This is a genomic window from Kurthia sibirica (assembly GCF_003143975.1).
GTDB lineage: Bacteria > Bacillota > Bacilli > Bacillales_A > Planococcaceae > Kurthia > Kurthia sibirica.
Genome location: NZ_QFVR01000020.1, coordinates 1 through 57671, shown reverse-complemented (window position 1 = coordinate 57671; position 57671 = coordinate 1). Strand labels below are relative to the sequence as shown.

General features: G+C 34.7%; 48 protein-coding genes and 2 riboswitches. Of the genes, 37 read left to right on the top strand and 11 right to left on the bottom strand.

The features are described from left to right. The first annotated feature begins 11 nt into the window (after positions 1-11). From DEX24_RS13175 to DEX24_RS13120, 12 genes are all read left to right on the top strand, one after another. Positions 12-1529, top strand: a complete 1518-nt coding sequence (locus tag DEX24_RS13175; protein ID WP_109306880.1) for an MDR family MFS transporter — start codon at positions 12-14, stop codon at positions 1527-1529. 156 nt (positions 1530-1685) lie between these two features. Continuing rightward, positions 1686-2714: an LCP family protein gene (locus DEX24_RS13170; protein WP_109306879.1), complete on the top strand. Its 1029-nt coding sequence runs from the start codon at positions 1686-1688 to the stop codon at positions 2712-2714. An 802-nt stretch (positions 2715-3516) separates the two neighbouring features. Then, on the top strand, positions 3517-4161 hold the full coding sequence (locus DEX24_RS13165; RefSeq protein ID WP_109306878.1) for a sugar transferase: 645 nt from the start codon (positions 3517-3519) through the stop codon (positions 4159-4161). Between the two features lies 1 nt (position 4162). After that, positions 4163-5380 (top strand): hypothetical protein, encoded by a 1218-nt coding sequence (locus tag DEX24_RS13160; RefSeq protein ID WP_109306877.1) that lies wholly within the window; start codon positions 4163-4165, stop codon positions 5378-5380. Between the two features lie 14 nt (positions 5381-5394). Further along, positions 5395-6690 (top strand): oligosaccharide flippase family protein, encoded by a 1296-nt coding sequence (locus DEX24_RS13155; RefSeq protein WP_109306876.1) that lies wholly within the window; start codon positions 5395-5397, stop codon positions 6688-6690. Next, on the top strand, positions 6668-7822 hold the full coding sequence (locus DEX24_RS13150) for an O-antigen ligase family protein (protein WP_109306875.1): 1155 nt from the start codon (positions 6668-6670) through the stop codon (positions 7820-7822). The genes DEX24_RS13155 and DEX24_RS13150 overlap by 23 nt, the downstream gene beginning before the upstream one ends. After that, on the top strand, positions 7819-8937 hold the full coding sequence (locus DEX24_RS13145; RefSeq protein ID WP_109306874.1) for a glycosyltransferase family 4 protein: 1119 nt from the start codon (positions 7819-7821) through the stop codon (positions 8935-8937). Before DEX24_RS13150 ends, DEX24_RS13145 begins: the two co-directional genes overlap by 4 nt. Then, positions 8924-10567: a GNAT family N-acetyltransferase gene (locus tag DEX24_RS13140; protein ID WP_170112948.1), complete on the top strand. Its 1644-nt coding sequence runs from the start codon at positions 8924-8926 to the stop codon at positions 10565-10567. The genes DEX24_RS13145 and DEX24_RS13140 overlap by 14 nt, the downstream gene beginning before the upstream one ends. A 1-nt stretch (position 10568) precedes the next feature. Then, positions 10569-11534 (top strand): polysaccharide deacetylase family protein, encoded by a 966-nt coding sequence (locus DEX24_RS13135; RefSeq protein WP_170112947.1) that lies wholly within the window; start codon positions 10569-10571, stop codon positions 11532-11534. A 14-nt stretch (positions 11535-11548) separates the two neighbouring features. Then, complete coding sequence (galE, locus tag DEX24_RS13130; RefSeq protein WP_109306871.1) at positions 11549-12583, top strand: UDP-glucose 4-epimerase GalE; 1035 nt, start codon at positions 11549-11551, stop codon at positions 12581-12583. Positions 12584-12596: 13 nt separating this feature from the next. After that, positions 12597-13181 carry a hypothetical protein gene (locus DEX24_RS13125; RefSeq protein WP_109306870.1) on the top strand — a complete coding sequence of 195 codons (585 nt, stop codon included), beginning with the start codon at positions 12597-12599 and terminating at the stop codon, positions 13179-13181. Positions 13182-13239: 58 nt separating this feature from the next. Then, positions 13240-13920, top strand: a complete 681-nt coding sequence (locus DEX24_RS13120; protein ID WP_109306869.1) for a response regulator transcription factor — start codon at positions 13240-13242, stop codon at positions 13918-13920. A 101-nt stretch (positions 13921-14021) separates the two neighbouring features. Here DEX24_RS13120 and DEX24_RS13115 read toward each other — a convergent pair whose 3' ends face one another. The 7 genes from DEX24_RS13115 to msrA form a co-directional block, all read right to left on the bottom strand. Beyond that, positions 14022-19142: a sensor histidine kinase gene (locus DEX24_RS13115; RefSeq protein WP_109306868.1), complete on the bottom strand. Its 5121-nt coding sequence runs from the start codon at positions 19140-19142 to the stop codon at positions 14022-14024. Between the two features lie 65 nt (positions 19143-19207). Then, positions 19208-20812: an ABC-F family ATP-binding cassette domain-containing protein gene (locus tag DEX24_RS13110; RefSeq protein ID WP_109306867.1), complete on the bottom strand. Its 1605-nt coding sequence runs from the start codon at positions 20810-20812 to the stop codon at positions 19208-19210. Between the two features lie 460 nt (positions 20813-21272). Next, positions 21273-22778: a succinyl-CoA:acetate CoA-transferase ScpC gene (scpC, locus tag DEX24_RS13105; RefSeq protein ID WP_109306866.1), complete on the bottom strand. Its 1506-nt coding sequence runs from the start codon at positions 22776-22778 to the stop codon at positions 21273-21275. A gap of 464 nt (positions 22779-23242) precedes the next feature. Further along, complete coding sequence (locus DEX24_RS13100; RefSeq protein ID WP_109306865.1) at positions 23243-24307, bottom strand: DHH family phosphoesterase; 1065 nt, start codon at positions 24305-24307, stop codon at positions 23243-23245. A 479-nt stretch (positions 24308-24786) separates the two neighbouring features. Beyond that, entirely contained in the window at positions 24787-25593 is an 807-nt protein-coding gene (locus tag DEX24_RS13095) for an SH3 domain-containing protein (RefSeq protein WP_109306864.1), read from the bottom strand. A 283-nt stretch (positions 25594-25876) separates the two neighbouring features. Beyond that, positions 25877-26782 (bottom strand): AEC family transporter, encoded by a 906-nt coding sequence (locus DEX24_RS13090; RefSeq protein WP_109306863.1) that lies wholly within the window; start codon positions 26780-26782, stop codon positions 25877-25879. 126 nt (positions 26783-26908) lie between these two features. Further along, on the bottom strand, positions 26909-27439 hold the full coding sequence (msrA, locus tag DEX24_RS13085) for a peptide-methionine (S)-S-oxide reductase MsrA (RefSeq protein ID WP_109306862.1): 531 nt from the start codon (positions 27437-27439) through the stop codon (positions 26909-26911). A gap of 120 nt (positions 27440-27559) precedes the next feature. Here msrA and DEX24_RS13080 point away from each other — a divergent pair, with 120 nt between their 5' ends. The 9 genes from DEX24_RS13080 (at position 27560) to DEX24_RS13040 (ending at position 37789) form a co-directional block, all read left to right on the top strand. Next, a complete protein-coding gene (locus DEX24_RS13080) occupies positions 27560-28498 on the top strand; it encodes an LCP family protein (RefSeq protein ID WP_109306861.1) in 939 nt (312 codons plus the stop codon). Positions 28499-28556: 58 nt separating this feature from the next. Then, a complete protein-coding gene (locus DEX24_RS13075; protein WP_109306860.1) occupies positions 28557-29789 on the top strand; it encodes an AI-2E family transporter in 1233 nt (410 codons plus the stop codon). 206 nt (positions 29790-29995) lie between these two features. After that, positions 29996-31030: an N-acetyl-gamma-glutamyl-phosphate reductase gene (gene argC, locus DEX24_RS13070; protein ID WP_109306859.1), complete on the top strand. Its 1035-nt coding sequence runs from the start codon at positions 29996-29998 to the stop codon at positions 31028-31030. A gap of 18 nt (positions 31031-31048) precedes the next feature. Further along, positions 31049-32275 (top strand): bifunctional ornithine acetyltransferase/N-acetylglutamate synthase, encoded by a 1227-nt coding sequence (gene argJ / locus DEX24_RS13065; protein WP_109306858.1) that lies wholly within the window; start codon positions 31049-31051, stop codon positions 32273-32275. Continuing rightward, entirely contained in the window at positions 32238-33020 is a 783-nt protein-coding gene (gene argB / locus DEX24_RS13060) for an acetylglutamate kinase (protein ID WP_109306857.1), read from the top strand. The genes argJ and argB overlap by 38 nt, the downstream gene beginning before the upstream one ends. After that, positions 33017-34141, top strand: a complete 1125-nt coding sequence (gene argD / locus DEX24_RS13055) for an acetylornithine transaminase (RefSeq protein ID WP_109306856.1) — start codon at positions 33017-33019, stop codon at positions 34139-34141. The genes argB and argD overlap by 4 nt, the downstream gene beginning before the upstream one ends. Positions 34142-34361: 220 nt before the next feature. Beyond that, a complete protein-coding gene (locus tag DEX24_RS13050) occupies positions 34362-34793 on the top strand; it encodes a hypothetical protein (RefSeq protein ID WP_109306855.1) in 432 nt (143 codons plus the stop codon). Positions 34794-35234: 441 nt separating this feature from the next. Then, complete coding sequence (locus DEX24_RS13045) at positions 35235-36209, top strand: DUF3658 domain-containing protein (protein WP_170112946.1); 975 nt, start codon at positions 35235-35237, stop codon at positions 36207-36209. After that, positions 36209-37789, top strand: coding sequence for an amidohydrolase (locus tag DEX24_RS13040; RefSeq protein WP_109306853.1), 1581 nt, complete (start codon positions 36209-36211; stop codon positions 37787-37789). The genes DEX24_RS13045 and DEX24_RS13040 overlap by 1 nt, the downstream gene beginning before the upstream one ends. A 486-nt stretch (positions 37790-38275) precedes the next feature. Here the strand turns inward: DEX24_RS13040 and DEX24_RS13035 are convergent, their stop codons facing one another. Continuing rightward, positions 38276-38818: a phosphoribosyltransferase family protein gene (locus DEX24_RS13035; protein ID WP_109306889.1), complete on the bottom strand. Its 543-nt coding sequence runs from the start codon at positions 38816-38818 to the stop codon at positions 38276-38278. Between the two features lie 85 nt (positions 38819-38903). Continuing rightward, a riboswitch (ZMP/ZTP riboswitch) is annotated at positions 38904-38983 on the bottom strand. A 387-nt stretch (positions 38984-39370) separates the two neighbouring features. Between DEX24_RS13035 and DEX24_RS17700 the strand changes: the two genes are divergently transcribed. Further along, on the top strand, positions 39371-39505 hold the full coding sequence (locus tag DEX24_RS17700) for a hypothetical protein (protein ID WP_281288168.1): 135 nt from the start codon (positions 39371-39373) through the stop codon (positions 39503-39505). A gap of 139 nt (positions 39506-39644) precedes the next feature. On the opposite strand, the gene DEX24_RS13030 is transcribed toward DEX24_RS17700, so the two are convergent. Further along, on the bottom strand, positions 39645-40805 hold the full coding sequence (locus tag DEX24_RS13030) for an aminotransferase class I/II-fold pyridoxal phosphate-dependent enzyme (RefSeq protein WP_109306852.1): 1161 nt from the start codon (positions 40803-40805) through the stop codon (positions 39645-39647). A gap of 356 nt (positions 40806-41161) precedes the next feature. Further along, positions 41162-41272, top strand: a riboswitch (SAM riboswitch). Between the two features lie 72 nt (positions 41273-41344). Here DEX24_RS13030 and metA point away from each other — a divergent pair. The 5 genes from metA (at position 41345) to DEX24_RS13010 (ending at position 47580) form a co-directional block, all read left to right on the top strand. After that, a complete protein-coding gene (metA, locus tag DEX24_RS13025) occupies positions 41345-42253 on the top strand; it encodes a homoserine O-acetyltransferase MetA (RefSeq protein WP_109306851.1) in 909 nt (302 codons plus the stop codon). A gap of 497 nt (positions 42254-42750) precedes the next feature. Beyond that, positions 42751-42921 carry a hypothetical protein gene (locus tag DEX24_RS17250; RefSeq protein WP_170112945.1) on the top strand — a complete coding sequence of 57 codons (171 nt, stop codon included), beginning with the start codon at positions 42751-42753 and terminating at the stop codon, positions 42919-42921. Positions 42922-43077: 156 nt separating this feature from the next. Further along, a complete protein-coding gene (locus tag DEX24_RS13020) occupies positions 43078-45009 on the top strand; it encodes an elongation factor G (protein ID WP_109306850.1) in 1932 nt (643 codons plus the stop codon). A gap of 88 nt (positions 45010-45097) precedes the next feature. Next, the gene (locus DEX24_RS13015) at positions 45098-46609 is read left to right on the top strand and encodes an NAD(P)H-hydrate dehydratase (protein ID WP_109306849.1); all 1512 of its coding nucleotides are present in this window, start codon (positions 45098-45100) and stop codon (positions 46607-46609) included. A gap of 59 nt (positions 46610-46668) precedes the next feature. Further along, a complete protein-coding gene (locus tag DEX24_RS13010; RefSeq protein ID WP_109306848.1) occupies positions 46669-47580 on the top strand; it encodes an alpha/beta hydrolase fold domain-containing protein in 912 nt (303 codons plus the stop codon). A gap of 139 nt (positions 47581-47719) precedes the next feature. Here DEX24_RS13010 and DEX24_RS13005 read toward each other — a convergent pair whose 3' ends face one another. Beyond that, the gene (locus DEX24_RS13005) at positions 47720-48265 is read right to left on the bottom strand and encodes a TetR family transcriptional regulator (RefSeq protein WP_109306847.1); all 546 of its coding nucleotides are present in this window, start codon (positions 48263-48265) and stop codon (positions 47720-47722) included. Between the two features lie 181 nt (positions 48266-48446). Here DEX24_RS13005 and DEX24_RS13000 point away from each other — a divergent pair, with 181 nt between their 5' ends. Further along, positions 48447-48854 (top strand): hypothetical protein, encoded by a 408-nt coding sequence (locus tag DEX24_RS13000; protein WP_109306846.1) that lies wholly within the window; start codon positions 48447-48449, stop codon positions 48852-48854. Between the two features lie 260 nt (positions 48855-49114). Further along, positions 49115-50392: a Na+/H+ antiporter NhaC family protein gene (locus DEX24_RS12995; RefSeq protein WP_109306845.1), complete on the top strand. Its 1278-nt coding sequence runs from the start codon at positions 49115-49117 to the stop codon at positions 50390-50392. A gap of 34 nt (positions 50393-50426) precedes the next feature. Here DEX24_RS12995 and yeiL read toward each other — a convergent pair whose 3' ends face one another. Further along, positions 50427-51140 carry a transcriptional regulator YeiL gene (gene yeiL, locus DEX24_RS12990; protein WP_109306844.1) on the bottom strand — a complete coding sequence of 238 codons (714 nt, stop codon included), beginning with the start codon at positions 51138-51140 and terminating at the stop codon, positions 50427-50429. Between the two features lie 93 nt (positions 51141-51233). Between yeiL and DEX24_RS12985 the strand changes: the two genes are divergently transcribed. From DEX24_RS12985 to DEX24_RS12950, 8 genes are all read left to right on the top strand, one after another. Beyond that, positions 51234-52382 (top strand): MFS transporter, encoded by a 1149-nt coding sequence (locus DEX24_RS12985; RefSeq protein ID WP_109306843.1) that lies wholly within the window; start codon positions 51234-51236, stop codon positions 52380-52382. Between the two features lie 49 nt (positions 52383-52431). Then, positions 52432-52878, top strand: coding sequence for a hypothetical protein (locus DEX24_RS12980; protein ID WP_109306842.1), 447 nt, complete (start codon positions 52432-52434; stop codon positions 52876-52878). A 271-nt stretch (positions 52879-53149) separates the two neighbouring features. Further along, positions 53150-53443, top strand: a complete 294-nt coding sequence (locus DEX24_RS12975) for a hypothetical protein (protein WP_109306841.1) — start codon at positions 53150-53152, stop codon at positions 53441-53443. A 230-nt stretch (positions 53444-53673) separates the two neighbouring features. Further along, a complete protein-coding gene (locus tag DEX24_RS17870) occupies positions 53674-53976 on the top strand; it encodes a transposase (RefSeq protein ID WP_109306840.1) in 303 nt (100 codons plus the stop codon). A 163-nt stretch (positions 53977-54139) separates the two neighbouring features. Then, on the top strand, positions 54140-54340 hold the full coding sequence (locus DEX24_RS12965) for a YwbE family protein (RefSeq protein ID WP_109306839.1): 201 nt from the start codon (positions 54140-54142) through the stop codon (positions 54338-54340). 106 nt (positions 54341-54446) lie between these two features. After that, a complete protein-coding gene (locus tag DEX24_RS12960) occupies positions 54447-55094 on the top strand; it encodes a hypothetical protein (protein ID WP_109306838.1) in 648 nt (215 codons plus the stop codon). Between the two features lie 231 nt (positions 55095-55325). After that, on the top strand, positions 55326-55775 hold the full coding sequence (locus DEX24_RS12955) for a GNAT family N-acetyltransferase (RefSeq protein ID WP_109306837.1): 450 nt from the start codon (positions 55326-55328) through the stop codon (positions 55773-55775). A 973-nt stretch (positions 55776-56748) separates the two neighbouring features. Further along, positions 56749-57399 carry an acetate uptake transporter gene (locus DEX24_RS12950; protein ID WP_373863557.1) on the top strand — a complete coding sequence of 217 codons (651 nt, stop codon included), beginning with the start codon at positions 56749-56751 and terminating at the stop codon, positions 57397-57399. Positions 57400-57671: the final 272 nt, after the last annotated feature.

Genomic DNA, 57671 nt, shown 5'->3' with positions numbered 1-57671 from the left:
GGAGACGTTTTATGGATCATTCAAAAAGTAAAATCAATCTCGTCGTTGCTGGTTTATTACTCGCTGTATTTATGTCAGCTATTGATAATACAATCGTGGCAACTGCGATGGGTACAATCTTATCACAACTAGGTGGTATGGATAAATTTATCTGGGTAACATCCGCATATATGGTCACTACTATGGCTGGTATGCCAATATTTGGTAAGCTGTCTGATATGTATGGACGTAAGAAATTTTTCATCTTTGGCTTGACTGTTTTTGTCGCAGGGTCCGCACTCTGTGGTATAGCGACGTCCATTGAACAGCTTGCTATTTTTCGTGCTATTCAAGGATTAGGTGCAGGGGCATTAATGCCGATTGCATTTACAATCATATTTGATATTTTCCCACCGCATAAACGGGGGAAAATGACAGCCTTATTAGGTGCAGTTTTTGGAATTGCTAGTGTAGTGGGTCCGTTATTAGGCGCTTATATTACAGAATATATTGGTTGGGAATGGATTTTCTATATTAATCTACCAATTGGTATTGCTTCCTTTATACTCATCACTAAATACTATAAGGAATCACCGGTGTTATCAAAACAAAAAATTGATTGGACTGGTGCTGCAACCCTTGTGATTGCTGTATTAAGTTTAATGTTTGCGCTGGAGCTAGGCGGCGATAAATATGCATGGAAATCACCGGAAATAGGTGCGTTATTAGGCAGTTTTATATTATTCTTCATCATTTTTATCTTCGTAGAATTAAAGGCACAGGAACCGATTATCCCGTTCTTTTTATTCAAAAGACGCTTATTTGCTTCATCGCAAATGCTCGCATTTTTATATGGTGCAACATTTATTATTTTAACGGTTTATATACCTATATTTGTACAAGCGGTTTATGGGGGTTCGGCGACAAATGCAGGATTGATACTTATGCCAATGATGCTTGGTTCAGTAGCTGGTAGCGCCTCAGGAGGAATATTTTTAACGAAATTCAGCTATCGCCAATTAATGACGGTATCTGTAATTTCGTATTTGATTGGTATGATTTGTTTAAGTACGCTTACACCTGATTCGAGCCGTTGGTTACTAACAGTATTTATGATCTTAGTAGGCTTTGGTATGGGCTTTTCATTCTCATTATTACCGACTGCATCGCAACATAATTTAGAGCCGAGATTTAGAGGTACGGCAAACGCTACCAATCAATTTCTTCGCACACTTGGTATGACAATGGGTGTGACAATTTTTGGTGCGGTTCAAACCAAACTTTTTACTTCTCAAATGACAGAAGGTTTTAAAAATACCGTGGTTAACGGTGAAACAACCCAAAATTTTGGCGATACACGTGAAATTTTTGAAGCATCGATACGGGCGAAAATTCCACCAGAAATCTTAAATATAATCGTCAATGCAATGTCCTACTCAATTGCTCATCTGTTTATGTTTGCTTGTATTCCTATTATTATTGCAGCAATTTTTGTCTATACGATGGGGAATTCAAGAGTAGAAATCCCACAAGAAGAACAGAAAAAATAATGAAAAAGTCCTTTTGATTTAGAAAATCGAGAGGGCTTTTTTGCATTTTTTATAACAATAATAACAACATTACAAAATAAAGGTAAAATTAGATGTTAATTTATTGAATTATTATGATACAATTAGTTATAGTACATAAGTAGTAGGAGGATTTATATGGCAAAAACAAGGATGGCTAGACGACGTAAGAGGAAGTGGCTAAAAAATACAGTGCTATTCTTTTTTGTATGTGCATTGATGGTTGGTAGCTATATGTCTTATTCCATTTGGTCAGTAAAGGGAGCGCTCGAGCAATCAAAAGTTTCATTACAGCGCGATAACAATAAATCTGAACTTCGTGAAAAAGCTGTGTCGTATAGCGATGAACCTTTTTCTATTCTCGTGTTGGGTGTAGAAGATTATGCAACGGGCAAAGAAACAGGTAGAGCAGATACACAAATTGTTATGACATTTAATCCAAAGAAAAATAAAGTTAATTTAGTGACAATACCACGAGATACACGTGTGCAAATTGATCATGCTGGTCAGTATACAGGCGTACATAAAATAAATGCTGCTATGACATATGGTGGCTTGAATCAATACGGTGCAGAAAAATTACAACTTGAAACAACAGAGAAATTACTGAATATTCCAATTGATGCGTTTGTAACAGTTAATTTTGATGGCTTTAGAGATGTTGTAAATGCTTTGGGTGGAATTGATATTGATATTAAATATCCATTTTGGGAAGATAATATCTATACGAAACAACGTATTAATTTTGATAAAGGACTAGCGCACTTAAGCGGAGAAGAAGCATTAGCTTTCGTACGAATGCGTAAGCGAGAGGTGAACAATCTTTATAATCGCGATGAAAGACAACGTCAATTAATAAATGCCACAATAGAGCAAGCAAAATCTGCAGGGACATTGCTTAAAGTGGGTGAATTAACAAAGATATTTGGCGAAAATGTTAAGACAAGTTTATCCGTTTCAGATTTATTTGCAATTCAAAGTCAATATTTAAAAATGGATACGCTAAAAATGGTTTCAAAAGAATTGACAGGGTCGGAGCAACGTATTAATGGTGTTTCTTATTTTGTTGCAAATTATGAGGATTTAAAAGTGATGAGTACTACTTTGCGAAAAGAATTAGAGCTTGATACGGAACAACCTTTTGTGACAAGTGCATCATTTAATTAGGTGTCTTTCATCAATAGACTGGATCATAGGTATAAATATACGGCCATATCTGAGTATAAGAAAAACCGAAATCGCGCTACAAGCGCGATTTCGGTTTTTTGTTGCGAAGTCTAAAAAAGGTAGGTGAAATAGTTTGTCTCAATCGCGTTCCTTTTTCGTCTGGGGTGATACTTTTGCCTGAAGAGGAGAACAATACGCTAGAGCTCATCTTCTATTTGGTGGCAAGTATTTTATATAGTTATGTGAATAGACTGGGTTTTTACAATTAAAACTTGAAAATAACGGCGAATAAAATGAATGAATTTAAGCTAAATAGAACCGTTTAATTATTTGTTTCTTAGGTAATCTAAGTATCAATAAACGGATGGTACTGTGTTTTTTTATACGTAAAATACAATACCATATGCTCGTGTCTGCTACTGCATGAAAGCGAGGCTTGCAGAAAGCATTAAGAAGAAGTGTTGTTGTTTGAGATTCACAACAAATAGTATAAACCATTAAAAAGGCTTTTTTATTTTATGCATTATATGATTTCAATAGTTATTGTACTCAATTTGACAATCAAAGTAGATGATGATTTTTCTTTCTACTGTGTATATTAAGAGAAAAAGTCATGAACAATTAATTGTATAGAATAACAAGAAATTAATATTTTTTGTAAAAAGAGTAGCATTATTTTACCCAATCACATCTAAATATAAACGTGAATAGACCTATTTTTTCACTTTTTAACTTAATTTTAACCTTCGATGTTTAAATTTAATAGTGTAAGTATTGTTATAAATAACAAAAGGAGAAATAAATGGAAACTATACTATCATTATCACAAAATTTTTATAAGTTGGTTGGCAAACGTCTTTTTGATTTACTACTAGCAATAATATTACTACCACTGATCATCATCATCATCATCATTACTGGAATTATTCTTTTTCTAGTAGAACACGACAAAATATTTTTTAAACAGATTAGAGTAGGAAAATTGAATAAACCATTTTTAATTTGGAAATTTCGTACAATGACATCAGCAAAAAATGACTGTGTAGCTACTACAGAAAGAAATTGGCCATATGGCATACCCGATAATTTTGTTTTTAAAGAAAACTTGGAAGATCCACGTATTACAAAATTAGGTAAATGGTTAAGACAGCTAAGTATTGATGAGTTACCGCAATATTTTAATGTAATCAAAGGAGATATGAGTTTTATAGGTCCTAGACCAGAAGTACCTGCTTTTACAAAATACTATAATGATCACCAAAACAAAAGGTTGGATGTCAAACCTGGAATTACTGGTTGGGCACAAGTGAACGGTCGTTCGAATATTTCTCATGGCGAGAAAATAGAATATGACCGATATTATGTTGAACAGTATAGTTTTAAAATGGATCTTAAAATTTTGTGGAAAACAGTCATTAATATTTTAAAAAGGGAAGGGGCATATTAAGTTGAAAGACAGAGTTTTTACAGTTAAAGATTTAGCATTATGTTTTTTACAAAATAAGTACAAAATTATGTTAATGGGACTACTTGGTTTAGCGATTTCTATGTACTTAACACAGTTTATACAACCTCAATTTGAAGCGAAATCAGATGTACTCATAGAAACGGTTGGAAATGACGCCAATAATAATACATTACAACTTATGGCAACATTTGAAGATTTAGTAGTTAGTACCAGAATCATTAATTCTGTTAATAAAGAATTGGAGCAGCCCATTGAGGCAAAAGATTTATTGAAAATGGTGCGCATTGAAACAGGGACTGCATCGCAATTAATGACGATTTATGTGACAGCTGACAATAAAGAAATGGCAAAAAAAATAGCGAATTTATTTGTTGGTTCATTTAAAAAAGAAATAAATCAACATTTTACCAAAAGTAACGTTATTATTTTAAGCGATGCTTCGATAAGTTCAACGACTGATCAACAGACATTATCATTTATTTATGGCATTGTTGGTTTCATCTTATTCAGTTTAGTCACATATTTATTGTATTTAGTGAAGGAAATATATCGCCCTAAAGTGGATAGTGAAGAAAAGATAGAATTACTAAATCAACAACTTTTAGCTACTTTGCCAACAGCAAAAAAAAGGCAGAACAAACAACAATCTCAATTAATAAAAAAGAATTTCCAATTGTCTGCACCTTTAATTGACAATGACAATAAAAATTACCCGATATCCATATTGCTCATCCATCAAGAAGTACAAGCGTTGCAACAAGTAGCAGCAGGAATTGCGTATTCATATAGTTCAATCGGAAAAAAACCTTTGATTATAGAAGTAAACAATGAAAATAAATCTAACAATAACGCTAGAAATTACTGGAGTAAATTCATTAATGGTGAAATCAAATTGACTGAAATTATCGAAAAAGATGACAAAATGTCAGAGATAGATCGTTTAAAAATAAGTTTTTCTGACCAGCTGGATAGCACGCTAGTAAAGAGCTTACAAGATGAATTACAACAAAAATATGATGTGCTGTTATTTACGACAAATATAAAAAACAAACCATATACTTTTGTTTTAAGTCAATTAATTGGTCAAGCTATTTACATAGTAAATTCCAAGAAAATGACAATGACTGAAGCAGAAAAAGATTTAAAAAAATTACAACAAATGAATCTAATAATCCTTGGGACGGTGTTGATTAAGTAAAGAGGAGCGAGTTTATGAGTAGTTGGATCCAAAAACAAGGGAAAAATAAATTTATTTCAGCATTATCTATTTTAATTGCAGGATCTGCTGTTTCAAATTTAATATTGATTAGTATTACACCTTTACTAACGAGACTTTATACACCAGAAGAATTTGGTGTGTTATCGGTCTATTCAGCCATCTTATATATGCTAATGATTATCGTATCATTGCGCTATGAGGCCGCCATCGTATTACCAAAAAAGATAAAGGATGCCTACACTTTACTCTATATTGCTAATATTTCAACATGTATTGTCAGTATTACTGTATTTGTCGCAATGTATTTTTTTCCGGTGGGTACATGGTTAGATATTCCAATGGCTTCAAATTATTTCTGGTTAATTGCTATTAGTTTATTTTTTGTTGGGATTTTTCAAAACTTTAATAATTGGGCATTGCGAATGGAAGCATATGGAGTTATTTCAAAATCTAAAGTAGTAATGAATAGCTCACAAGGTTTCAGCCAACTTATTTTTGGATTTCTTCACTTTGGCTTAATAGGCCTAATAATGGGTGAAGTTGTAGGTAGAATTTCTGGCGCATTAAAATATATACAGTTTTATAAAAAAGATATACGAATGTCTTTTAAAACAACAAGGTTAGAGGCAAAAGCACTAGCGCAAAGGTATATAAAATTCCCCCTAGTCTCAAGTATTTCTGGTCTTTTATTTAGTGCAGGAACTAATTTACCTACATTGTTTTTAGCAACATTTTTTGATGTTCAATCTGCTGGTTACTATTATTTAGCGCAGAAATTATTGACTGTTCCAGAGAATCTAATCGGCTTTTCAGCATCACAAGTGTATTTAACGCAAGTAGCGCAGCTCGTTAATAATGGGGAAAGTGTCAGAGCCTATTGTATAGAAACAATTAAAAAGTTGGTCATCATAACATTGGTAATCATGGTGGTGATCGATCTAGTTACTCCTCTTGTTTTTCAATATATTTTTGGCGATGAATGGGGGACTACAGCGACATTTATACAAATTTTATCTATTATGTATTTCACAAGAATTGTTCTACAACCACTCAATAGTATATTCCAAATATATGAGGCATTTTATTCCCAAGTATCAGCTGAATTGATCCGTTTTATATTGATTATCATTGCTATCGTAACATCGTCTATCTTTTCAGTGACGAATGTACAAGCTTTATGGTCAATTAGTATTTTAACGACAGTAGGCTATATTATTTGTGCTTTATTAGCTTGGCAGGTTATGCGGAAAGTGGGAGAAAAGCAGTATGTTACAAAATCCGAAACATAGTATGGAAAGAATTATTTTGTTTTTGCTCACCTTATCAATTGGTACAAGCGCCATTGTAACCGTAGAGCCAGCACCTACAGATGTATTACTAATCCTAACAATCTGCATAGCTGCTCTATTTAATCAACTGTATTTCAATAACTCGATCATGCTTGGTTTCTTTCTTGTAATGTCCTTTTTAGCCATAAATATGCTGTCTTTTTTTTGGGTAGTATCACCAGAGAAGGCCATGTCTTATGTAGCAATAACCATTTATATGGCTTTTATGTGGAGTGGTGTTGTTGGCTTGGGTGGTGTATATGGTGTTAAACTACTGCAATTAATTACAAAGGTCTATTTTTATATAGGTTTGGCAACAGCACTCTTAGCATTAGTAACTTATTTTCATCTAATTCCTTATTACGAAGCATTTTTTATGTTTGATCGTGTAAAACTCTTGTTTAAAGATCCCAATGTCCTTGGGCCATATTTAGTATTTCCAGCGCTTTATGCTATTGCAAAATTTGAAGAAAAAGGGAAAGTTCTTTATTTTATAAGTTTCTTTATGATTACAAGCGGTATTATTGTTTGTTTTTCTAGAGCAGCATGGTTGAATTTATTTGTTTCGATTATAGTCTTTTTAGTATTATTGCAATTTAAACGTCAGCGTAAGACGATGCGACTTATTTGGATGTTCTTAGTACTAGGGATCGTAGCCTTCACCGTTATTTATACGAATGATACTTTGAAAACACAATTTACAGAACGCCTAGGTTTACAACAGTATGATACTGAACGATTTAATTCGCAAAAAAATGCATCGATTATAGGGATCACAGACCCATTAGGTAAGGGACCAGGTCAATCAGAACTGCTGTTGGAAATTGCACCACATAATTTATTTGCACGCCTACTCATTGAAAATGGGTTACTCGGTGTTGTAACCTTTGTCGTATTTGTTATAGCATCTCTTGTCAGCGCATTTCAAAGTATGAAGCAGAGTGCACACTTTACTTACTATTATATGATTGTTATGTCAGCAATTATTGGACAATGTGTAAATAGTCTTTTTATTGATACATTACATTGGCGTCATTTTTGGTTGTTGTTAGCATTAGCGTGGATACCATATAAAAGAGGAGGATATAGATGAGAATTGTCCAATTAATTACACGTTTTGATACATTAGGTGGTGCTCAAACACATGTTTTAGAATTATCAAAAGCATTAGCAAAGGATGGACATGAAGTCTATATTTTATATTCTAAAGGGCAAGAAATCTTTGGTCTAAGTGGAGAAGAACGAATCCATTGCATACAATTAAATCATTTAATTCATCAAATACATCCACTACAAGATTTTTTATCCTTACAAGAAACAAAAAAGATACTACGTTTAATCCAACCGGATTTGGTAGCATTACATTCTTCAAAAGCAGGTATTATTGGTCGTTTGGCTGCAGCGTCTCTGAATATTCCAACAGTATTCACGGCACATGGCTGGGCCTTTACTGAAGGTGTTTCGACAATCAAACAAAAAATCTATAGTCAAATAGAGCGCTTTATAGCAAAAAAAACGGATTGTATTATTACCGTATCAAATTATGATGGGCAGTTGGCTGTGGTGAATCAGATTAAGCCTAAATATCTGCTGAAAACGATACATAATGGTATTCATGATTCAACACCACAACGAACTGACAGAGAAGATACCTTAAATATCATGATGGTTGCACGTTTTCAAACACCAAAGCGACAGGATTTGTTAGTAGATGCTTTTGCAGCATTACAGATAGATCATGCGCAATTACTGTTTGTAGGAGAGGGCAAAGAATTGGAAAAAGTGAAATTACAAGCTGAATATTTATGCTTACAAGATCAAGTACATTTTTTAGGAGCAAGGAAAGATGTACCGCAATTATTAACGCAAGCTACTATTTTTGTATTATTATCCGATTTTGAAGGCTTACCGCTATCAATTATTGAGGCTATGGCTTGTGGGCTTCCAATTGTCGCTTCTGATGTTGGTGGTGTAAGTGAATTAATCACACATGGGGAAAATGGATTTTTAGTTGGTAAAGAGAAAAATGACATACACTATTATTTAAATCTATTAGCAGAAAATCGTAAATTACGTGAACAAATGGGAGAAAAAGCACGGGCTCGATTTGTAGAAAGTTTTCAATTTGATAAAACATATAAAGAAACACTGGAAATTTATGAACAAGTTGCACTTGGTATAGGAGGGAATTATGATGTTTCAATCTAAAGTTATTACCACGCAAGTAGAGTTTGAGCAGTATCAATCTACTTGGGAGGCCATCATTCAGAAAATAGATAATAATAATCCCTTTATTGAATTTACCTGGCTTACTTGTTGGTGGCAAACAGTCGGCAATAAAAAAAATATTGAAATATATGTAATTAGTGAACAACAAACAATTATTGGATTTATACCATTGGAAAAAAAGAACATTAATCATAAAGAAACTGAATATTCATTTATGGCAGTAGGTGATGCTAGCTATATGGACATTGTGGCAGAAGAGCAGTACAAAAAAAAAATTTTACAATTTCTGGTGACGACTGTATTAAAAACTACAGAGAAAACAACAATCTCATTACATGGTTTAGTTGAAAATGCTCCAACAAGTATGTATTTAGAATGGTTACTTCAAAAAGAAGGAGTTACCTTTGATTTCACACGTACTGTAGCACCAAATATTACAATTAATGAGTTGGATAAAACAGCTTATTTTCATAAACGACGAAAATTATTTGGTTTAAATAGATTGGAGCAAAGCTTAGAGCAACAAGGAGAGATATGTTTCCGACAAGTAAAAGTGGAAGAACTAGATAAAATGTATCAGCTATTTGATGATCGGTGGCAAATGAAAAATGATACAAGTGGTTTTACAACTAGAGAGAAGCGACAATTTCATCGCAAATTAATAGAAGAGACAAACTTAGTAACGATTGATGGGTTATTTTTAGATGACGAATTGTTAGCCTTTTCTTTTGGTTATCGACTTCGAGGAACCTATCTAGGTTGTAATATAGCATTTGAACCTGCTTTTGCTTGTTTTGGACTTGGGAATATTCTTGATAAAAAATTGATTACTAATAGTTTTAATGAAGAAGATAAAATATTTGATTTTAGTATCGGTTTTGAAAAATATAAATTTAATTGGGCAACAGAAACCCTATATTTAAGATATTATACATTTGGAAATAAAGCAGTTCAACATAAAGTGACATGGCAAAATACAAAAAATTTAATAAAACAGCAAATTAAAAAAAATGATAAATTAGTGGCTTTTAAGCGCAATACTTTAGGTAAGTGGCTGTATTATTTAAAAAAACCACTGAGAATTTGGCAACCCATAAAAAATGCATTTGCCTATCATTGCACACAAATATATGTTTTGCCAGCGCATAGCATGGAGAAAGAAAATAGATTAAATAAAAAAATACCTTTAATGCAACTATATAATACAACAAAAAATGAAGATTGTATTATGAATTCATTTAAAGGATCTGTGTATTATGAAATGAATAAAACAGATCGCTATACTATAAATAAAACACTTATTCATAAAAAATATTGGTTGAATTCAATTGTTTTGCCTAAAAAATCACTGTTTATTGATGGGGTAGTAACGACAGCGAACCTAGCAAATTGGAATGACGAAACTATTTATTGTAGTGCAAATAGATGGGATATTGATAAAAAGAAATTATTGAATCACATGGGTTTCACTAAAGTAACAGCTATTTATACCATAAAATTTTTGAATATACAAAAATTTTATGGCAAAAACCTTATATTAAAAAGTGCAAAAAGATATGAATTTATCTTTCCAGAAAAGCTCAAGGCAGTGAAGGAGGATGTTAAATAACATGGATAAGAAGGGTGGCTTCGTCATCTCGTTAGATTTTGAACTTGGATGGGGTGTACAAGATACAAATCGGGACGGTTCCTATGATGGTAATTTACATGCGGTACATACTGTTGTTCCAAGATTGTTGGAGTTGTTTTCAAAATATGCTATTCATGTAACTTGGGCAACTGTTGGAATGCTCTGTGTAACATCAAAAACAGATTTAATACAATATTTACCATGTGAAAAACCAACATATAGCAATACAGTATTTTCTTCATATGAAATTATGCCAAGTATACAGGACAAGGATCCACGCTATTTTGCAGCATCACTTGTTGAATTAATTAAAAATACCGCAAATCAAGAATTCGCTACGCATACTTTTAGCCATTATTATTGTGTGGAGGATGGCCAGACAAAGGAACAATTTATATCAGATTTAAAAAGCGCTAAAAAAATTGCACAGCAGCCATTAAAATCAATTGTTTTTCCACGAAATCAAGTGAATAAAGATTACTTATCTATTTGTCAAAAAGAAGGGATTCGTGCATATAGAGGGAATCCAAAACATCCATTATTTAAGTCAGAGCAGTTTTTAGATGGCTGGCATTTTAAAAGAATTTATAAAATAGCTGATAGCTACTTAAATCTAACAGGGCATCATACATTTAGTTTGCAGCAGATAGAAAAAAATCATATTTGGAATATCCAAGCAAGTGCTTTTTTGAGACCCTATTATAGTCGCTTGAAAATACTAGAAAATTTAAAATTAAAACGAATTGTAAAATCATTACAATATGCAGCGAAAAATGGAGAAATTTATCATCTGTGGTGGCATCCACATAATATGGGAAAAAACATAGATGAAAATTTTGAGTTTCTTGAAAAAGTATTAGTTGAATTTACGAAAAATAAAGAGAAATATAATTTTCAAAGTTACTCTATGAGTGATGTGGTAAAAAATTTAGAAATAAATAACTAAAAAGGGGCGATTTGATGCGTATTCTCGTAACAGGTGGAACTGGCTATATAGGTTCTCAAATATGCGTAGATTTATTAGAAATGGGTTTTGAAGTAGTAATTGTAGATAATTTATCGAATAGTTCAATCAATATAGTTACAAAAATTGAAAAAATAACAGGGAAAAAAATAGATTTTATTCATGCTGATATTACCAATAAGATGGAGTTAGAAGTAGTCTTTAGATCATTTCAAATTGATCGCGTGATTCATTTAGCTGGTGTAAAATCGGTTAATGACTCTATAAATAATCCACTAGATTATTATAGTGAAAATATACTTGGTACGATTATTTTACTAGATGTGATGAAAAAATATCATGTTAATAAAATAATATTTAGTTCATCAGCGACAGTTTACGGTATTCCGAAAGAGGTACCGATAAAAGAAGAAGCCAAATTGGAAACAAGAAATCCATATGGTTTGACAAAATTAGCAATAGAGCAGCTTTTAGGTGCATTAGCGCAATCCAATGAAAATTTATCAATTGTTATATTGCGGTATTTTAATCCGATTGGAGCACATGAAAGTGGAGAAATCGGTGAAAAACCACAAAGTATACCAAATAATTTAATGCCGTTTATTACACAAGTAGCAAGTGGAGAAAGAGCGTATCTACAAGTTTTTGGAGATAATTATAATACACCAGATGGAACAGGTATTAGAGATTATATTCATGTAGCCGATTTATCTAAAGGACATATAAAAGCGCTACAGTATTTGGATAATCATTCAGGATGTGAAATATTCAACTTAGGCTCAGGTTCTGGTTATTCTGTTTTTGAAATTATTGAAGCTTTTCAATTGGAGAACAATATTATCCTAGAGTATGAAGTGGTTGGAAAACGAGATGGGGATGTTGCAAGTTGTGTAGCAGATATATCAAAAGCACAGCAAGTGTTAGAGTGGGCGCCCACAAAAACAATCGAAGAAATGTGTAGAGATTCGTGGCGCTGGCAACAAATGAGTTCGCAAGAAAATAGTATGAAACGGGCATTAGAAAAAGAGTGATAGGAGATTGTATATGAATAATGCATTATTTAGTTTTACTAATTTAGATATTAAAAAAATCATTGATACAAATTCTGTATTAATTGTAGAAGCGGATAGAAATGACTCTAATTATAAGAGGATTTCAGAAAATATTCATCGTAGTTATTATGTGTTATTCATATACGTAGAGTTGAATGTTGATAAAAATTTTCATTCAAATGACAATATGACGATTGCTGTATTAATACCTGATGATCAATTATTTCATCATATGCAAGAAATGAGCTTTGCAATAACAGACTTAGTTGTTACACTAAAGGCAGATGATAAGAGTCAATTTTATTTAGAGCAAAGAGCCGATGATTCTGTAGAAATAGATTTGGCGCTTTCAAAAATGACTATTGACCATTTTATTATATGTAATAACGAATTGAATCTATCATTAAACATGACGCAGCTTACTAATTGGTTAGAAGAAAAATATTTAATTTATGAAAAAAAATCAGTCGCTGTGTCTTTTTATACGTATAAACAAACACGCAATGCCTATGGTGAAGATTACTATGAAAAATCGATTAAGAGTTATCGATATATTTTTAAATCTGATGTTAAATAAATGCAATTTTTACCATTAATAAGGTAATAATAGGTATAAAGTGAAATGGGAGAGAAAAATGACAGCAAAAATAATGATTATTGAAGACGATGTTGATATTATTGAAGTATTGCAATTATATATGGAAAAAGAAGGATATACCGTACAAGTTGCCTCTACGATTGAAGAAGGCTGGGCTAAAATTAGTTTATTTGTGCCAGATGTGTTACTTTTAGATGTTAATTTACCAGATGGCAATGGATTTGAACTAGCTGATCGCTATCGAAATATATCCAATGGAAGTTTGATTTTTATTACTGGTTTAAATAGTGAAGGACACCGATTAGAAGGCTTTGATGTCGGTGCCGGTGATTATATTACTAAACCGTTTATACCACGTGAGGTGTTAGCACGTGTGAAAGTAAACTTACGAAGAAACGCAGGTATTGAACAGAAAAATTTCGAACAATTTGGCGATCTTACCGTTTATTATGAACAAAAAGAAATTTTTAAACAAGGAGAATTGATTCCTCTATTTATCAAAGAAAAAAAACTATTATTTTATTTATTAGAAAATAAAGGGCAGATTTTAAGTCTCGAACAAATTATTGACCATGTCTGGGGTGTGAATGGTGTAGAGGATACAAAAATCGTATCTGTCAACATTAGTACACTTAGAAGGAAATTGGAAAATAACCCATCAAAACCACAGTATATTCATACATGTAGAGGATATGGTTACCAATTTAGTTGTCAATAAATAAAAAAATCCATACTAAAAACACCCATCATTACTGTTTGAGAATACTACTTCTTCTTAAATAGTCATGAGGGGTGTTTTTTTATGTGTGAAAAGATCAACTATTGAATAATATATGGAATACTGAAAGTGAATATTGAACCGACATTTTGCGTACTTTCCACAAAAAATTGACCATTATGATTTTCAATTATTTGTTTACAAATGGCTAAGCCTATACCGGATGATTCTGTAGAGAGCGATGATGATTTAGTATAGTTAATATCAAAAATAAAAGGAATATGTTGTGGATCAATCCCATTGCCCGTATCTTTAATTATAAAGTCTATATAGGCTTCTCTTTTAATCATGGAGAAATCGATTGAGCCTTCCTTTGTATGTTTCACCGCATTTTGGATCAAATTCATTAATACTTGTTCAATTCTTTGTAAATCAATTGATAAAAGAATGTCACTATCTAGTTTCATTTCACTAGAATAGTTAAGATGTGTTTGGTTTACATCAAACAGAAGTCGACTATTCAAATCAAAAAAAAGGTTTTGTGCAGACCAAGTTTCAAAATTCACTTTTAAAGAACCAGCTTGTAATTTAGAGAGGTCAAATAAATCTTGTATCATTTGATTCATAGAGAATAATTTTTCTTTGCTTCGTACGAGATACTGATTTATTTGCTGTGGATCATGAATAATCCCGTCTAATAGTAAATCGATAAACCCAACTACTGAGGTAAGTGGTGATCGTAAATCATGTGAAATCAATTGGAATAAATTTTGGAGATTATTTTTAGAATATTCTAGTTTTTGATTGGATTCGAGTAAGTCATTATTTAATTGCATTAAAGTATCTGTTCTTTTTTCCACGATACTTTCTAAGTTAGTAACCGTATTAATTTGTGAGATTTGTGCAATTATTTGTCTAGAAATTATCGTGATAATTTGATTATAGGAAGTATTAAATGCAAAGGATGACTGTGTGTTTTCAAAGCATAAGATAGCAGTGATTTTTTTATTGTGAAGTATCGGTATATAATATGTGGAGCGAGCTGTCGAGTAAGCATGACTATTTTTTTTCTCGTCTGTGTTATTAATAATTAGGCTTTCTTGACTGTTTATAACATAGTTCAAAAGCGTATTGGACCGACGTTCAACCGGACTGTAATCCATGCAAATAAATCGCGAATTACGCTGAAGGGTAGCAGTAAAGCCTAAATTTTGATCATCATACTGATGCCAATCACAGCTTGTTGCACCGACTGTTCGCATCAACAAGGATAGTGTCTGTTTTAAAATGGCTTCGATTGTCGCTTCCTCGGAAAAAAGTTTAATCGCTTCTTCAATGATTGGTAAATTTGTTGATTCAATAACTTGTGGAGAAGGCAGCATCATATTTTCAAATAAAAAACTATAATGTTTTTTCCATTCGAGAATAATATGATGCGCTCCCCATCGCTCAAGTGCTTCAATTGCTTGCTTCATATAACTCTGAGCAGAGTCATGTGAACCGCTAGCAACACAGTAACTTGCAGCACGCTCACAACAAATGGCTTCATCTTGTAAATGCTGGTATTGTCGACTTAGTTGAATGGCTCGATCAAAATATAGCAAGGAATCACTATATTTTTTTTGGAGTCGTAACTGCTGCGCTTGTAATAATACATACATATGTTCAAAATTAGCTTGTTGCAAAGAAGCCCAAACTTTGAATTTTTTCAAATTATTATTTAAAATGATCTGTGCATCTTTTTTAGGCATAATAGTAGTTTGTTCAGCTTGTAGAAGCATGTCATATAGACTCAAGGATTGAATAAAAAGAGTGTGAGGCATGACTGGTAAAATCATTACATTATTTTCTAAATTATGACAGGCGATTAAATAAGTAGCTAATTGTTCTTGCTTTTTTAATAGATACCCCATGAGTTGTCGTAGTGAAAAATGCATATATGTGATTGTATCTTCTGTTAAATTTATCTTTTTATGGTGCCAATCAATTTCAAAATAGCAATCTTGTAAACACTCGACCCAATAAATGACCTCATTTAAATAGTTTGTCGAAAGGCTCATAGGTGTCGCTTGTAAAAATAATTGCTGTTGCTTAATCTCTTCTTTTACGACATTTAATGGAGAACCATTTAGTAACTGAATACTGACAATAAAGCTAGATGCACCAGCTAACATATGATTAATACTAAGCTCTTTAGCATATTTTTGGGACTTTCTCAAATGCTGGATATTCGTATCAAATGATTTAGTCCAATGGTTGATAAAGGAACCGATTGTCAGATGAATATTGGCACGACTTTTAATATCTTTTGTTTTTTCAACTTCTAATAACGCTAAAGAATTGAACTGAATGCCTGCCTCAAATTCATTGAATCCAGCGATTAGGATTAACGAATAATTATTCCATATAATACTGTCAACATCGGTTTTACCATATTTGAGAACAAGACGAACTGAACGTAAAATTAAAAAGGTCGCAAGTTGTTTATTAACAATAAAACCAGCAGAAACTAAATCAATCATTATTTCCAATAAGGTTGTAATGACGGAGTTACTCGCTAGAGGAAGTGCTGCTAAATCTCTTTTTTTATTTTTTGATAAGGCATACTTAGTTTTGAAATATTCCATTGCTAGCTGAGGTTTAGTTGGTTCTGATGGTACAAGTACAGATGCTAAATGTAAAGCTTGTAAACCAATGTCAATCGATTTATATACGTCATCCCGATCCAAATAGATACGTGTTTTAATAAAATAAACATGTAGTTTATAGTCTAGTTCATTTGTATTTTCTAACGCCTCATCTAAAAAAAACATCGCAGTTTCTACATCAAATAAAATACCTTCAACATAGCCACGCATCAAGTAGACCTTAAACGATATGAGTGAATCATTTTCCCAGTGGCGCGCGGGTAATAATGAAAAACACGCTATAATATATTGATAACTAAGGTTAAATAAGCCAATATATATAGCTTTTTCACTAAGCTTATAATTCCAATTACATAGGAGCGATTGTTCATCTGGAGATAAGGCTGTTTTACTTAAATTCCAGTGATAAGTAATCTTCTCAAGATGATCTAATTTTTCTAAGTTTTTTGTGTAAAAATAGTATTGACCAATTTTATAATGCCATAGAAATTGCTCTGTTTCGCAAAGTAAATTTTGTGCAGTATGTAAAACATGGTCATGAACAAATTGAAAGGAAATATCTTCAAAATCATCTATCTTAAGTTCGTATAGTGTTTCTGCATATTTAAAATTATTATTTAAAGGTATTAAGTAGCCTTCTTGAATTAATGTTTTTAGGATGACATGAACAATTGAAAAATCCATTTTTGAAACATACAATAGCTTATTTAAGCTAAATGAATGACCAAAATAAGAAATAATATTTAAAACCTTCAGGCAGTCAGGTGGTAATGATTTTATTTTTTCGGTTAGTAAGTCTAAAATATCATCTGAAAAATGTAAAGATGAAAGGTTTTTTGAGTCAAATTGCCATGTTTTTTGTGTTAACGAGTAGTTTAATACATTATTTTGAATCATTGCCAAAAAAATATTTTGTGTATGAAATGGATTACCTTTCGCCAAGCTATAAAGTTGATTGACAAGCTGTATATAGGATTCATCAGTCATATGAATGGACAATCTTACCCATGACATAATATCGCTATATGGTAGTGATTGCAATGTAATAGTCGAACCATTGGGCAACTCTTGTATAGTGCGCTGTAATTGTGAGGCATTACTATATTCATCAGGACGACAAGATAGAATAATACATATGTTACCAATATTATAATTAGAATAAAAATCAATTAAATCCTCAACAGCTAATGTAGAAGCCCAGTGTATATCATCGAAAAAAAGAATAATTGGATAGTGTTCTTTTTCGAATAATTGAAGGATTTTTGAAATGTCAGAATGAAATAAATTTTTAGTCTTTTTTGAATGAAAAGAAAAATTCTGTTTGGGTAGTTGGGCATCTAAAAACCAGGCTATTTCCGGTATATTGTCCATTAAAACAGAAGACAGTGTTAAATCAGCATGTTTAAAAAGAGACTGCCATTTCACTAGGTGCTCTGTGTCTGTATAAAGTTGTTTTAATAGCTGTCGAATACTAGAAACAAGCAGAGAATTTTCTAAGGCAAATTTTGATTTTTCAATTTTTGTTGTAATAAAATAACCATGTAAAACAGACGTATTCCACAATAGTTCACGTATGTAGGAGGATTTACCAACACCGGCTGCTCCTTCAACATAGAGTAATTGTGGATCACCATGTGAAGCTTTTGTTAGTATTTTTTGTAATTGTTTAATTTCAGTTGTTCGTCCAATCAATTGTTGATTCAAAGTAGATGTTAATCCACTATCGTTTAATGCAAGAGGAAATTTTTCCGTGTCCCTACCAACTTCAATATTCTTAAACAATTTTTCTAAATCATATTTAAGTCCTTGAGCACTTTGGTAGCGGTCATTTTTATCTTTTTTTAATAATTTGGCTATCATTGCACTTAACATATAGGGTAGATCAGGACGACTATCTGATAACGGCGGTGCTTGCTTTGTTAAAATATCAAATAATAAATCGCGTGAGTTATCTCCTTTAAATGGCATTTCACTTGTCAATATTTCGTAAAATAAGACACCTAATGAGTACAGATCTGAACGATAATCAATCACTTGATTTGTTTGTCTTGTTTGTTCTGGTGAATAATATTTTAATAATTCAGTATTTTTTGAAGGTGTTTTTATTAAATTCGTTTCATCATAAATGGATGTTAATGAATCGTAGGCAATAAAAGCACCTTGATAGTTTTTAGGATTTATCAAAATAGTTTTAGAACTGATACTTTGATAAGTTTGATGCTGCATTTCAAATCCAATGAATGCATTTACAATTGACAATGAAAACTTTTTAAATTGAGAAAGTGATAATTTATTTTGAGCAAAAATATCCAATGTTACTGCTTCGAAAAATTCATAGAGTATACAATGAGACGTTTTATATTCTTCAATAGCGAGTGGTTGTAATAACCAATTACTATCTATTGTAGAAGTGCTATTTACTTCATAGTACAATTTTTTTAAAGAAGTAATATTTGTCGAAGGACCTTTTTTCATGAATAATTTTCTTTGTCGTTTTTTGCAAAAAACAATATGAAATGACCAATCTGAATGACTGGCAAGTGTTTTTAACTGTTTGTATTGATTTGAATTCATTTGTACGAAAACCTCCTAAAATCATTATAAAAAACCCCTCATTTTTTAAGAATGAGGGGATATTATTAATCTAACTTATTTTCAGCTTTCCAATCAAGGTAATCATCGTAAGAAAGTTGTTTATCTAAAATTGAACCGTCAGGACGGATCTCAATTACACGATTTGCAACAGTTTGGATGAACTGGTGATCATGAGAAGTGAAAATCATAGCGCCTTTGAAAGCAATTAAACCTTCATTTAGTGCTTGAATTGATTCAAGATCTAAGTGGTTAGTAGGCTCGTCTAATAATAATATATTCGAGTGAGAAAGCATCATTCTTGAAAGCATACAACGTACTTTTTCGCCACCCGATAAAACAGCTGGTGATTTACGAACTTCTTCACCTGAGAACAACATACGACCTAAGAAACCACGTAGGAAAGTTTCTGTTTCATCTTCTGGAGAGAATTGACGTAACCAATCTACTAGTGTTTTTTCATCGCCTTGGAAGAATTCTTCGTTATCGATAGGGAAGTAGTTATTTGTTGTTGTTACGCCCCATTTGAAATCACCTTCGAATGTATCATCTTCACCAGCAACAATTTTAAGAAATGCTGATTTAGCTAATGGATCACCTAAAAGGATTAGTTTATCTTCTTTATTCATAGAGAAGCGCATATCTTTAAATAAGTCGTGTCCTTCAACAGTTTTAGTTAAACCATCAATTGTTAAGACGTCATTACCGATTTCGCGGTCCATTGTAAAGTTGATGAATGGATATTTACGGCTTGATGGTTTAATGTCATCAAGTTCGATTTTATCCAATGTTTTTTTCCGTGATGTGGCTTGTTTCGATTTTGAAGCGTTAGCAGAGAAACGAGCAACGAATGCTTGTAACTCTTTAATTTTTTCTTCTTTTTTCTTATTTTGGTCTGAAGCCATACGTTGTGCTAGTTGGCTAGATTCATACCAAAAGTCGTAGTTCCCCGCATAAACAGTGATTTTTGAAAAATCAAGATCAGCAATATGCGTACATACTTTGTTTAAGAAGTGACGGTCATGGGAAACAACAATTACAGTATTTTCAAAGTTGATCAAGAACTCTTCTAACCATTGAATAGCTTTCAAATCAAGATGGTTAGTAGGTTCATCTAATAAAAGTACATCTGGTTTACCGAATAGAGCTTGAGCAAGTAAGACTTTTACTTTTTCAGAACCAGTTAGTTCAGCCATAGTAGAGAAGTGCATAGAATCTGGAATACCAAGACCTTGTAACAGGATTGCAGCATCAGACTCAGCTTCCCAACCATTCATATCAGCAAATTCACCTTCAAGTTCAGCAGCACGAATACCATCTTCGTCTGTGAATGGGTCTTTCATGTAAATTTCATTTTTTTGTTTCATTACTTCGTAAAGTTCTTTATGACCCATCATAACTGTTTCTAAAACTTGGAATGCTTCATATTCGAAGTGATTCTGTTTTAGAATGGTCATGCGCTCATCAGTACCCATACTAATATTTCCTTCTTGTGGCTCAATCTCACCAGAAAGAATTTTTAAGAACGTTGATTTACCAGCACCATTTGCACCAATAAGGCCATAACAGTTACCGGGTGTAAATTTAATATTAACATCTTCAAATAGCTTACGATCGCCGTAACGAAGAGCTACATTACTTACTTGAATCATGTAAGTACCTCCTTTTTCACAATGCTTTCATTATAGCATGTAACGCTCGCCACGACTATATAAACAATTCGAGAATAGTCAAATGTTATATGTCTGACAAAAATATGAATGTCTATACTTGAGTATGTCCATGCCAGATCAACTTAATAAAAGGGGATAGACAATTAAAAATATGTAAACGATTTGATGTGGTTTTGAATGGATGTAACGTTGTAAAGGTGATAGGACGAATTCAATAGATCTTGTACAAGGAAGGGCAAGATAACGCTGAGGTATTCGTAACTAACTCTCTCAATGCTATAAGACGGGTATAACAGGCTATATCAATTACCCCAAACAAGATGAACATACATCCGAAGTTAGGGATGACTGGCGTCTTATTGGATGTGAATTATTATTGATGTGTAACAAATAACAAAAAATGAGAAGGAGCTAAGAAGCTCTTCCTCATTTTTTTGTATTATTTTTTCATCGTACCAATAGTTGCTAGGTTTTCATACATTTCGAAAGCTTTGCTCAAAATATGCGGTGTTTGTACGGCACCATTTTTCTCAACTGCTTCGTTGTAATAAGCCCATAATTGTTCACGGTAGTCTGGGTGCACACAGTTTTCAATCATTAGTGGCACACGTTCTTTTGGCGCTAGACCACGAAGATCAGCTACACCTTGCTCAGTTACGATTACGTCAACATCGTGTTCTGTATGGTCAACATGTGTTACCATTGGCACGATTGATGAGATTGAACCGCCTTTTGCATAAGATTTAGTAACGAAAATACCGATGCGAGAGTTGCGAGCAAAGTCACCAGAACCGCCTAAACCATTCATCATTTTTGTTCCTGAAACATGTGTAGAGTTTACGTTACCATAAATATCACACTCTAAAGCTGTGTTGATCGAGATAAGGCCTAAACGACGGATTACTTCAGGGTGATTAGAAATTTCTTGCGGACGTAACACTAGTTTGTCAGCATATTTATCTAAATCTGAGTAGACACGTTTGCCTAGTTCTTCAGATAAAGTAATTGATGTTGCAGAAGCAAATTTCACTTTACCTGCATCAATTAAGTTAAATACAGCATCTTGTAAAACTTCAGAGAATACTTCTAAATCTTTAAATTCTGAGTCAGCGAAACCATCTAATACAGCGTTTGCTACTGATCCAACGCCGGATTGAAGTGGCATAAGATTTTCTGTCAAACGACCAGCTTTAATTTCTGAACGGAAGAAATCAAGCAAGTGGTTTGCCATTGTTTGTGTTTCTTCATCTGGAGGAACGATTAGTGAAGGTGCATCTGGCTCTTCAGAAATAACAATTGCTTTGATTTTTGAAGGGTCAATTTTAATACCTTTTGTACCAATACGATCAGATGCTTTAGTCAGTGGAATTGCTTCGCGTTCACCTTGTTCAGCAGGCACATAAATATCGTGTAAGCCGATGATTGATTCTGGGTGAGAAATATTCAATTCAATAATGATGTTTTCAGCAACATCACAAATAATGGGGCTGTTACCCACTGAAGTTGTTGGGATTAAATAGCCATCTTCTGTAATTGCAGCAGCTTCAATAATTGCATATTTGACAGGTCCAAAAATCCCTTGACGGAACTGTTCAGCACCATGCGATAAATGCATGTCAGCGAATAGAACATCACCAGTATTGATAAGGGTACGAATACCTTTATCGCCTTGGAATGGTCCACGTTTGCGGATAACGCCAGCTTCAGCTAAATATTTATCAACCTCTGGACCTAATGACGCACCAGTATATACGTCAATTTGGAATTTTTCATTCTTAGCACGCTCAACTAATGCCATTGGTACGACTTTTGCATCACCAGCACGAGTGAATCCACTCATACCAACTACGTCACCATCTGAGATTAGTGCAGCTGCTACATCGGCAGATACTACTTTACTTGCTAATTCTTTTAATCCTAAACGATTGTTGATAGTTGCTTCCATTTGAAATGCCCCCTAATGATTATTGTTCATGTTTTAATTTGGTTTGTTGTTTGTAAGCGGTTAACTAAATAGGAACATGAAAACACTAATAGTGTGATCAAATGATTCGATCAGCTTTTTCGTATGATAGGTCAATCAATTCTGTACTATGACAGAAGAAAATGGCATCAATACACAAAATTAGATGAAATAGAATTTGGTTTCGATTTCTAACTATATTCTTACACAAAGTAGTTAAATTAATCTAGTCTTTTATTTTATTTTTTAAATATAATTTTGGATAAACGCCAAACAATGCTTTAAAATAGTATTTTTTTGATATAACGATAAGCTGAGAATAACAGGAATTATGAGCTAAATCAATTGAATTGACCTGAAAAGGTTAATTGGTGTACAGCAAAAAAATATTTATTTAAAAAATAAAGCTCCACCGAGAAAAAACCTCAAGTGGAGCAGAAAATATGTTATTTACGTTCTTTTTGTGCTTGGAATATAGCAGAAATGAAATCTAGGCCTAATTCCGATAAGTCACATCCGGATGCATTAGGGTGACCTCCACCATTATAATTTTGTGCTATTTCGGAAAGATTAACCTCAGAACCGATCGAACGAAGAGAGACTCTATTTTTTACTAATGAAATAATAAAGACGCAATCAATGTCATTTTCGAATTTTTCAGCTAAATGATTTCCAAGTTCACTGAAATAAGAATCGGTCTCTACGACACCAATATTAACAGGCGTATCATGACCTTTTAAGGTGAAATTTTCTACGATGACCATTTGTTTGGATTTCTTTTTCAAAATTTGGCGTAGTTCTTCTTTTGAGAATTGAAGATAAGCTTGGTCTTCAGCGGTGAATAATTGACCACTTTGGAAGTATTCCATACGGTCCTGTGCAAATTCATAGCGTCTACGAGCATAAAAAATCGTATTTAAATCAGCAGCTTCTTGAATAGAAAGAGCATGCCAATCCCATGTATCGTACAAGCGAACATCTTCGACGAAATGAGCAACTCTGTCCAAGATCATTCCTTTTTCTTGAAGTGTATAATCGGGTGTAATAATTACTTCTTCACCTTCATCATTGCTTGTTTTTTGGATAGGTGCTACTTCAAAACCAGCATCCAATAAGTGTTTATACATTAAAGTTGTGGCACTCATTTTAATCCCATTTTGGACGGGGACAACTTCAGCCCAATTAAATTCATTTAAAAATAGAGCGGATGCATGGTGGTCCAATAATGCAATATATCGTGCATTTGGCTCAGCGTTTACAGCAGCTATTAAGTTGGCCGTCTCGTCATTTACAGAGAGGTCCGTAATAATAATAATTTCATTATCTTGAAGTTCAGCAATTTTTTCAATAACCGCTTCATTTATTTTACGCGTCTCAACAAAGGTTGTTAAATGAGGAATACCAAAAGCATTTAAAACGATGGAAGGCCCAATTCCATCCAAATCTGTATGTGTAATTAAATGGATATTATTGTACTGTGTAAGTTTTTTGGGTAAGTTTTTTATTTTCAATATAGTTCAGCGCCTTTCTACGTGCATCGCTACTAATTATAACATTGTGGCAATGACAAGTATATAAAACCAAAGGAGTAGCGCAATGGAAATGCACATGCTGCTAGAAAATTACATGGATTATTTAGGTTCTACGTCAACTAGTGGGTGGTGTGATTTGGATATTTCATAGCACGCCACTTTTTCTATTTGTTCATTTCGGACAAATGCTTTCCGGTAGGAGTCCTCAACCTTTACTACACCAATCATTCATCCTATATGTCAACCAATTTCTTGATCCTTCCTATTCAATCACATCTGCGCTCGAAAATGAACCAAGCGTCTACAGCCAAATACAGTGCATTTTAAAACCTCTGTTTTATGATGAATACCTTCTAAAAAACTAGTTGAAAAACCCATCAAATAGTATAGAACCATTATTTACTCGATAAAACCCCCATAATCGCTTGGCGATTGTGGGGGTCTCTATTGGAATTACATTATTTTATTAATTTCATAATCGTCTTTTTATGTTTGTTTTTAAGAAGGATAAGCCCTTTATTTGGAGCGAAATAAGAATAATTACCACTATTTTTGACAATTACTACATTTTTAAAAGTTCCAGCCGTCGTTTTGACAGTAGATTTTGTACTAATAATACGTGATTTATTGCCATAACTACCGGACCAAGTTGCATTTTTTCTCGTAGGATATTTCACAGCTAATGACAAATAGCCATTTTCTATATCGCCCATATATAAACCGCGTGTTGTATCAAATTCTACCACGCCTTTTTGATCTGGTTCGGAGTGATACAGCCAAAAGTTTTGTACAGCTTTGTTAGGGGCATAAACTTTCGTAAATGACGCATTAAACTTGTTATTGAATCGTGAGCCGTTGTTATAAGGTAATTCGTAGTGATACTTTTTACTAATATCTCGTGCTAACGGAGCATTATTGGCAGGTGTCGCCTTACTTAAATGAGCCGTTTTAATATAAGCATATCCAAAAATATATCTAATTTTAGTAAAACTACCAGATTTTTTTGACGTAATGACGACTGCGCTATTTTTTGGTAATTTTTGAAGTTTTGCTGATTTTATTGAAGGTTTTGAATAAATATACACAGAGCTTGTATTTTTCACTGTTCTAAAATCTTTTAAAGAAGTCGTTTTATACGATGGAGTTGTCACGGATTTCACTAAATGAGCGTTTGCATTTGCTGTAGTAGGCGTTGTACCAATTGATGCAATACCTAATGTTAATGTTGCTGAAAGTGCGATGATTGTTGGTCGTTTATTTTTCATCATTAAGCCCTCCTCTTTCAAGCGAGCTACTGTAAAAAGAGACACCCATAAAGCTATGTAAGCATAGAATTTATTAGCGCTATATGGATGCAAGTAACATAGCTTGTTAATACATTACCAAAATAACATACTCTTAAACGTATTTTAATAGATAAATGATAATTTGATTCAAATATCATGTGTATTGAAATAAATATATAAAAAAAGAAGGCATTTCAAATGATGTTTAATTCAATGGACCTATGAATTACACTATGCATAGCTGTATAGAAAAAAGCTAGAGTTAGACACCTAAGAAAAATAAGACAATTGGAATACTAAAAATACTAATAGCAGTTGTGATAAATGTTGTGAATGATACGAGATCCGGCTTCGTATTAAATTGTAAGGCCAACATCGTTGTATTTGCAGCAGCAGGCATAGCCGCTTGTAAAATCAAAACAGATTTGACGATAGTAGGTAAGGGCATGAAAAATAAAATGGCCGCGGCTAGGAGAGGTGAAATAATCATACGGATGCTAGTTGTAGTAGCCATCGCCGTATAATTAACCTTTTTACGAGAAATGACTGCTAGCTGCATGCCAAGAATTAACATGACAACCGGAATGGAGGCATCGGCAATTAAATCCACACCATTTAAAATAGATTCATGCAATGGGATATGAATAAGTTGCATGGCAAGACCAATCACCGCACCCCATAGAACCGGCATCGTATAAACTTTTGATAAAGATGTTTTTAATGATGGTTTATCATCACTCCCCATAGAAGCGAAGAAAATACCGAGTGTATTCATTAGTAAAGAATGCAATACCATAATAATAACGGCGATGTGAAAACCTTCTTGACCAAAAGCAAAAAGAGCTACTGGCGCACCGTAATTACCGCTATTCATGAAAACAGCCCCTAGCATCATAGCAGAAGATTCTGAGCGATCGGCATGAATCAGCTTTGTCGTCAGCCATGTAACGATAAATAGCATGAAGCAGAGTAAAACAGCGAATAATATAATATACATATAGTCAGGTGTCAGAGGTGTCGTATAAAAAGTACGGAATGCTAAAACGGGGGACATGACGTAAAGTGTTAAAGTGGAAATATTTTTAATATCAAAATGGAGAGCCTTCTGACCTATGAACCCTGTTAAAAATACTAAAATTACCGGTAAAATAATGAGAAATAAGGACATTTTTACATCTTCTTTCATATAGTAAATAGGTTTAATTGTGTTTTACAATAGTTAAATAGGGGAAATAATGGAAAAAGGCGAATATGAACCTTTCAAAGTCATATTCGTCTTCCATAGAGTGTGAAATTATTGCCAATTAGTTGAGATAAACTCTTTACGCCCTGATTGTTCAAGGTCTTCTTTATAGTGCTGCGGATTTTTTTTATAAAAATCTTGATGATCGTCTTCAGCAGGGAAAAATGTCATCGCTTTAACGATTGGTGTAATGATCGGTTTTTTGAAACGGTTTGATTGAATTAATTGTTCCTTTGATTTTTCAGCAAGTGATTTTTGTTCTTCATTATGATAAAAAATCATTGCGCGATAGTTTGAACCTCTGTCTTGAAATTGACCTTCATCATCTGTTGGATCTACTTGTGGCCAGTAAATTTCTAATAGTTGCTCATATGAGAAGAGGGTGTCGTCAAAGGTGATTTGTACAGCTTCTGTATGACCTGTTGTTCCTGTTTTTACTTGCTCATATGTCGCTGTTTTTTGTGAACCGCCCATATAACCCGAAACAATCCCTACAATTCCTGGGTAATCGGTGAATGGTTTGACCATACACCAAAAACAACCACCAGCAAAGGTGGCTTGTGATAATGATTTAGTTGACATATGCGATTCCTCCTAGAAATTGAATGCTTTAAAGTTTTAGTGAAATAATTATTTCACTAAAAAATTATGTATCTGATATAATTATAAACAAATAATGTTAGTCTTGAAAGGAGAATTTGCATGACCCAAAAAAGAAAAGGTCGAAAAAAAAGAAAGCTCAGAAAAGGTCGTGTATTCCTATTAATGATCCTTGTCTGTATTTTAGCAGCAGGAGGGTATGCATATACGCAGTATAAATCAGGTTTGAATATGGCAGAGGCGGATTCACCTGCCAAGGCTACAATGAAATTTGATGGTGACCCTAATTCTAAAGCGACGATAGAGAATATTCTATTAGTAGGTGTAGATTCACGTGGGGAGAAAAAATCACGTTCTGATACGATGATGTTAGTGTCATGGAATAAAGATACGAATGATGTAAAAATGGTATCTTTTATGCGTGATATTTATGCTGAAATCCCAGGTTATAATAGCTATAAATTAAATACAGCTTATTATTTGGGTGGAGCGGATTTATTGAAAGCAACACTGAAGCAAATGTTTGATTTAGAAATCAATCATGTAGCGGTTGTGGATTTTAAAAACTTTGAAAATGTCGTGGATGTAGCAGCACCGAATGGTGTTGAAGTAACTGTACCACATGATATGTCTAAGAATATCGGTGTATCCTTAAAAAAAGGGACCCAGCGTTTGAATGGGAAAGAATTATTAGGCTTTTCGCGCTTCCGCTATGATGAAAAAGGCGATTTTGGCCGTGTAGAACGTCAACAGCAAGCATTAGAAGCATTAAAGCAAGAAGTTTTGAAACCAGGCAATGTTAAAAATTATCCTAAATTATTAGGTGCAATCCAAGGATATGTGCAATCGGATATTACGAAAGACAGTCAGCTGAAAATGCTATTGGGCGCTGTAAAAGGCGGCGGTGTAAATATTGAAAAACTCACAATTCCAGTGAAGGATGGTTATACATTTGCTCGTTATCCAAATGTAGGTTCAGTCATTGAAATAGACAGAGAAAAAAACGTGCAAGCTTTAAATACTTTCCTGACGTTTAAATAACGAAAAAGGTGTATACTTGAAACAAAAGTCATATGTTAGGTGAATTGGGGGATTGTGTATGGAGCCTGAAAAGAAAAGTTTTTTTAACACAAAATTTATAAGATTTCTTGGTGGCAAAAACTTATTGTTCGGTTTGGTCACATTATTATTAGTAGGGATCACGTTGATGATTTTTGATAAGGTATCATTTATTTTTAAACCAATATTTGTCTTTATACACACAATTGTATTGCCGGTTATACTTGCGGTAATTGGTTTTTATTTATTAAGACCTGTATTAAAGCTTTTAATGAAATTAAAGATACCTAAAATATGGGGAATCGCACTAATTTACTTAGCGGTAATTGGTTTAATTACATTACTTGTTACATTAGTTGTACCCTTTTTAAAAGAACAATTTACTAATCTTATCTCAGAATTTCCACAGTTTTTCTCACAGTTTGTGGAGGTTATTCAAAATTTTGTTGCAGATTCCCGATTTACGTCTACTCTAGATAAATACAATATTAACCTAGATGAAACCGTAACACAGGTTGGCACTGACTTGACGAATTATGTTAAAGAGGCAGCAAGTAATCTAGGAACGGGCTTAGCTTCTGGTATTACAGGATTTGTGTCTACTTTAGCGGGGATTGTATTAGCGTTAGTTACCGCGCCATTTATCTTGTTTTATCTCTTAAAAGATGGAGAGAAATTACCGAAGGCATTCGTTAAACTTTTCCCACCACGCATGCGCCCAGATACAACTCATTTATTGAAAACAGCTGATAGTCAAATAAGCAGCTATATTCAAGGACAAATTATTGTCGCGTTTTGTATCGGTGTTATGGTGACGATTGGTTTCCTTATTATTGGTCTTGATTATGCAGTACCTCTTGGTTTTCTTGCGATGATTACATCGGTTGTACCGTATTTAGGACCATTAATTGCTATTACACCGGCAGCTATTATAGCCGTTGTCACTGCTCCTGTTATGTTATTAAAATTAGCTGTTGTTTGGACAGTCGTCCAATTAATTGATGGTAAATTTATTTCACCTCAAGTAATGGGGAAATCGTTACATGTCCATCCGATCACGATTATTTTTGTCCTATTAACAGCAGGCTCCCTTTTTGGTGTCCCTGGAGTCGTTCTAGGCATTCCATCATATGCCGTTTTAAAAGTGCTCGTTACGCATCTGTGGAATTTATATAAAAAGCGATATAATAAATTTCAAGATGAAGATGATATGCACTATGATGTCGAACTATTAAAAAGTGAAGAAGAAGAATTAAAAAAAAATAAGCAATAACATTATAAAAAATGCATAAATAAAAAAGCACGCAGTGAATGATACTATGGTATAAGCTATAGTGGTGTTCATTTGCGTGTATTTTTTATGCGTTAAAACGTATATTTACTCTAATTATTAGAAAATAGTAAAAATAAATAAAAATACATTTGACATTATAAATATACATTTATATAATATTCCTATCAAACAAAAGAGGTGAGCGTATGAAGGTCGGTATTATTGGCGCAACAGGCTATGGTGGATTGGAGCTTATTCGGCTGCTTCATAGTCATCAAGAAGTACAAACAATTCAATTATTTACTTCATCAGAAGAAGGCGTAAGCTTATCGACAAAATATCCACATCTGACGAAGCTTTACGATGCACCGCTTGAAAAAATTACAAAGCAAGCAATCGAACAATTGAGTATTGTCTTTTTGGGAACACCATCTGGCGTATCGGGTCAACTTATTCCAAATATTTATAATGAAAATACAATTTTCATTGATTTGTCCGGCGATTTGAGATTGAAAAATAGCGCAGATTACGAAAAATGGTATGGCAAAAAAACGGCTCCAGAAGATTTGCTAGCAAAGAGTGTATATGGTTTATGTAGTTGGAATAATGATGCAATTCGCAGTGCAAAATTAATTGCCAATCCAGGATGTTATCCAACGGCAGTACTTTTATCATTATTGCCATTGCTAAAAACAAATTTAATCAGTCATGAAGGATTGATTATAGACGCTAAAAGTGGTGTTTCTGGTTCAGGGAATAAACCAAGCCAACTAACACATTATGCAGAAACAACAGATGCGACGACTGTTTATAAAATTAATAAACATCAACATATTCCAGAAATTGAGCAAGCTATAAAATCATGTACTGGCACAGTTGAGCCTATTACATTTACAACACATTTAGTTCCTATGGTTCGTGGCATTATTACAACTAGCTATGCGAAATTATCACCTGGTGTGACAGCAGCAGATCTACATAAAGCATTTACGGATACCTATAGTGACGATCCTTTTATTCGTTTTATGCCAGATGTAGCTACTTTAAGTACGAAGCAAGTGAAAGGGACAAATTTTTGTGATATTACATTTAATGTAGATGATCGAACAAATCGTGTAACGATTGTTGCAGTAATTGACAATTTAGTTAAAGGTGCAGCAGGACAAGCCATTCAAAATATGAATTTAATAATGGGCTTCAATGAAAAAGCCGGCTTACAGGCCGTACCATTATTTATTTAATCCTAAAGGAGAAATAATATGACACAGTTAATCGAATCAGCGAAAAGATTAGTAAGCGAAAGTATAATTGCACCAAAAGGATTTAGCGCAGCAGGTTTCCACTGTGGTTTAAAGCATAAGAAAAAAGATATTGGCATGATATTTAGTGAAGTTCCAGCAAGCGTTGCAGGTGTCTTTACGACAAATGCGATTAAAGCTGCGCCACTTGTCCTAACAAAAAATACGGTTTATGCGAATGAAAAAATGCAAGCCATTATTATTAATTCTGGGAATGCGAATGCTTGTACGGGTGAACAAGGTATTAAAGATGCGAAGCAAATGCAAGTTCTTGCGGCAGCTAAATTAGGAATAGATGAAAATCTAGTAGGTGTTGCCTCTACGGGTGTAATTGGAGAACGTATGAAAATGGATAAAGTTGAAGCTGGTATTGCAGCATTACAACTTGGCGGAAAATTAGAAAATGCAATCGATTTTGCACAATCGATTTTAACGACAGATACAGTAATGAAAAATACTGCATATAGTTTAGAAATTGATGGTAAGGAAGTTATTATTGCAGGTGTTGCAAAGGGTTCAGGTATGATTGAGCCAAATATGGCAACGATGCTTGGTTTTATTACAACAGATGCCAATATTGAGCAATCAACATTACAATCATTGCTAAAAGAAACGACAGATATTACCTTCAATGCCATTACAGTTGATGGAGATACATCGACGAACGATACAGTATTAGTATTAGCAAATGGTTTAGCCAATAATCAAACATTGGATGAACAACATCCCCAGTGGTCTACATTCGTTGAAATTTTCCAGCTGGTATCACGTGATCTAGCAAAACTGATTGCCAAAGATGGCGAGGGCGCTACAAAACTTATCGAAGTGACGGTAGAAGGTGGGGCAACAGATGCAGAAGCACTTAAAATTGCAAAAACGGTTGTTGGTTCACCACTTGTAAAAACAGCCGTTTTCGGTTGTGATGCAAACTGGGGTCGTGTCATTTGTGCAATTGGTTATAGTGGTTGTTCAATCGACCCAACAAATATCCAAATATCAATCGGTCAAACGATGGTTGTTGATAAAGGTGAGCCATTACAGTTTGATGAAGCAGTATTGACAGCGTATTTGAAAAATCATGAAGTGAAAATATATGCTAATCTTTTCCAAGGCGATGGATATGGCCAAGCATGGGGATGTGACTTGACGTATGATTATGTTCAAATCAACGCAACGTACAGATCATAAGAAAAAGGTCGTTATTAAACTTGGTGGCAGCATGCTTGGTGGTTTAAATAAGGCGTTTTTTAAAGAGCTACAGCAATTACAAGGTAGTTGTGCTATTACAATCGTTCACGGAGGGGGGCCTGCTATAAATAAGGCATTGGCAAAAGCAGCCATTCCGACTACGAAAATCAATGGTCTGCGTGTTACGACAGATGCAGCTATTGGTATTGTAGCAGAAACATTGATTGGTCAAGTGAATCCAATGTTAGTTGGCGAATTAAATGAAGCAGGTTTTATGGCCATCGGTTTAAATGGTCAAGATGCCAATCTGTTGCATTGTCATTACTTAGATAAAGCAATTTATGGACATGTTGGTGAAGTGGATGAGGTTAATGCGACAGTGATTGAACAACTTCAGACTATAGGTATTATCCCTGTAGTTAGTTGCATCGGTACGACATCAACACGACAATTAATCAATATTAATGGTGATACTGCGGCAAGTGCATTAGCATTAGCATTGCAAGCAGAGGAACTGCTATTTGTCACTGATATAGAGGGGATCCAAATCAATAATGAAGTAATAGAAAAAACGACAGAGCAACAAATAAATAACTGGATTACTTCAGGGGATATATATGGTGGAATGATTCCTAAAGTGTTGGCAGCAGTAGGCTGCGTTGCTGCAGGTGTTCCAAACGTCAAAATAGTGGGACATCAATTAACAGGCACCACAATTCACAGAGAGAAGGTTACTTTATCATGACAGCATTATTTCAAAATTACGGTAGACGTCCTATTAATTTAGTGGAAGGTCAAGGTGTATATGCTTGGGATTCAACAGGTAAAAAATATGTTGATTTTACAAGTGGAATTGCGGTTCTAGCTTTAGGTCATTGCCATCCAATACTCGTAAATGCATTAAAGGAGCAGAGTGAAAAATTATGGCATGTTTCGAATTTATATGCCAGTCCTCAGCAGGATCGACTGGCAGCAGATTTAGTTCAAGATACACATCTATCATATGGGTTCTTTTGTAATTCAGGTACCGAAGCAAATGAAGCCGCTATTAAATTAGCGCGTAAACATACAAAAAAACATAAGATGATTACTTTCGTTAATTCTTTCCACGGCCGAACTTTTGCAGCAATGAGCGCGACAGGTCAAGAAAAAGTACATAGTGGTTTCGGGCCAATTGTTGAAACATTTGAATATGTTGAATTTAATAATATTGTTGCTTTACAACAAGCTGTAGACGATGAAACAGCCGCTATTATGCTGGAAGTTATTCAAGGTGAAGGGGGAGTGAACACTGTAACACCAGCTTTTGCAGAAGCAATACAAAAAATTTGTGATGATACAGGCATTTTATTGATTGTTGATGAAGTTCAAACAGGAATCGGTCGAACCGGTAGTAAATTTGCTTACGAACAAACTGTATTAAAACCTAATATTGTAACATTAGCAAAAGGTTTAGGCGGTGGTTTTCCAATCGGTGCTATGCTTGGAACAGCGGATCTTTTTGATAGTTTTGGACCAGGAACGCATGGGTCAACGTTTGGTGGTAATCCTCAAGCAGTTGCAGTTGCACAAGCGATTTCAGATACAGTATTAACTGCTGATTTTCTTGGTAATGTACAAGCTTCGTCTCAATATTTTAAAGAGCAACTAACGATGCATTTCCCGCAATATGAAGTGCGGGGTATGGGCTTATTACTAGGATTAGCATTAGATAAACCAATTCCAGAAATAGTAGCAGCTTGTGAAGAAATTGGTTTATTAGTTGTCGGGGCAGGTGCGACAACCTTACGCCTACTTCCACCTCTTAATGTAACCAATGCTGAAATAGATGAAGCAATTGCATTGCTAAAAAGTGTTTTATTATAAATAATAATGACTGTGAATTAATGTGTTCAGAGAATCACAATTCACGACAGAAATAAACCTCTTAAACAGTGTGGACATAGGCGAGGCGGAACAGGGACCAAGTCGCTTATGAAATCACGCAACTATTGCTTTCCAAACATCGTTTTATATACTAAAATGATAGTAAATGAGTCGCTAACTATGTGTAGCGGCTCATTTTTTATAGTAGGAGGTAACAGAAATGAAAACTATTTATTCAAGACAAGGTATTATTTCAAAAACAACTGTAAAAGATGATTATATTTTATTGCAAACAGTCGATTGTATTTTTCATTTACCCCTGACAACGGAAATTCTTCATGGTGGAGATGGTGAAAGAAGAACAGTAGATGAGTTGAAAAAAGGGGACCATTTTATTAATTATTTTTCACATGGTCAACATGTATTAGTCATGAAAGAGCAAGACGATTATTTTGGCGTCATTAGTGGTGTCTATGATGCGGAGAAAAAGATGGTAGATCATGCTTTGATTATGCGGGTGGATGCTCATAAGACAAAACATCTTGGTGCACCTTTACAAAACGGCTCAAATGTTTTGGCATTTTGCCAAATGATGACAGCAAGCTTGCCGCCACAAGCGACACCAACTACTTTATTTGTTTTCAAACCGTAATGTAGTATACGCCTATTGACTAGGACTGAAAGTGAGTAGAGTGACCGCAAAACAGCTGCGTTGCTGTTCTCACAATATAGTGAAGCGCTCTGTCAACTAATATTCCTGAACTTTATTATTTTAGATAGACAGGCCTGAGCAAAATAAAAACATCTTTCAAGAGTTTAGGTATCGAATACCTAACGAGCTTTGGAGATGTTTTTGTCATGTATGATAAACTTTTTTTGTATTAGGATGAAAGAAGCGTACGAGATCATCGATGAGGCTAGAAAAATCAAATTCAATTATAGAGATAACTACAATACATGTATTCAACCTCAAGTAATGCCCCTGAGCCCTTATGCTAAAGAATGTTCAATCATTACTTAAGCTACTAGTTGATTTCCAATTGTTTTAAATGGCATAATAATGGAAAAGAGAAGAAAAGAAAGAGGTAATGTAATGATGTGGGGAGAAGAAATCAACAGTGCAGAACAAAAACAACTACTCACACTGTTATATAAAGAGCTGACCGAACTACGAAATGGTGAAGCGAATGAGCATGATAAACTAGCATTTACTGACCGTTTATTACTTTTTGTTGATTCTTTTGAACACGCAATGAAACAGCAAAGCGAAATCAATCAACAACAGCGTGAAAAACGTATCGAACGAATGACTGTCGAAAATATGCATCATATTACATTTTCTTTAGGGCATCAACAACTATTAGTACATATGCTGAAAAAATCATCCTCTACAGTACATGTGCTAGATGATGTATTATCGATTGGTCCATTAAACGAACACCGTACTGACTGGCTGTTTGAACGTGGTCTCAGTCAGATGAATCGAGCAATGGCTACTTTCACAGCAGAAATTCGTAGTATTGCTGTCGGTCATTCAGTCGTTATATGGGTAGCAAATAATGCGCATGAAAAATTGGCTCTTTCCTACACATTAACACATTTACCAAGTGATCTCTCTATTCGAATAATCGACATTCCGGCATCCGATATGGAAGTGGGGAATTTAGTATATCGTAGTTCAAGTGATCTTTGTGCGAAAGACGTAGTGAGCCACTTCAATCGTAGTATAGAGATGGATGCCTTGCCAGACAGCGAAAGAAAGAGCCTACAAAAACGATGGCAGGTAGCGCGAAATTCAATCGGCTGTTTACGTATTTGGCAAAATTGTACCATCATCGAAGTGGAAGAAGCATTTTATGATGAAAAAATAACACAGCTAGCAACAAATGAGTATAGTAGAAGTATCCGAATCATTGGTGAAATTATTTGTCAATCAGATGATTATCTAAGTAAGGAATGGTTGTACTATCGTGTGAATTACTTAATCGCTCAAGGTATTTTACAATGTGCAGTAGACAGTACAAATTTGTTTAATCAACGAATAAAATTAGCGAGTGGGGTGTCATGATGAAGCGTTTAATACATAATGGTAAAATTTATACAATGACAGCACCTGAACAAACAGTCGAAGCAGTACTCATTGAAGAAGGGAGAATAAGCGCTATAGGACGCTATGATGAGCTTGTAGATTTAGCAGATGAACAGCTCGATTTACAAGGAGCAACAATGTATCCGGGTTTTGTTGATAGCCATCTCCATATGATTGGTACAGGACTAAAACTGACACGTCTCGATTTGAGCGATGTCCAATCTGCGGAAGATATGTTGTATTTAATCGCTGAACAAGCTAAGAAAACAGCTGATGATGAATGGCTATGGGTTGAAAGTTTTAATGAAAATAATTTTCCTGATCAACGGATACCAACAATGGCAGAGTTAGATGCGATTACAACGATGCCACTTATTGTGTCGCGTGTCTGTCGTCATGTTTTTTTAGGCAATCGATTAGCATTTGATTTAGCGGGCATCACAGAAGCGACAGCAAATCCACAAGGTGGTTTAATCGGGCGTCATAGTAGTGGAGAATTAAATGGTTTACTCTATGAACAGGCTGCCGATTTATTAAAAGCTGCTATTCCTCAAGAAGGAGCAGCTTTTCGTCAACAATTAGAGAATGTATTACATCATACAATTGAACATATGCATGCACGAGGTTTAACGGGTGGGCATTCAGAAGAAATGGCTTATTTTGGTCATTATAATTATTCATATAATGCCTACAAAAAAGTACTGTTGGGACGTAAAGATTTCCGTGCAAACCTGCTCATCCATAATGAAGTATTTGCAGCGATGATGGAGGATGAGTTACTATTTGATGATGATTTCATGTCACTTGGTGCAATGAAGATTTTTGCTGATGGCTCATTTGGTGGTTCAACGGCTGCTTTACTTGAGCCATATGCCGATGATTTTACGAATAAGGGTCTACTTATACAAGATGACATAGCAATGGAAGAACTATTCCAACTTGCACAAGCTTATAGTCGCCCGATTGCAGTACATACCATTGGTGATGCAGCAGCAACACAGGTGATTAAACTTATGGAAAATTATCCACCTCCAAGCGGTACAAGACATCGGATCATTCATGCTTGTTTATTGAATGAGGATTTACTTCATCGCATGACTAAAATTGATCTAGCAGTTGATATTCAGCCGACATTTGTTACTTCTGACTTTCCATGGGTAGGGAATAAAATAGGTGAACAGCGCTTACCGTATGCTTTCCCTTGGAAATCTTTATTGGACGCGGGTATTAAATGTGGAGGCGGGAGCGATTCACCAATTGAACCCGTGGATCCCTTGGCAGGCATTTATGCAGCGATTACACGTAAAAAACCTGAAGAAAATCATGGTGGCTATGTTCCACAACAAAAATTAACGCGCTATGAAGCACTACGTCTTTATACAGTCGGTAGCGCCGAGATGATTCACCACGAACATGATCGCGGAATGATTCAACCAGGGTATATTGCAGATTTTACAATATTTAAAGAAGATTTATTTACGATAGCAATTGAAAAAATGCTCCAAGCTCAAGTGAAAATGACAATTGTAGATGGTAAAATAGTTTTTGAGAATAACTAAGTAGAGATTGAAATTAAAAAAAGTGAGAAGCGGCATAATAAGGCCACTTCTCACTTTTTGGTTCTATTATATATGCTGGGGGTATTAAAATAATTCATGTTTTAGAAAAATAGAAATGGCGAAAACTTTCCGTCGACAAGTAACGCACCCTTTATTTTTCGGCAGGAGTCCTCGCCATTTCTTGTAATCGTGATGAATATACCTAAAAATAGACAGAAAAAAGCACAGGTTCACCACATCTTAATTACTCGCTTTTATGTGAGCTACACAAATGGCTTTTTAGAAGGAATTCATCCTAAATAAATGTTTAGCAATGAAATGGAGACGGATGGACTTTTTTCATACGAATATTGTATGAAATAGCAAGTATAAAGAAATAGATATGAATTTAGATGGAGATATTGCATTCAAAACATGCCACTTCATCCTATGACATAGAACTCTTTTTAATGCTAGAAAGGTCGTTGTTGAAGCTACTTGAAATAACTAGTCGACGAAAAGAGGCAATTTTTCTAAGAAAATAATATCCTTGCGCAAAGCAGCATCGCCTTCTGCTAATAAAGCAGCCTTACAAACAACTTGACCGCCTGCTTTAGTTATTAGTTGTTCCAGTGATTGAATAGATTCACCTGTACTAATAACATCATCTATAATAGCAACTCGTTTGCCTTTAATACGTTCGACATCTAATGAGTCTAAACATAGAATTTGTGTCGTTGAAGTTGTAATAGAATTAACTTCTAGGACAAAGGGGTTTTTCATATAGGCTTTAATACTTTTTCTAGCAACGACAAAATGGTCGTATTGTAATTCATTTGCGAGCTGTTGTGCTAAGGGAATTCCTTTTGCCTCTGCGGTAATGATCACATCAAATGGTGGGAGTTTTTTAACAAGTAACGGTGTTGCTTGTCTGACAAGTTCAGCATCGCCTAATAGGACAAAGCTAGCAATTGATAAGCTTGGTGATAATTTCACAATGGGTAGCTGACGTTCTAAACCAGCAATTTTTAATGTAAATGATTTTGACATAATAAACATTCCTACCTTCTGTTAATTAACTTTTTTGAGCTATTTTACCAAAACAAAAGGTGTTCTATCAGCGATTGCTAATAAAACACCTTGCCCAGACGTACGACATAGAACATTATACTTCCTCATGGTGAACTCCATGCTACGCCAGTTGTATAATGGATAGAATATGACTATTTTAACGAATTTTGTCGAATTTTGCAAATAATAAAAAATTTGTAGAAAACGATTTATATCGAGCTGATGATTGGATAGTATATAGGAATCATCTTTTTTGCTTTCTTGTACATTGGTTAACATAACAGACAAGAAACGGAGAGAAATTATGCGCAAAATCACCCTTGTTTCTGACGAGTAGATCGAGACTGCTTTAAAAGAAGCGAAGCTAGTCATGTACAATGAAAACAAACAAAAGCAGTATGTTCGTTATCAAACCATTTATATATTTCGTTCAGATAAATTCTATGAAGAATTAGCCAATACACAGGACTTTCTCCCAAAATATTATTTAATTATCGGAAAGCCTATCACGAAAAGAGATTGGTTGGACTTATGCCGAAAAAAACGGGTCGAAAAGGACATGTAACAGCCGAACAGGAAGCGCAAATCATTTCAGTCATTGTGAATAATCTCCCGAAGGATGCGGGTTTTCCTGTTGAAATGAATAGACTAGCACCGCTTATTTGAGACTGGATAAAATGTAGAGTTGACGGCTCTTTTTCTGAGCGAGATGTATGTAATGATTTTAATCACTTTTTTGATTTTTATCAATTCTAGTACAAATAAAGAAGTGACTTGGATTGCTCCAAGCCACTCCATTGTTTGATTAGAGCGTTGCAAGGCGCTCCAATGCTTCGATAATTAATTCTTCTGGCTGTACAAGCGCAATTCTGACATAGTTTTCACCGGATTTCCCAAAAATGGAGCCAGGAACGATGACTACACCAGTTTGTTCGATTACATGATAGACAAAATCGATATCATTGAATTGTTGTTGTGGATATTTTGCATAGACGAACATTCCTCCGGTAGAAGGAACGACCTCCCAGCCGATATTTAGAAGACCATTTGCTAATATTTTATGACGACGAGAGAATACGGTTCTTAGCTCCTCTGTAATTTCTTCAGCATTGTCTAATGCCACAACAGCTGCATCTTGGATCGGGCGGAATGTCCCATAATCCAGATTGGATTTTAATTCGCCAATAATTTTAATAATGTCAGCATTACCGGCGATATAAGCGATACGTGCACCAGCTAAACTAAAGCTTTTTGACAATGAGTTAATCTCGATGCCTACCTCCATTGCACCTTCAGCTTCTAGGAAGCTAAGAGGGCGACTTCCGTCAAAGTAAAACTCAGAATATGCAGCATCATGTAAGACGATTATATTGTGCTTTTTAGCGAAAGCGACTGTTTTATTGAAAAAGGCGATAGAAGGCATTGCTGGAACTGGATTACCGGGTAGGTTTAAGATCAATAGTTTTGCTCGTGCACAAACCTCATCAGGAATGGCATCAAAATCTGGTAGAAACTCGTTAGTAGATGTAAGTGGCATATAATAGCCTTCTGCTTGAGCCATATTAATCCCAGCTTCATATGCAACGTAACCTGGATCAGTTGTTAAGACAATATCGCCTTGGTTACATAAAGCCATTGGTAAGTGAACGAGGCCTTCTTGAGAGCCCATCGTTTGGATGATGTCAGTTTTTGGATTTAATGTGACAGAACTTCTTCTATTATAGTAGTTTGCGACAGCTTCATTGAACTTTTCAGTACCGCCAAGGGTATAGCCATAAGAATTAGCGAGTGCGGCTTGTTTTGATAGCTCCATACGTACTTTTTCGTTTGGTGGTAGGTCAGGGCTACCAAGACTTAAATCAATCAATTTGATACCGGTTGCTTCTTTACGATTGGCGGCGGCTTTTAAATCTCCAAAAATTGCTTTTGGGAATTTAGCCATTAGTTTAGAACGTTCGATTTTCACGGACACGCACTCCTTCTTTGTATATATGTAGTTCATATTCCATCATATGATTAGTGAATAGTTTAACATATTCTATAGTTATATAACAGTCTTTCCTTATTAATTATCAAATAATTCAAATTTTTAATTATATTTTAATTTTTAAGTAAATAAGGCTTAAATGTTCGTATTGTAGGAATACCCGAATGTTCGACTATAAAACCTTTCTATTCTATAATGATAAAAGATGGAATTTTGGCAATAAATAGTTTTTTAAGTTTTATGCTTAAAGTTATAATGAAATAACAAAATTTCTTTATTGTCAGAAAAGTTTGCTATTGACAATTAACTTTGCTATGATAGCTTCAATTACATATTTCTTATCAAGAGAAGCTGAGGGAAATGGCCCAATGATGCTTCAGCAACCTTCTGTCCTATACAGAAAAGGTGCTAAATCCATCGGGAGTAAATCTTCTGATCGATAAGACGCGACATGATTGATGACGTCCGCATTCTTATCTAAGAATGTGGATTTTTTATATTTTAAGGAGGAGTTTTACATGCCAATCAATTTTCCAAGTGCGCTACCGGCTGCGAAATTTTTACAACAAGAGAAGATTTTTATAATGGACGAAGAACGTTCAATGAGTCAAAATATTCGACCGTTAAATATTCTAATCTTTAATTTAATGCCCGAAAAAGAAAAAACAGAACTACAATTATTACGGCTACTAGGTAATACACCGCTACAAGTAAATATTACATTTTTAGATACGGCTACGCATGTGTCTAAAACGGCGAGTAAAAACCATTTAGAATCATTTTATGATACGTTTGAGCATATAAAAGATAAGCGTTATGATGGCTTAATTGTAACGGGTGCACCAATTGAACTTTTTGATTTTCACGAAGTTGATTTTTGGGTAGAAATGGTGGAAATTATGGAGTGGACTAAAACACATGTGACGTCCGTGTTGAATATATGTTGGGGAGCTCAGGCAGCGTTATACCATCATTATGGCATTGGTAAGTATACTTTGCCGGAAAAATGCTCGGGTATTTTTGATCATATTGTCCACGATAGTACCATCAATTTAACAAGAGGTTTTAATGATGTATTTACTGCACCTCATTCGCGAAATACTTCGGTATCAACAGAAGCAATTTTAGCGCATCCAGATTTAGAACTGGTCTCTGAATCACCAGAGGCAGGCGCATTTATCATCGTGTCAAAAGATGGTAAACAAATAATGGTGACAGGTCATTTAGAATATGATGCCGATACATTGGCAACAGAATACCAACGGGACTTAGCACGTGGTCTAGATGTCCAAATACCGAGTCATTATTTTCCGAATGATAACCCGAATGAACAGCCGATTAATCGTTGGCGTTCTCATACCCATTTACTCTTTTCAAACTGGTTGAATTATTATGTGTATCAAGAAACACCATACGAATGGCAATAGATCATAAAAAGAGCCTAAGACAGAACAAAAATAGTCTGTCTCCAATACGCATCATCAAAGCAATTGAACGCGCAGAAAACGATGCCTGCGGGAATAGCAGGCGCTGAAAACCCCACAGGAACGCAATGACTCGAAGCGGAAATGGCTTGAAATGAATAATCCCGTATGATTTTGAAAAAGCATACGGGATTTTCTCTGTTGAAAATACGTTTGTCTCAGGCTCTTTTTATAAGCCATATAAAATAAGTTGTATATGGCTAAAATCCTGTATAATGAGTTCTATAGTCAATAGAAAATCTAGCGCTAGCACTCTAATAATGACACGACAAAACTTTTCGAGTAGAGGCGTTAAAATAGATTGAGGGCACGATTATTAGTAGGACCAGCGTTATTACTGATAGTGGATGACAGCTTTATTCTTCACCGAGCAAAGAAAGGGATGCGACTGATCAAAATGAAGAATATTCATCGTAGGAAATATGAATAGGATTGATGTAATGAAAATGTATGAAATAATCATATCGGATGTGCCCTATCAGAAAAATGACTATTTTGAAGCGCATCTATCTGACATAAATGACGAGGCAAATAATGAGTGGGCTGTCTTGTATTTAATGCCACTAAATACAAGAGGATTGATGAGTAAAATAGATGTGTTTTTCGACTAGACATCGAAGGATGTGGATATTTGATGATCTACAAAAAAAGGATGAAAAAGACTGAGCGCCACTCTATTTACATTATTCGACCGGTATGCTAGTGAGATAAATGCTAAAACAAAGAGCTAGTATTTAGCATAAAGATAGTAGGGAAAGAGGAATTCTATGTTTAAAACAATTGGGATTTTGGCACATGTGGATGCAGGTAAAACAACATTCTCCGAACAATTATTATTCCACACACATAGTATAAAAGAGATGGGGCGTGTAGATCATCAAACTGCTCACCTTGATTTACATATAATCGAGCAACAAAGAGGGATTACAGTATTTGCTGAACAAGCGACATTTATGTATGAAGATACTCTCTATACGATAATTGATACACCTGGTCATACCGATTTTTCTGCAGAGATGGAGAGGTCATTACTAGCATTAGACGCGGCTATTCTACTTATTGATGGCGCTAGTGGCATTCAAGGGCATACGCTGACTATTTGGAATCTACTTCGCCAATATGAGATACCCACATTTATCTTTGTCAATAAAATGGATCAAATAGCAGCAAATGAACAATTTATCTTGGCAGATATTCATCGCCAACTGACAGGAAATGCCCAATCTTTTACAGTATTCGAAGATGCAGTGGAACGCTTCGCGGCATTGAATGATGAGACAATGGAAGCTTATTTTTCTGAAGCATTTGATGATCAACAATGGTACGATTGTATGTCAAAATCCTTTATGGCATCCGATTACTTCCCGATTAGTTTTGGCGCAGCATTAAAAAATGAGGGGATTACGGAATTCTTACAAGTACTAAGTCAACTATTGCGTCCGGTATTTCCACAACAAGAGCAACTGCAAGCAATCATTTATAAAATAAGACATGATGAACAACAGCAAAAAATTGCTTTTATAAAAATACTGCAAGGTAAAATCACAGTACGTGATAAAATAATGGTTGATGGAGAACTTTTTAAAGTGACACAACTGAGAAAATATAATGGACGTAAATATTTAGAGCAACAGCAGGCGTTTGCTGGTGAAACAATTGGTGTGATTGGCTTGAAAAATAGCAAGGTAGGCATGTCAATAGGTAAGTCATATCCCTATGAGGCCCAACTAATACCAACGATGCGTTCTAAAATTGTACATGCAGCATCAATTCATGCAAAAGAAATAGTAGCATACTGTAGATTATTAGAAGCTGAAGATCCAGCTTTGGAAATAGAATGGGTTGAATCATTACAGGAAATTCATGTGAAAATTATGGGTAAAATTCAGCTGGAAGTGCTAACCCAAATAATAGATGAACGTTTTGGTGAAAAAATCCACTTTGAAATACCAACGATTATTTATAAAGAAACGATAGCAGATCGAGTCATTGGTTACGGTCATTTTGAGCCATTAAAGCATTATTCAGAAGTGCATCTATGTTTGGAAGCCGCCGAACGCGGATCGGGTATCGAAGTGGTCAATGAATGTCATGCTAACGATATGCAAATGGGGTATCAAAGTTTAGCTTTACAAACAGCAGCATGGAAAACACATAAAAGTTTATTGACAGGCTCTGCTTTGACAGATGTTAAAATCACCTTATTAACAGGGCGAGCGCACGCGATGCATACAGATGGCGGAGATTTTATAGAAGCGACGAAACGAGCGATTCGCCAAGGTTTAGAGCAAGCAACAATTGTTTTGCTAGAACCATTTTATGCTTTTACAATGTCAGCAAACATTGAATATATTGGAAGAATGATGACCGATATCCAAAAGTTGAGCGGAGTCATGCATGCACCTGTTACAAAAGGAGAATATGTTGAGATTAGTGGACGTGTACCCGTAACGAACTTTCAAGACTATCCATCAGAGTTTGCCTCCTATACAAGTGGGCGAGGCAGTTTACAAGTAAGGGTAGATGGCTATGATGTCTGTCATAATACAGCAGAAGTAGTTGAAGTGCTGGGTTATAAAAAAGATGCCGATGCCACCTATACGTCAAATTCAGTCTTTTTAAATAAAGGAAAAGGTTACACAGTAGCTTGGCAAGATGCTAAGGCGACCATGCATTGCACGACAGAACACTCTTTATAAACAATGAAAAGTAACGTCAAAACCGTTAATCATAAGCGGTTTTGACGTTTTTTTTAGTGGGGTATATAGGTAGTAAGGAGGTTTTATTATGTATATTTGCACTGCGCAACAAATGAGAGAATTAGATGCCTACACGATTGAATATGGTGGATTAAATGAGTTGTTATTAATGGAGATTGCAGGTAATGCCGTAAGCCACGCACTTATTCACAATGATCTGACGAGAGATGCCATCATTACAATCGTTTGTGGAGCTGGTAATAATGGTGGAGATGGATTTGTAATTGCACGCCGATTGAAGGAAATGGGTTATAATTGTTCTTTGTTTTTAGCCTATGAACCGCAACACTTAAAAGGAGTGGCAGCACAACATTTTACGATTTATAATAAAAATTTCCCTAATGATTGGCAGCTCTGCGATCAACAATTAACGAGATTGAAGCAACAACTAGGGGAAAGCACATATATAATTGATTGTTTGCTTGGTACTGGATTAGAAGGAGAACTACGTCTATATGAAGAAACGCTTATTCAATGTATCAATGATGCAACAGCCTACAAAATTGCAGTCGACCTTCCTTCTGGACTTCATGCAACAAATGGTCGTATTCCTACGATTGCTGTGCATGCAAAAAAAACATATACATTAGCAGCGCCAAAAACGGGCTTCTTTTTACAACAAGGCCCAGCAGTTATTGGCGAGTGGCACTGTTTAAATATTTCTGTGAAAATAGCAGCGCATGCCAAACTAGGTATGGATTTACCCCAAGTCATTGATGACAAGCTAGTTTCTTCAGGTATCCCGTATAGGCCTGCGGATGGCCACAAAGGAGTATTTGGTTATAGTTGGATTATTGCAGGATCGTCGAAATATATTGGTGCAGCTGTGTTTTGTAGTAATGCAGCATTTCAAACAGGATGTGGCATTGTCGAATTAACTACAACAAGCGCGATTCATATAGCGATTGCGAGTCAAAGTCCAGATATTCTCTTAACAAGTTATGACGAAGCATTAGAAATCCCTAATAAAGCCAATGTAATCGCCTTTGGACCTGGTCTTGGTCGTGAAAAACCTACTTTGCATCAAGCAATATTACAAAAAATAACTGCTTTAAATCATCCGCTTATTATTGATGCAGATGGTTTATACTATGCAACCAACATGCAAGAACAATTAAAAAAACGTAGCGCCCCAACCATTCTAACACCCCATCCTGGTGAAATGGCCATGTTGCTGAAGCGCTCAATTGACGAAGTCGAGAACAATCGATTTGGAGTAGCGAAAGAACTTGCAAAACGCTATGATGCATTTGTTTTATATAAAGGTCACCGCACGATTATTACCGCCCCAAATGGTCAGCAATGGCTTTGTCCTATAGGAGATGATGCGCTTGGACGAGGTGGTACAGGAGATGTTCTTACTGGTCTTTTAACGAGTTTACTAGCACAGGGGAGTCAACCGATGGCAGCCATGCAAGTAGCTGTATATATCCATGCAGCGGCAGCAAGTGAAGTAGGTAAAAGGACAGGTAATTATAAAATGACTGCGTGGCAATTGATTGATGCGTTAGCTATTAAATTAGGACAATATATCCGATAGTTTTTTTTGCTTAGAATAGGGAATATTAGTTACTAACGATGTAATGGAGGAGGGCTCATATGGGGAAATTATCAAAGAAAACATTATCATTTATAGAGAGAGCCAGTGACCATGGAAAGTTGCAAGCTTTGACAGAGCAACAACGTCAAGACTGGTTTCATTTAAGGCATGAAGAACCGCATACATCTGTTCATATTGATCACGCAGAACAATTTAGCATTCCGACTAGAGATGGACATGAGTTAGAGGCACGTGTCATTTATCCAAATGAAGAAAGCATGAGACCGGTTTTATTGTTTTTTCATGGCAGTTTTCTTGTTAATAGCAATTTTTATCATTTAGAGAATCAACTAAGAGAATTTGCTGTTATTTGTAATATGACTGTAGTAGCGGTCAATTATCGCATGACTCAAATGCCGACACCCGTTAATGACTGTATCGATGCAATCGAATGGGTTGAAAAAAATGCGCGTCTCTTAAATGCTACGCCGCAACATATTGTCTTATGTGGAGATGGTTTTGGTGCTTCTGTAATCGCAGCAGCAGAGCAAGTGATTCAACATGACAAGCCGAATGTCAAAGCGATTTGTCTGTTCTATCCATCTGTCGCACCGAATTTAACCACGCCTTCGAAAGAGATTAATGGCTCTGCATATATATTAGAAACAGATTGGATTGAGCATTTTTATAGTCAAATTTCTGCTGAGTTATTGCTGGATAATTTGCTTTTATCTCCGCTAAACGGAAATGATTTTTCAAATCATTGTCCTGTGTATATTTTATGTGCGGAGTACGATCCACTAGTAGATGAAGGAATGCTCTATGCGAAAAAACTTAGCGACCATGGTGTAGTCGTTTTTAGTCGAGTCGCAGAAAATACAATACATGGTTTCTTTTCCATACCAGGTTTATACGATAAAAAAACAAAGCAAATAATTAATGAGGTAGACGTTTTTTTAAAATCAGTCTAACGACAAAGAGGGTGCTACACAAAAACGATGATTGTATCGTTTTTAGTAGCACCTTCTTTAGTTGTCATGATCAAGCAATAATTAAAATGCGCCAAAACCGTTTGAAAAGTCGAATTTTATTAATGGAATTTCTTTAAATTTAAAGTTCTGTTATTAAGCCGCCTTTAATAAATAACCTAAATGAATGGTCTGCTTCTTGTGCAGACATTTTATTTGAAATAACATAATTAGATAATGCAGTATAGACACTCGTTAGTAAATCAGCTGTTATTTCAAGTGGGAGTTTCAAATCATAATTCTTTTCAAGTAATAAAGTTAAATTCATTGTGATTTCTTTTTTTTGTGCTTCATGAATTAAAGGCTTTAATGAATTTGGGTAGCTATGTAAAAGGATCGGGAACATTAACTGTTCGTTTACATTAACAATTGTTTCAAAAGGAGACAATAATCTTGAAGCAGTTGAGAAACCACTTTTCTTACTTAAAGTTAATTCGTAACCAAACTGAAAAAGGTGGAATTTATCTGAAAAATGGTTATAAAAAGTCGAACGATGAACAAAAGCTTGTTGGCAAATATCATTGATGGTTAATGTATCAAATTCTCTCTTTTCATTGAATAGTAACTCACATAGTGCATTCCATAATTGTAATTTCGTTCTTGTTAATTTAATGTCTGTCAGTTTCATGTACAATATTCCCCTTCTGTCGATTATTTCGACATTTTCAAACGATTGAATCTTGATAAGACAGGCTATTGCAGTAATTATTGTGTTAGGGACTTAGTACCATCATCAGTGATATTAATTTAGATAAAAAGATGTACTATGAGCTGCGATAAAACGAACTATCCTAGAAGGGACTTAACTAATGACCATTCCATTAAATTATTTGGCCTGCATGCCATTTTCAATTATGATAAATGATCTAGAAGAATTGTTAAAAATCTTAGATGTCGATTCTAAAGAGTTGCTTATGCAACACCATATTATACACGATGGAATCGAGCAAATAATAGTGACTGCTGGAGACAGTAAAATTGATATTCAGGCTATTGAAACCTCTATACAAAGTACTGATTTTCACTATGAAAAAAAATTATTCAGTCAAGCAAGTATTACCCAAAAACCAAAGACTAAAATTTATTTTGATCGCGCATTACGTATGAGGTCAGAATATGCTCTAATTGATTGGCAAAAGCATATGATTTTCTATGTATTACTTGATGATATTGAACGAGCGATTCATATTAATTATTGGATTTCAATAGGAAAATAATAAGATGAAATAAATAGTTAATTTAATGCATAATGTAGCAACCTTCTACCATTATCTCAAATTGTAGTTCAATAAGCTAATTTATATTAGTAAATTAATCAAAAAATTACTTTTTTTAGTCCATTTATTGACCCGCATTTTATCTGTTTAAGTAGATACAAATGGCTAGTGTTTTTATAAATCAGACAATTTACATAATACAATCTTTTAGTTATGATAGAGGGTATGAGTTTTATTGTAATTGGAGGATTGTTTGGATTATGAATAGAGGAAATAAATGGGCATTATTACCGTTTATCGTATTTATATTGTTATTTATTGGAACGGGAATAATCACGCAAGATTTCTCGACAATGCCCTTGAATGTGGCTGTGTTACTAGCATGTATTGTTGCTTTTTTCATGAATCGTCGTGAAAAATTATCAAAAAAATTACAAGTATTTACTGCGGGAGCAGGGCACCCCAATGTTCTATTAATGGTCGCCATTTTTATTTTGGCAGGCGTGTTTGCTAGCGTAGCTAAAGATATGGGGGCAGTTACTTCGACTGTCAATTTAGGGTTAAGTTATTTACCAAGTAATTACTTGCTTGTAGGGTTGTTTATTATTGGCTGTTTTATTTCGCTATCAATGGGAACGTCAATGGGGACTGTTGTAGCTCTTGCACCCATCGGTGTTGGTATTGCAGATGCAACGACAATCTCGTTACCACTTGCAATGGCAACTGTAGTTGGTGGTGCTATGTTCGGTGATAACTTATCGGTAATATCTGATACGACAATTGCCGCTGTAAAAACACAGGGTGTTAATATGAAGGATAAATTTCGCGTGAATATTAAAATTGTTTTACCAGCAGCCGCTGTGACAGCCTTATTCTTAACGTATATCACATGGGGAACAAGTGCGAGACAAGGGGAGTATACTTTTCATTTACTTGAAGTATTACCCTATCTGATCGTCTTAATCGCAGCATTGATTGGGATAGACGTATTCATTGTGCTAGTTGGTGGAACAGTATTGTCAGCAGCAGTAGGCTTTTACAATGGTTCTTTTACAGTAACGAGTTTACTACAGTCGATTGGTGCAGGTATTATTAGTATGGAGGATATTGCAATTATTGCACTATTGATAAGTGGTTTAGTGGCAATTGTCCAATATAATGGGGGGATCGATTATTTATTGGCCATTATTTCTAAGCGTATTCAATCTAGAAGAGGCGCAGAACTGGGCATCGCAACTTTAGTAAGTGCTGCAGATATTTCTACAGCAAATAATACTATTTCCATTTTGCTAACTGGGCCCATTGCTAAAGATATAGCAGAGAAGTATGATGTTGATGCAAGAAAATCAGCAAGTTTGCTCGATATATTTGCTAGTGTTTGGCAAGGGTTACTACCCTATTCACCACAGCTTCTTGCTGCCGCTAGCGTGGCGGGTATATCAACTTTATCGTTACTTAGCTATTCATTCTATCCAGTAATAATGGCCGTTTTTGCATTTGTCGCAATTATTTTCCGATTTCCAAACCTAAAAAAATAAGAACAAAAAGGTAGTCTTGTCAGCCATGACAGGACTACCTTTTATTTTGGGATTGAGCGAGTTGTAGAGGCGTAACATCCAATTGATGAGTTGTTGTTGCCATGTCACGTAATAAGGCTGGTTGTAAAATCTGATAGCCTCGTTGATTTTTGGCGATTAAGCCTTTGGTGACAAACTGTGCAAGGACATGCAATAGATGACGATAGGATACGCCTAAGTATTCACAAACCTCTGTGTGACGCTCACGATAGTATCCAGCATCCGATGATAATAGAAGAAACTCTGCTAAGCGATGTTCAAAAGGGAATGTGAGTCCTTGAGAATATTTAGTTGCTAAAGTTGTCGCCTTATAACTTAGAAAAGTCGAAAGATGGCGTAAAAATCGTGCATCAGCAAATAATAGCTCTTTTGTTTGCTCAACAGGAATGGCAAAACAACGCATTTTTGATGAAGTTTGAATGCCTTTAGAATGGTGTTCTTGTTGCAGTAATTCGATCTCACCAATGAAAGAACCCGTCGTTATAAAATTTAATAAGGTTACTTTACCATTTTCTTGCGTGTAATAGATCTTTGCTTTTCCTGAAATTACATAATATAAATAATCAGGTGATCGACCTTCCTTGATAATATATTCGTCTCGTTCGAAATCATGTAATTCGATATAAGGAATAATATCAAAAGAAAAAAGACGATCAATGGGCTGTAGCTGTAAATAATCATTTATATTTTTTTGTGATAATTTTTTCATCTTAACCTCCAAATGTATGAGATATCTCACATTATTGTATGTTATTTCATGCTACACTTCAATTCGAAGTTACATGAGGGGATGACAATTACAATGAATAGTCAAAAATGGATGTCGCAGCATTATTTTATCTTTTTTATGGCATGGGGTATTTTTCTGCCATATTGGACAGCTTATTTAGTACATGAAAAAAATATTTCTATCGAGTCAGCAAGCTTAATGATGAGCGTTGGACTTGTATTAAGAGGGATTTCAACAATGTTTATTTTCCCGCTGATGACCGCAAAGTGGAGCCAAAAAGTAGTATTGACTATTTTTATAATAGGTAGTTTTATAACGGCTATACTGTATATACCAACATATAATTATAGTGCGATTTTTATATTGACTGCATTGCTAAGTTTTTTCTTACCAGCAATAATGCCCGGTTTAGATAGTACAGCAGGACTTCTTGTACAAAAAAATGGCTTGAATTATGGTCGTGCTCGATCATATGGGTCACTTGGTTTTGTAGTATCTGTAGCAATAGCAAGTGTTATAACAGCAGTGACGAATGATGGGGCGATGTTATGGATGGTCATTGGTTATTTAGGTATTTTATTGCTATTATCCTTTAAACAAACGCCGCAAGTTCTCTTAGAAAAACCACAGATGGTATCAGCACAAAGTAGTTTTAAATCTATTTTGACAGCAAAAAATTTTATGTGGGTACTCGTTATTGTGACACTTATACAAGGTTCGCATGCAGCCTATTATAATTATGGTTATTTATACTTAGAGCATTTAGCGGTGCCAAAGTATTTGATTGGAATTATTATTAATATTGGTGTTGTTTTTGAAATTTTATTATTCGCAGTAGCTGATCGAATATTTGCTCAATGGAATGTTGCAAAATTATTGATTTTAGCCTCCTCTGGTGCCATTTTACGTTGGTTCATCGTTTTTGCAATACCGAACCCATGGGTTTTTGCGTTATCACAAGCGCTACATGCACTGTCTTTTGCAACTGCTCATTACGCTTTTATGATTTTTTTGACATCGACGATGAAAGCAACTCAAATTACGAAAGCGCAAGGAATTTATTCAGCTTTTGCATTAAGTTGGGGTACAGCAGTTCTGACAATTGTGAGTGGCTATTTATATAATTGGGCCCCCAATTATGCTTTTTTAGCGATGGTACTGTGTACAATTCCTGCATTAATCGCATCAATTTATTTGAAAAAAACAATGAAAACAATCTAAATTGTTAAAAAATGGGGTATACTTTAATAACGTAGAAAAGAGGTAGCCCATGAAGAAAATAATATTTTTTATGATCTGTTTATTCACTTTATTCGGTTGTACACAAGGTGAGGCAGATACGAGCCATCCACCTAAATTACAAATAAGTGTTGCAGGGAAGCAATACAATACGATTCTTGGAACTTATTGTTGGTCGGGAGGTTGCGAAGATAAGGTTGGACCAGTTGATTTATTGGCAAATACCGAACCGCTTGTTGTCAAAGCACAAGAGACGATTACATTAGTACAAAAAGAAAAAGAGCGACCAGATAGTTTATTTTTAACAGAAATTTTTGAACAACAAGAAAAAGAAATTGCACTGGACCATTACTCTTTTAAAGCGCCTACTGAAGTAGGGACGTATTATTACGGTTTGAGCGGTACTTGGTTTGGTGAGGGGAAATACGAGATTAGTGGCGATGCACAGTATGCGTTTGCACTGAAAATAGAGCGCTGACAACCAGCAATATGAAATTTCTTTAGAAGTTTCATATTGCTGGTTTTTGTAGTGTATGTAGTACTATTGATAATGGTTAGAACAGATTGCATTGATTTAAGGCTACATCACAAAAAGGTGAATGATCGTGAACATCCGATTACATTCACTCCATAGTTGATGCAAAGACAAAATTTCATAATACACTTACCTCATCAGGTGTAACAGGCTATTTACAGTAGCGTTAGTCTATGGCATCATAGAGAGAGAACATAAAAAGGGTTGATTATAAATGGAACAAAAATTTAAAGTAAATCAAATGCTAACAGCTAAAAATACAGGTTTTGTTGAAAAAATATATGCAGTTTCGAAAGATGGACAACCCTTCGATTTATTAGAAGTAAGTTTATTGCTGCATTATCAAGTTTTAACTATGGAGCAACTAAGGGCGCTAATTGTTGAACATGCTATAGACTGTGAATTACATGAAACAGGTCATACATGTCGTGTATCGTTAAAAACGACAGCAGATGCCGAGAAATTTATTGCCCATATTGCACCATTATACAATCAAATTCTACTGTAAAAGATAATAATCTACACCTAGTAGTCTCCATATAAAAATGAGAAGGGGCATGATTAAGCCGCTTCTCATTTTTGTATGGCGCATTTTAATCTGTTAGGACCTATTAAAAAAGCTCCTATACTATTTATTGGGATTTTCAAACAATACTCTCCCTGCTCGACACTTTCCTCGGCCTCGCTTCAACTAATTCTGTAGGAGACGCGAGCTTGTAGTATTTAACGCATACTTTAATTACTGAGAAAAAAATCGCCCAAAAGGAAATAACTGAACCGGTTCAATTACCTAAAGCGATTGGTGAGTATAAAGGTGATACAGATGAACCGATTGATATTTTACCGAATCGAAGAAAATCAACGATTAAACATTATCTACAAAGTCATGGACAAGCGGCTCAAATCGTTGGTATGGATATGAACCAAAGTTTTAAAGCTGCGATTCGTGGATTCGGAGCAACCAAGAGCTTGAGCTATCGTTGTAGTACTTTTTGTATGTATAATCCTCATGTTATCAAGTGCCCAATCTTTAAAGTATAATTGCACTTGTTCTAAAGTTATATTACTATATCCTCTCAATCGAAATGAAAATAGTTCTCTAATTGCATGGTTCAATTTTCTAATTATATAAAGAAAATATTTTGAAAAAATTAACACAATGGCGTCAAACAGCACTATACTTAATAATAGAGGAGGGATACAGATGAACGGACAAAACAGAAATGATGTAAAAAAAGGACTGTTAGTAGCAGTCATTTTGAAAAAAGATCAACGTACGGGTATTGAAACAGAAGGTGTTGTAAAAGATTTATTGACTAATAGTAGCTTCCACCCTCATGGCATAAAAGTGCGCTTAGAAGATGGTCAAGTAGGTAGAGTATGTAGAATTATTGACAAAGCATAAAAATTTTGCTGAATTAAGAACTTTTTGAATTGCTCATTTCCTAGTAGATTGCTACTATTAATGAGTATCTTTGAAAACGTAAAAGCAGAATAGGTAGGGAATTCACATGACAATTTTAAGATTTATTATTATTTACGTAGTTATCCTCGCATTAGGTATGTTAGCAGCTGTATTAGGCGTACCCCAAGCAGTATCATTATCCGTCTTTACAGCGGTTGCAATAATCCTTGTTGTGAGCTATATGTACGCAATGACTGGTGCTAAAGATTCGAAGTGGCCATTACTCGCTATTCGCTTCCAAAAAAAATCACCAATGTTTGCTTATATTTTCGCGTTACGTGATGGCACATTAGAAGATGAGCTAGAAGCTGTATCTCTGATTGAGAAAAAAGTAAAAAATCAAGAAACAGTTTTAGATTATCAATTTTTACGCGCGTTACGTTTGAATGATCTAAGTGGTGCTAAAGCAATCATATCAACGATGAAAACAAGTCCACGTAAACGATTCAATATCGCTATACATGACGCTGCCAATAAGAAATACGGTGTCGCACGTAGCCATAAATTAGACTTTATCTGGATGGAGTACTATATAGAAGCTTATATTGCACTCGTACAGCATAATAAAGAAAAATATATCGAATTTATGGAAAAAGCAATTGAAGAAACAAAAGGATTACAAAAATTAACGAATGAGTCGACCTATGCACGTGATTTACGTGAGTGGCAGGATCGTCCAAAATCTAAAAAATAACATTTCTAAGACATTTCACTACATTAATGTAGTGAAATGTCTTTTTTATGCATTATATTTACAAAAAATGACATAAGGTAGTTGTATGATAGAATTTGTGTTTAAACGTATTAAAAGAGCGTAAAACTGATTGTATAAAAATGTTAAAAATAGGTCTACAATTAATGGGGTAAAGAATAATTTCGTCGCAATAAAATAGTAGTAAAAGAAATTAGATTGGAGTGATATATAATGCAATTATTTGAAGTGCCAGTAGGTGCACGAGAAAAGTTTTTAAATTTATTATTATTAGCCGATGAAGATGAAGGTATCGTAAAGGAATATATAAATGAAGGTCGATTATTCGAAATCAACGAAAAGTCCAAAAGAATAGGCGTTATTCAAATTATTGATCATGAAGAAAACTCTGAAATTAAAAATATTGCCATTATATCGGAATTCCGCGGTAAAGGCTATGGTAAAAGGGCTTTAAAATTTGTTGAACAAATTAGCTATGATAATGGTGCACAAATTATGAAAGTTGGTACGGCTAATTCATCGATTAGCAATATTGCTTTCTATCAAAAAGCTGGCTATCGCCTTGATTCAATCGACCATGATTTTTTCACAGACTACAAGGAACCTATTTTTGAAAATGGTATTCAAGCAATCGATATGTTATATTTTTCAAAAGAATTATAAGCACGCTTGCAAAAAAACTTTAAACTAATCTAAAAACATCTGTCATTGAATAATTAGTATTGTAATAATACTTTGCCAATGAAGGTGTTTTTTTGTTCTCTACTATTGAACGTGATCAACGCTTTTCTACAGAAAGAAATCAAGCGATTTAAATTTTATCCGTTAAATCACCTACATGCTGATGCCTGGCCTAATGGTCGGAAAGACATAATCAAACGCTATTTACAAAGATTCGGTGACCAAGTAGAAATCGTTGTAATGGATAGGAACCAGCGTTTCAAAACAGCTGTAAGAAAGGCCTCAATCGACCTGTCATTATTATTGTTATGTTTAGTGGACCTTGAATAAGGTACGCCGTATTGTTCAAACAGAATGGCATTCATATGGTTGGGAACGAGTGAAAAGAATGTGCCACGTATTTTATAAATGAGAAGCGCAATTAAATGAAAAGTAATTATGGGCATCAAATCGTTACCTTTCACTATCAAATAGAAAAAATGACGCGGTTTGAAAAAATTAAATCACATGCCATCACATTATTTGATGTAAAACTTTTTTGCATTTCCTTCATATTGGGATAGATTGTGTCTCAATGAGAGCAAGGATGGACTATACAATAGGATCTGTCATAAAATAGTAACTTTGCTATACACCCTATGAGTTGACAAAAAGTTTGAAAAATAGCTATGCAAAAGTAGAAGAGAGAGAATATTCTAATAACACAACCAAGGTAGTGGTAACAGGCGTTTGATGGGTTATTTGATTGCATAATATCATTGTAGTATAACAAATAAATCTGTATTATAACATTAATGTACGTTATTTCTCGTTTAAATTATTATTTTCTGTTTTAAGTATATAATTTACTTAATAAATCACGCATTTTATTTATTTCTGACATTGCTGTACTAAAACTGATGAAAACGGTTAATATTGGTGTGTAACAGAAATTAGATAACATTAAGTAGGGGGAATGAACATGAAAGACGTTCAGAACATCAAAGTAACAACAGCGGACCCATCAGGCATTGGTCTATTCGGTTTAGCAATCGTAACACTAGTCGCTTCAACTCAAAAACTTGGTTGGACAGATGGCTTAGGTTTTGTACTCCCATGGGCAATCTTTTTAGGCGGGTTTGCACAATTATATGCATCTATTTTAGATTCTAAACTTGGAAATACATTTGGTATGACAGCATTCGGCGCATACGGATTCTTTTGGCTGGCAGTAGGTGGCGGTTGGATGATTCAAGCGGGCGTATTTGGTCAAGGTTTAGCATCTCAATTAGATACACATCAATTAGGCGTCGTTTATCTTGGTTATATGGCATTCACAGTATTTATGACGATTGGTGCATTAGAAACGAATAAGGTGCTATTTTATATATTCTTCTTAATTAATTTCTTATTCTTAGGTCTTGGTTTAAGTTCACTTGGAATCATGGAAACATCCATGCACAATATGGCGGCAATTTCTGAATTATTAATTGGTATATTAAGTATTTATGGTGCAGGTGTAAATGTTCTAAATCGTCATTTCGGCTTCGAATATTTACCATTGGGCAAACCATTTGGTATAATCGGTAAAAAACGTGCTCGTAAAACATCTTCAATTACACACTGATGCTAGACCGGTAAGAAAAGAGGCTGGGACAAACCTTAGCCAAAATTAAAAGGAATACTACATATGTAAATGTAGTATTCTTTTTTTGTCTGTACATTTAATGTCATTTTGTGCGATGTTTTTTGGGTTCTATTATATATGTTGCGGTATTAAAACAATTCATGTTTTAGACAATTAGAAATAGCGAAAGCTTTCCGCCGACAAGTATCGCACTTTTTATTTTCACCGTAGGTGAAAATAAAGGATTGCTTACTACTTGTTTTTCGGCAGGA

Coding starts and splice junctions, on each gene's coding strand:
- DEX24_RS13175 (WP_109306880.1), top strand. CDS start 12: ATGGATCATTCAAAAAGTAAAATCAATCTCGTCGTTGCTGGTTTATTA.
- DEX24_RS13170 (WP_109306879.1), top strand. CDS start 1,686: ATGGCAAAAACAAGGATGGCTAGACGACGTAAGAGGAAGTGGCTAAAA.
- DEX24_RS13165 (WP_109306878.1), top strand. CDS start 3,517: ATGGAAACTATACTATCATTATCACAAAATTTTTATAAGTTGGTTGGC.
- DEX24_RS13155 (WP_109306876.1), top strand. CDS start 5,395: ATGAGTAGTTGGATCCAAAAACAAGGGAAAAATAAATTTATTTCAGCA.
- DEX24_RS13150 (WP_109306875.1), top strand. CDS start 6,668: ATGTTACAAAATCCGAAACATAGTATGGAAAGAATTATTTTGTTTTTG.
- DEX24_RS13145 (WP_109306874.1), top strand. CDS start 7,819: ATGAGAATTGTCCAATTAATTACACGTTTTGATACATTAGGTGGTGCT.
- DEX24_RS13140 (WP_170112948.1), top strand. CDS start 8,924: ATGTTTCAATCTAAAGTTATTACCACGCAAGTAGAGTTTGAGCAGTAT.
- DEX24_RS13135 (WP_170112947.1), top strand. CDS start 10,569: ATGGATAAGAAGGGTGGCTTCGTCATCTCGTTAGATTTTGAACTTGGA.
- galE (WP_109306871.1), top strand. CDS start 11,549: ATGCGTATTCTCGTAACAGGTGGAACTGGCTATATAGGTTCTCAAATA.
- DEX24_RS13125 (WP_109306870.1), top strand. CDS start 12,597: ATGAATAATGCATTATTTAGTTTTACTAATTTAGATATTAAAAAAATC.
- DEX24_RS13120 (WP_109306869.1), top strand. CDS start 13,240: ATGACAGCAAAAATAATGATTATTGAAGACGATGTTGATATTATTGAA.
- DEX24_RS13115 (WP_109306868.1), bottom strand. CDS start 19,142: ATGAATTCAAATCAATACAAACAGTTAAAAACACTTGCCAGTCATTCA.
- DEX24_RS13110 (WP_109306867.1), bottom strand. CDS start 20,812: ATGATTCAAGTAAGTAATGTAGCTCTTCGTTACGGCGATCGTAAGCTA.
- scpC (WP_109306866.1), bottom strand. CDS start 22,778: ATGGAAGCAACTATCAACAATCGTTTAGGATTAAAAGAATTAGCAAGT.
- DEX24_RS13095 (WP_109306864.1), bottom strand. CDS start 25,593: ATGAAAAATAAACGACCAACAATCATCGCACTTTCAGCAACATTAACA.
- DEX24_RS13090 (WP_109306863.1), bottom strand. CDS start 26,782: ATGTCCTTATTTCTCATTATTTTACCGGTAATTTTAGTATTTTTAACA.
- msrA (WP_109306862.1), bottom strand. CDS start 27,439: ATGTCAACTAAATCATTATCACAAGCCACCTTTGCTGGTGGTTGTTTT.
- DEX24_RS13080 (WP_109306861.1), top strand. CDS start 27,560: ATGACCCAAAAAAGAAAAGGTCGAAAAAAAAGAAAGCTCAGAAAAGGT.
- DEX24_RS13075 (WP_109306860.1), top strand. CDS start 28,557: ATGGAGCCTGAAAAGAAAAGTTTTTTTAACACAAAATTTATAAGATTT.
- argC (WP_109306859.1), top strand. CDS start 29,996: ATGAAGGTCGGTATTATTGGCGCAACAGGCTATGGTGGATTGGAGCTT.
- argJ (WP_109306858.1), top strand. CDS start 31,049: ATGACACAGTTAATCGAATCAGCGAAAAGATTAGTAAGCGAAAGTATA.
- argB (WP_109306857.1), top strand. CDS start 32,238: ATGATTATGTTCAAATCAACGCAACGTACAGATCATAAGAAAAAGGTC.
- argD (WP_109306856.1), top strand. CDS start 33,017: ATGACAGCATTATTTCAAAATTACGGTAGACGTCCTATTAATTTAGTG.
- DEX24_RS13050 (WP_109306855.1), top strand. CDS start 34,362: ATGAAAACTATTTATTCAAGACAAGGTATTATTTCAAAAACAACTGTA.
- DEX24_RS13045 (WP_170112946.1), top strand. CDS start 35,235: ATGATGTGGGGAGAAGAAATCAACAGTGCAGAACAAAAACAACTACTC.
- DEX24_RS13040 (WP_109306853.1), top strand. CDS start 36,209: ATGAAGCGTTTAATACATAATGGTAAAATTTATACAATGACAGCACCT.
- DEX24_RS13035 (WP_109306889.1), bottom strand. CDS start 38,818: ATGTCAAAATCATTTACATTAAAAATTGCTGGTTTAGAACGTCAGCTA.
- DEX24_RS17700 (WP_281288168.1), top strand. CDS start 39,371: ATGCCGAAAAAAACGGGTCGAAAAGGACATGTAACAGCCGAACAGGAA.
- metA (WP_109306851.1), top strand. CDS start 41,345: ATGCCAATCAATTTTCCAAGTGCGCTACCGGCTGCGAAATTTTTACAA.
- DEX24_RS17250 (WP_170112945.1), top strand. CDS start 42,751: ATGAAAATGTATGAAATAATCATATCGGATGTGCCCTATCAGAAAAAT.
- DEX24_RS13020 (WP_109306850.1), top strand. CDS start 43,078: ATGTTTAAAACAATTGGGATTTTGGCACATGTGGATGCAGGTAAAACA.
- DEX24_RS13015 (WP_109306849.1), top strand. CDS start 45,098: ATGTATATTTGCACTGCGCAACAAATGAGAGAATTAGATGCCTACACG.
- DEX24_RS13010 (WP_109306848.1), top strand. CDS start 46,669: ATGGGGAAATTATCAAAGAAAACATTATCATTTATAGAGAGAGCCAGT.
- DEX24_RS13005 (WP_109306847.1), bottom strand. CDS start 48,265: ATGAAACTGACAGACATTAAATTAACAAGAACGAAATTACAATTATGG.
- DEX24_RS13000 (WP_109306846.1), top strand. CDS start 48,447: ATGACCATTCCATTAAATTATTTGGCCTGCATGCCATTTTCAATTATG.
- DEX24_RS12995 (WP_109306845.1), top strand. CDS start 49,115: ATGAATAGAGGAAATAAATGGGCATTATTACCGTTTATCGTATTTATA.
- yeiL (WP_109306844.1), bottom strand. CDS start 51,140: ATGAAAAAATTATCACAAAAAAATATAAATGATTATTTACAGCTACAG.
- DEX24_RS12985 (WP_109306843.1), top strand. CDS start 51,234: ATGAATAGTCAAAAATGGATGTCGCAGCATTATTTTATCTTTTTTATG.
- DEX24_RS12980 (WP_109306842.1), top strand. CDS start 52,432: ATGAAGAAAATAATATTTTTTATGATCTGTTTATTCACTTTATTCGGT.
- DEX24_RS12975 (WP_109306841.1), top strand. CDS start 53,150: ATGGAACAAAAATTTAAAGTAAATCAAATGCTAACAGCTAAAAATACA.
- DEX24_RS12965 (WP_109306839.1), top strand. CDS start 54,140: ATGAACGGACAAAACAGAAATGATGTAAAAAAAGGACTGTTAGTAGCA.
- DEX24_RS12960 (WP_109306838.1), top strand. CDS start 54,447: ATGACAATTTTAAGATTTATTATTATTTACGTAGTTATCCTCGCATTA.
- DEX24_RS12955 (WP_109306837.1), top strand. CDS start 55,326: ATGCAATTATTTGAAGTGCCAGTAGGTGCACGAGAAAAGTTTTTAAAT.
- DEX24_RS12950 (WP_373863557.1), top strand. CDS start 56,749: ATGAACATGAAAGACGTTCAGAACATCAAAGTAACAACAGCGGACCCA.